This window comes from Marinobacter halophilus (assembly GCF_003007685.1).
Classification (GTDB): domain Bacteria; phylum Pseudomonadota; class Gammaproteobacteria; order Pseudomonadales; family Oleiphilaceae; genus Marinobacter; species Marinobacter halophilus.
In genome coordinates this window covers 1-55322 of sequence record NZ_PXNN01000009.1, presented here as the reverse complement: position 1 = coordinate 55322, position 55322 = coordinate 1, and the positions used below count along the sequence as shown (strand labels likewise).

64 protein-coding genes and 1 pseudogene (1 of these 65 running past the window's edge) are annotated in these 55322 nt (G+C 56.2%); 7 read left to right on the top strand and 58 right to left on the bottom strand.

Going from position 1 to position 55322, the window contains the following annotated elements; genetic code table 11:
- Positions 1 to 348, bottom strand: partial view of a glycosyltransferase family 2 protein gene (locus C7H08_RS05760; RefSeq protein ID WP_106670894.1) — the start only. Its footprint begins 564 nt before the window's first position; only the first 348 of its 912 coding nucleotides appear in the window; the start codon lies at positions 346 to 348; its stop codon lies off the left edge, out of view.
- Between the two features lie 162 nt (positions 349 to 510).
- Here C7H08_RS05760 and C7H08_RS05755 point away from each other — a divergent pair, with 162 nt between their 5' ends.
- Entirely contained in the window at positions 511 to 1389 is an 879-nt protein-coding gene (locus tag C7H08_RS05755) for a lysophospholipid acyltransferase family protein (RefSeq protein ID WP_106670791.1), read from the top strand.
- Here C7H08_RS05755 and C7H08_RS05750 read toward each other — a convergent pair.
- From C7H08_RS05750 to glnE, 3 genes are all read right to left on the bottom strand, one after another.
- Positions 1383 to 2057, bottom strand: coding sequence for a 3-deoxy-D-manno-octulosonic acid kinase (locus tag C7H08_RS05750; RefSeq protein WP_188445312.1), 675 nt, complete (start codon positions 2055 to 2057; stop codon positions 1383 to 1385). The two genes, C7H08_RS05755 and C7H08_RS05750, sit on opposite strands and share 7 nt — an antisense overlap.
- Positions 2058 to 2112: 55 nt before the next feature.
- Positions 2113 to 3036, bottom strand: coding sequence for a branched-chain amino acid transaminase (locus C7H08_RS05745; protein WP_106670789.1), 924 nt, complete (start codon positions 3034 to 3036; stop codon positions 2113 to 2115).
- 76 nt (positions 3037 to 3112) lie between these two features.
- A complete protein-coding gene (gene glnE, locus C7H08_RS05740; protein ID WP_106670788.1) occupies positions 3113 to 6019 on the bottom strand; it encodes a bifunctional [glutamate--ammonia ligase]-adenylyl-L-tyrosine phosphorylase/[glutamate--ammonia-ligase] adenylyltransferase in 2907 nt (968 codons plus the stop codon).
- An 80-nt stretch (positions 6020 to 6099) separates the two neighbouring features.
- Here glnE and C7H08_RS05735 point away from each other — a divergent pair, with 80 nt between their 5' ends.
- The gene (locus C7H08_RS05735) at positions 6100 to 7278 is read left to right on the top strand and encodes an ion channel (RefSeq protein ID WP_106670787.1); all 1179 of its coding nucleotides are present in this window, start codon (positions 6100 to 6102) and stop codon (positions 7276 to 7278) included.
- 23 nt (positions 7279 to 7301) lie between these two features.
- Here C7H08_RS05735 and C7H08_RS05730 read toward each other — a convergent pair whose 3' ends face one another.
- The 5 genes from C7H08_RS05730 to typA form a co-directional block, all read right to left on the bottom strand.
- Positions 7302 to 8165, bottom strand: coding sequence for a CYTH domain-containing protein (locus C7H08_RS05730; protein ID WP_106670786.1), 864 nt, complete (start codon positions 8163 to 8165; stop codon positions 7302 to 7304).
- Positions 8166 to 8268: 103 nt separating this feature from the next.
- Complete coding sequence (locus C7H08_RS05725) at positions 8269 to 9255, bottom strand: porin (RefSeq protein ID WP_106670785.1); 987 nt, start codon at positions 9253 to 9255, stop codon at positions 8269 to 8271.
- 491 nt (positions 9256 to 9746) lie between these two features.
- Positions 9747 to 10202, bottom strand: a complete 456-nt coding sequence (gene dtd, locus C7H08_RS05720; RefSeq protein WP_106670784.1) for a D-aminoacyl-tRNA deacylase — start codon at positions 10200 to 10202, stop codon at positions 9747 to 9749.
- Between the two features lie 106 nt (positions 10203 to 10308).
- Positions 10309 to 11271, bottom strand: a complete 963-nt coding sequence (pip, locus tag C7H08_RS05715; RefSeq protein WP_106670783.1) for a prolyl aminopeptidase — start codon at positions 11269 to 11271, stop codon at positions 10309 to 10311.
- A 195-nt stretch (positions 11272 to 11466) separates the two neighbouring features.
- Entirely contained in the window at positions 11467 to 13278 is a 1812-nt protein-coding gene (typA, locus tag C7H08_RS05710; protein WP_106670782.1) for a translational GTPase TypA, read from the bottom strand.
- 392 nt (positions 13279 to 13670) lie between these two features.
- On the opposite strand from typA, the gene glnA reads away from it, so the two are divergent.
- The 4 genes from glnA to glnG all read left to right on the top strand — a co-directional run bounded on the left by glnA (position 13671) and on the right by glnG (position 18586).
- Positions 13671 to 15074 (top strand): glutamate--ammonia ligase, encoded by a 1404-nt coding sequence (gene glnA / locus C7H08_RS05705; protein WP_106670781.1) that lies wholly within the window; start codon positions 13671 to 13673, stop codon positions 15072 to 15074.
- A 216-nt stretch (positions 15075 to 15290) separates the two neighbouring features.
- Positions 15291 to 15815 carry a DUF4124 domain-containing protein gene (locus tag C7H08_RS05700; RefSeq protein ID WP_106670893.1) on the top strand — a complete coding sequence of 175 codons (525 nt, stop codon included), beginning with the start codon at positions 15291 to 15293 and terminating at the stop codon, positions 15813 to 15815.
- Between the two features lie 243 nt (positions 15816 to 16058).
- Positions 16059 to 17156: a nitrogen regulation protein NR(II) gene (gene glnL / locus C7H08_RS05695; protein WP_106670780.1), complete on the top strand. Its 1098-nt coding sequence runs from the start codon at positions 16059 to 16061 to the stop codon at positions 17154 to 17156.
- A complete protein-coding gene (glnG, locus tag C7H08_RS05690; RefSeq protein WP_106670779.1) occupies positions 17153 to 18586 on the top strand; it encodes a nitrogen regulation protein NR(I) in 1434 nt (477 codons plus the stop codon). The genes glnL and glnG overlap by 4 nt, the downstream gene beginning before the upstream one ends.
- 32 nt (positions 18587 to 18618) lie before the next feature.
- Here the strand turns inward: glnG and C7H08_RS05685 are convergent, their stop codons facing one another.
- The 20 genes and pseudogenes from C7H08_RS05685 to C7H08_RS05590 all read right to left on the bottom strand — a co-directional run bounded on the left by C7H08_RS05685 (position 18619) and on the right by C7H08_RS05590 (position 37207).
- The gene (locus tag C7H08_RS05685) at positions 18619 to 21075 is read right to left on the bottom strand and encodes a DUF6701 domain-containing protein (RefSeq protein ID WP_106670778.1); all 2457 of its coding nucleotides are present in this window, start codon (positions 21073 to 21075) and stop codon (positions 18619 to 18621) included.
- A gap of 210 nt (positions 21076 to 21285) precedes the next feature.
- Positions 21286 to 21882, bottom strand: a pseudogene (locus C7H08_RS18590) (glycine-rich domain-containing protein); the annotation flags it as partial.
- A gap of 56 nt (positions 21883 to 21938) precedes the next feature.
- Positions 21939 to 22349, bottom strand: a complete 411-nt coding sequence (locus tag C7H08_RS05675; protein WP_106670776.1) for a pilus assembly PilX family protein — start codon at positions 22347 to 22349, stop codon at positions 21939 to 21941.
- Positions 22339 to 23127, bottom strand: coding sequence for a type II secretion system protein (locus C7H08_RS05670; protein ID WP_106670775.1), 789 nt, complete (start codon positions 23125 to 23127; stop codon positions 22339 to 22341). Before C7H08_RS05670 ends, C7H08_RS05675 begins: the two co-directional genes overlap by 11 nt.
- Entirely contained in the window at positions 23127 to 23645 is a 519-nt protein-coding gene (locus C7H08_RS05665) for a type IV pilus modification PilV family protein (RefSeq protein WP_106670774.1), read from the bottom strand. Before C7H08_RS05665 ends, C7H08_RS05670 begins: the two co-directional genes overlap by 1 nt.
- The gene (locus tag C7H08_RS05660; protein ID WP_106670773.1) at positions 23645 to 24124 is read right to left on the bottom strand and encodes a prepilin-type N-terminal cleavage/methylation domain-containing protein; all 480 of its coding nucleotides are present in this window, start codon (positions 24122 to 24124) and stop codon (positions 23645 to 23647) included. The genes C7H08_RS05665 and C7H08_RS05660 overlap by 1 nt, the downstream gene beginning before the upstream one ends.
- Before the next feature lie 85 nt (positions 24125 to 24209).
- Positions 24210 to 24662, bottom strand: coding sequence for a type II secretion system protein (locus C7H08_RS18475; RefSeq protein WP_106670772.1), 453 nt, complete (start codon positions 24660 to 24662; stop codon positions 24210 to 24212).
- A gap of 30 nt (positions 24663 to 24692) precedes the next feature.
- Positions 24693 to 25193: a type II secretion system protein gene (locus C7H08_RS05650; protein WP_106670771.1), complete on the bottom strand. Its 501-nt coding sequence runs from the start codon at positions 25191 to 25193 to the stop codon at positions 24693 to 24695.
- A 38-nt stretch (positions 25194 to 25231) separates the two neighbouring features.
- Positions 25232 to 25813 (bottom strand): hypothetical protein, encoded by a 582-nt coding sequence (locus C7H08_RS05645; protein WP_165793938.1) that lies wholly within the window; start codon positions 25811 to 25813, stop codon positions 25232 to 25234.
- The gene (locus tag C7H08_RS05640; protein WP_106670770.1) at positions 25813 to 27042 is read right to left on the bottom strand and encodes a type II secretion system F family protein; all 1230 of its coding nucleotides are present in this window, start codon (positions 27040 to 27042) and stop codon (positions 25813 to 25815) included. The genes C7H08_RS05645 and C7H08_RS05640 overlap by 1 nt, the downstream gene beginning before the upstream one ends.
- Positions 27042 to 28811 carry a GspE/PulE family protein gene (locus C7H08_RS05635; RefSeq protein WP_106670769.1) on the bottom strand — a complete coding sequence of 590 codons (1770 nt, stop codon included), beginning with the start codon at positions 28809 to 28811 and terminating at the stop codon, positions 27042 to 27044. Before C7H08_RS05635 ends, C7H08_RS05640 begins: the two co-directional genes overlap by 1 nt.
- Positions 28808 to 29920 (bottom strand): tetratricopeptide repeat protein, encoded by a 1113-nt coding sequence (locus tag C7H08_RS05630; RefSeq protein WP_106670768.1) that lies wholly within the window; start codon positions 29918 to 29920, stop codon positions 28808 to 28810. Before C7H08_RS05630 ends, C7H08_RS05635 begins: the two co-directional genes overlap by 4 nt.
- Positions 29917 to 30756 (bottom strand): ExeA family protein, encoded by an 840-nt coding sequence (locus C7H08_RS05625; RefSeq protein ID WP_106670767.1) that lies wholly within the window; start codon positions 30754 to 30756, stop codon positions 29917 to 29919. The genes C7H08_RS05630 and C7H08_RS05625 overlap by 4 nt, the downstream gene beginning before the upstream one ends.
- Positions 30756 to 32450, bottom strand: a complete 1695-nt coding sequence (mshL, locus tag C7H08_RS05620) for a pilus (MSHA type) biogenesis protein MshL (RefSeq protein ID WP_243411420.1) — start codon at positions 32448 to 32450, stop codon at positions 30756 to 30758. Before mshL ends, C7H08_RS05625 begins: the two co-directional genes overlap by 1 nt.
- The gene (locus C7H08_RS05615; RefSeq protein WP_106670766.1) at positions 32447 to 32776 is read right to left on the bottom strand and encodes a hypothetical protein; all 330 of its coding nucleotides are present in this window, start codon (positions 32774 to 32776) and stop codon (positions 32447 to 32449) included. Before C7H08_RS05615 ends, mshL begins: the two co-directional genes overlap by 4 nt.
- Position 32777: 1 nt before the next feature.
- A complete protein-coding gene (locus C7H08_RS05610) occupies positions 32778 to 33455 on the bottom strand; it encodes an MSHA biogenesis protein MshJ (RefSeq protein ID WP_106670765.1) in 678 nt (225 codons plus the stop codon).
- Entirely contained in the window at positions 33452 to 34069 is a 618-nt protein-coding gene (locus C7H08_RS05605) for a PilN domain-containing protein (protein ID WP_106670764.1), read from the bottom strand. Before C7H08_RS05605 ends, C7H08_RS05610 begins: the two co-directional genes overlap by 4 nt.
- On the bottom strand, positions 34069 to 34995 hold the full coding sequence (locus C7H08_RS05600; RefSeq protein WP_165793937.1) for a type IV pilus biogenesis protein PilM: 927 nt from the start codon (positions 34993 to 34995) through the stop codon (positions 34069 to 34071). The genes C7H08_RS05605 and C7H08_RS05600 overlap by 1 nt, the downstream gene beginning before the upstream one ends.
- Positions 34996 to 35234: 239 nt before the next feature.
- Positions 35235 to 35780, bottom strand: coding sequence for a single-stranded DNA-binding protein (gene ssb, locus C7H08_RS05595; protein WP_106670763.1), 546 nt, complete (start codon positions 35778 to 35780; stop codon positions 35235 to 35237).
- Positions 35781 to 35836: 56 nt separating this feature from the next.
- Positions 35837 to 37207, bottom strand: a complete 1371-nt coding sequence (locus C7H08_RS05590; protein WP_106670889.1) for an MFS transporter — start codon at positions 37205 to 37207, stop codon at positions 35837 to 35839.
- Positions 37208 to 37408: 201 nt separating this feature from the next.
- Between C7H08_RS05590 and uvrA the strand changes: the two genes are divergently transcribed.
- Complete coding sequence (uvrA, locus tag C7H08_RS05585) at positions 37409 to 40240, top strand: excinuclease ABC subunit UvrA (protein WP_106670762.1); 2832 nt, start codon at positions 37409 to 37411, stop codon at positions 40238 to 40240.
- Positions 40241 to 40315: 75 nt separating this feature from the next.
- On the opposite strand, the gene rplQ is transcribed toward uvrA, so the two are convergent.
- From rplQ to tuf, 29 genes are all read right to left on the bottom strand, one after another.
- Positions 40316 to 40714, bottom strand: a complete 399-nt coding sequence (gene rplQ / locus C7H08_RS05580; RefSeq protein ID WP_106670761.1) for a 50S ribosomal protein L17 — start codon at positions 40712 to 40714, stop codon at positions 40316 to 40318.
- A gap of 33 nt (positions 40715 to 40747) precedes the next feature.
- On the bottom strand, positions 40748 to 41752 hold the full coding sequence (locus tag C7H08_RS05575; protein ID WP_106670760.1) for a DNA-directed RNA polymerase subunit alpha: 1005 nt from the start codon (positions 41750 to 41752) through the stop codon (positions 40748 to 40750).
- A gap of 35 nt (positions 41753 to 41787) precedes the next feature.
- Positions 41788 to 42408 carry a 30S ribosomal protein S4 gene (gene rpsD, locus C7H08_RS05570; RefSeq protein ID WP_106670759.1) on the bottom strand — a complete coding sequence of 207 codons (621 nt, stop codon included), beginning with the start codon at positions 42406 to 42408 and terminating at the stop codon, positions 41788 to 41790.
- Between the two features lie 18 nt (positions 42409 to 42426).
- Complete coding sequence (gene rpsK, locus C7H08_RS05565) at positions 42427 to 42816, bottom strand: 30S ribosomal protein S11 (protein ID WP_044387623.1); 390 nt, start codon at positions 42814 to 42816, stop codon at positions 42427 to 42429.
- 13 nt (positions 42817 to 42829) lie between these two features.
- Positions 42830 to 43186 (bottom strand): 30S ribosomal protein S13, encoded by a 357-nt coding sequence (gene rpsM, locus C7H08_RS05560; RefSeq protein WP_106670758.1) that lies wholly within the window; start codon positions 43184 to 43186, stop codon positions 42830 to 42832.
- A 141-nt stretch (positions 43187 to 43327) separates the two neighbouring features.
- Positions 43328 to 43441 carry a 50S ribosomal protein L36 gene (gene rpmJ / locus C7H08_RS05555; RefSeq protein WP_082049083.1) on the bottom strand — a complete coding sequence of 38 codons (114 nt, stop codon included), beginning with the start codon at positions 43439 to 43441 and terminating at the stop codon, positions 43328 to 43330.
- 35 nt (positions 43442 to 43476) lie between these two features.
- Complete coding sequence (secY, locus tag C7H08_RS05550; protein WP_106670757.1) at positions 43477 to 44799, bottom strand: preprotein translocase subunit SecY; 1323 nt, start codon at positions 44797 to 44799, stop codon at positions 43477 to 43479.
- Between the two features lie 17 nt (positions 44800 to 44816).
- The gene (gene rplO, locus C7H08_RS05545; RefSeq protein ID WP_106670756.1) at positions 44817 to 45251 is read right to left on the bottom strand and encodes a 50S ribosomal protein L15; all 435 of its coding nucleotides are present in this window, start codon (positions 45249 to 45251) and stop codon (positions 44817 to 44819) included.
- 1 nt (position 45252) lies between these two features.
- The gene (rpmD, locus tag C7H08_RS05540) at positions 45253 to 45441 is read right to left on the bottom strand and encodes a 50S ribosomal protein L30 (RefSeq protein ID WP_007153997.1); all 189 of its coding nucleotides are present in this window, start codon (positions 45439 to 45441) and stop codon (positions 45253 to 45255) included.
- A 4-nt stretch (positions 45442 to 45445) separates the two neighbouring features.
- Positions 45446 to 45946: a 30S ribosomal protein S5 gene (gene rpsE, locus C7H08_RS05535; protein ID WP_044387634.1), complete on the bottom strand. Its 501-nt coding sequence runs from the start codon at positions 45944 to 45946 to the stop codon at positions 45446 to 45448.
- Positions 45947 to 45958: 12 nt separating this feature from the next.
- Positions 45959 to 46306 carry a 50S ribosomal protein L18 gene (gene rplR / locus C7H08_RS05530; protein WP_106670755.1) on the bottom strand — a complete coding sequence of 116 codons (348 nt, stop codon included), beginning with the start codon at positions 46304 to 46306 and terminating at the stop codon, positions 45959 to 45961.
- A 9-nt stretch (positions 46307 to 46315) separates the two neighbouring features.
- Entirely contained in the window at positions 46316 to 46849 is a 534-nt protein-coding gene (rplF, locus tag C7H08_RS05525) for a 50S ribosomal protein L6 (RefSeq protein ID WP_044387638.1), read from the bottom strand.
- Between the two features lie 9 nt (positions 46850 to 46858).
- Positions 46859 to 47251 carry a 30S ribosomal protein S8 gene (gene rpsH / locus C7H08_RS05520; RefSeq protein WP_044387641.1) on the bottom strand — a complete coding sequence of 131 codons (393 nt, stop codon included), beginning with the start codon at positions 47249 to 47251 and terminating at the stop codon, positions 46859 to 46861.
- An 88-nt stretch (positions 47252 to 47339) separates the two neighbouring features.
- A complete protein-coding gene (gene rpsN / locus C7H08_RS05515) occupies positions 47340 to 47645 on the bottom strand; it encodes a 30S ribosomal protein S14 (RefSeq protein WP_106670754.1) in 306 nt (101 codons plus the stop codon).
- A 12-nt stretch (positions 47646 to 47657) separates the two neighbouring features.
- The gene (rplE, locus tag C7H08_RS05510; RefSeq protein WP_106670753.1) at positions 47658 to 48197 is read right to left on the bottom strand and encodes a 50S ribosomal protein L5; all 540 of its coding nucleotides are present in this window, start codon (positions 48195 to 48197) and stop codon (positions 47658 to 47660) included.
- 15 nt (positions 48198 to 48212) lie between these two features.
- Positions 48213 to 48533 carry a 50S ribosomal protein L24 gene (rplX, locus tag C7H08_RS05505; RefSeq protein WP_106670752.1) on the bottom strand — a complete coding sequence of 107 codons (321 nt, stop codon included), beginning with the start codon at positions 48531 to 48533 and terminating at the stop codon, positions 48213 to 48215.
- Between the two features lie 17 nt (positions 48534 to 48550).
- Positions 48551 to 48919 (bottom strand): 50S ribosomal protein L14, encoded by a 369-nt coding sequence (rplN, locus tag C7H08_RS05500; RefSeq protein WP_007154005.1) that lies wholly within the window; start codon positions 48917 to 48919, stop codon positions 48551 to 48553.
- Between the two features lie 18 nt (positions 48920 to 48937).
- Positions 48938 to 49204: a 30S ribosomal protein S17 gene (rpsQ, locus tag C7H08_RS05495; RefSeq protein WP_044387650.1), complete on the bottom strand. Its 267-nt coding sequence runs from the start codon at positions 49202 to 49204 to the stop codon at positions 48938 to 48940.
- Between the two features lies 1 nt (position 49205).
- The gene (gene rpmC, locus C7H08_RS05490; RefSeq protein ID WP_044387652.1) at positions 49206 to 49397 is read right to left on the bottom strand and encodes a 50S ribosomal protein L29; all 192 of its coding nucleotides are present in this window, start codon (positions 49395 to 49397) and stop codon (positions 49206 to 49208) included.
- Entirely contained in the window at positions 49397 to 49810 is a 414-nt protein-coding gene (gene rplP, locus C7H08_RS05485) for a 50S ribosomal protein L16 (protein WP_044387654.1), read from the bottom strand. Before rplP ends, rpmC begins: the two co-directional genes overlap by 1 nt.
- 12 nt (positions 49811 to 49822) lie before the next feature.
- A complete protein-coding gene (gene rpsC / locus C7H08_RS05480) occupies positions 49823 to 50503 on the bottom strand; it encodes a 30S ribosomal protein S3 (protein WP_106670751.1) in 681 nt (226 codons plus the stop codon).
- An 11-nt stretch (positions 50504 to 50514) separates the two neighbouring features.
- Positions 50515 to 50847 carry a 50S ribosomal protein L22 gene (gene rplV / locus C7H08_RS05475; protein ID WP_092016112.1) on the bottom strand — a complete coding sequence of 111 codons (333 nt, stop codon included), beginning with the start codon at positions 50845 to 50847 and terminating at the stop codon, positions 50515 to 50517.
- Between the two features lie 16 nt (positions 50848 to 50863).
- Positions 50864 to 51139, bottom strand: coding sequence for a 30S ribosomal protein S19 (gene rpsS / locus C7H08_RS05470; RefSeq protein WP_106670750.1), 276 nt, complete (start codon positions 51137 to 51139; stop codon positions 50864 to 50866).
- 23 nt (positions 51140 to 51162) lie between these two features.
- Positions 51163 to 51990 (bottom strand): 50S ribosomal protein L2, encoded by an 828-nt coding sequence (gene rplB, locus C7H08_RS05465; RefSeq protein ID WP_106670749.1) that lies wholly within the window; start codon positions 51988 to 51990, stop codon positions 51163 to 51165.
- Positions 51991 to 52007: 17 nt separating this feature from the next.
- Complete coding sequence (gene rplW, locus C7H08_RS05460; protein ID WP_106670748.1) at positions 52008 to 52301, bottom strand: 50S ribosomal protein L23; 294 nt, start codon at positions 52299 to 52301, stop codon at positions 52008 to 52010.
- Positions 52298 to 52903, bottom strand: coding sequence for a 50S ribosomal protein L4 (rplD, locus tag C7H08_RS05455; RefSeq protein WP_106670747.1), 606 nt, complete (start codon positions 52901 to 52903; stop codon positions 52298 to 52300). The genes rplW and rplD overlap by 4 nt, the downstream gene beginning before the upstream one ends.
- Positions 52904 to 52914: 11 nt before the next feature.
- The gene (rplC, locus tag C7H08_RS05450; protein WP_106670746.1) at positions 52915 to 53553 is read right to left on the bottom strand and encodes a 50S ribosomal protein L3; all 639 of its coding nucleotides are present in this window, start codon (positions 53551 to 53553) and stop codon (positions 52915 to 52917) included.
- Between the two features lie 76 nt (positions 53554 to 53629).
- Complete coding sequence (gene rpsJ / locus C7H08_RS05445) at positions 53630 to 53941, bottom strand: 30S ribosomal protein S10 (protein WP_007350503.1); 312 nt, start codon at positions 53939 to 53941, stop codon at positions 53630 to 53632.
- A 185-nt stretch (positions 53942 to 54126) separates the two neighbouring features.
- A partial coding sequence (gene tuf / locus C7H08_RS05440; RefSeq protein ID WP_243411419.1) for an elongation factor Tu occupies positions 54127 to 55322 on the bottom strand: 1196 nt, incomplete at its 5' end.

Here is a 55322-nt window from a genome sequence, read left to right as displayed (position 1 = left end):
CCCCCGACGGAAAAGTTCCTGCTTCGGGATGGGCTGCCAATTCCACGTTATGCCAGGCACAACCTGTTCACCGAAAAAGGCCAACAACTCCACCGTTTTCTTGTCTTCCGGGCTGTAAAACACCGTCATGGTGACATCCAGCTTTTTTGGCGGGAACAGTACTAATGAGCTCAGCTGGTAAACCAGGAAGTGGGAATAGTTCCAGCAGTGGCTGACCACTTCCAGTCTCAGGTGTCCGTCGCGCGCAGCGCGCTTATCCTTCGGCGGCAGGTCAGGCTCGAACCACCCCGCAGGAATCCAGCCTCCGGCTGCAAACCGGAAAAAGGCGAGTTTTATCAGGTTCCACATAGTTTGGGCCCGGGCAACGTCATGGAAAAAACCCGCAGATTCTAACACGGCAGCCATTTAAAAGCCGACAGCCATGCTGTTACAACGCGTCAATCACCTTGTGCAGGGTTGGTGACAGTGGTACTTTTTCGGCCCTGCTTTTGCTTCAGATGGAAGGTTTTCGTGACTGGCAAGCTCATCAAAGTGATATTTAGCCTGTTGTCGCTGCTCAGCCTGCGCAATGCTCAGAGTTTTGGCAGATTTATCGGCGGCATTGCTTGGAAGCTTGATGGGCGTTCGGTGCAAACGACGCGCAAGAATCTCCGCGCCTGCTACCCGGACCTGCGCGAGGAAGAGATTGAAGCGATGGGCCGCCAGAGCCTCCGCGAAACCGGCGCAACTGCATTGGAGCTCCCACTCATGTGGGAGTGGCCGGTAGAGCGATGCCTGGGTCTGATTCGCGAAATCGAAGGTGAGGAATTACTCAGTGATTATCAATCGGGCAAGCAAGGCCTGTTGTTATTGGCCCCTCATCTCGGCAACTGGGAGTTAACCGGGCTGTTTTTTGCATCGCGCTACCAGATGGCCGCACTTTATAGCCCACCCAATCAGGCCGGCTTCGAGGCGTATATGAAAGCGGTGCGCAGCCGCAGCGGTTCTGAACTGGTCGCTACTGACCGACGCGGTATCATGCGCTTGTTCAGCATTCTGCGCGAAGGTGGTGTGGTCGGCATCCTGCCAGACCAGACACCACGCAGGGAGGGAGGCGACTTCGCACCCTTCTTCGGCATCCCGACCATCACCATGACACTGGCAACCAAGCTGATCCACAAAACCGGAGCGAAGCCATTGGTAACCTACGCTCAGCGTCTGCCTGATGCACAGGGCTTCAAAATCGTCATCCGGGAAGCAGAACCAGGCATGGCCTCAAAGGACATGACCGAATCTCTTACTGCCCTGAACCGCTCAGTCGAAAAGTGCATTGCCGATGTTCCCACCCAATATCAGTGGGAATACAAACGCTTTCGCAGGACAGCACCCGGAGAAATGTCGGTTTACTGATCAGCGCTACCGTAGCCTGCGAGAAAAGCTTGCCACAGCTGATCTCGTATCTGGTCATCGACCTCGCTCAGGCACTTGGAGACAGAACGTTGCAAGCGGCTAACATTTGCAGCCTTCCAGCGATCACTTTGACCGGGGCGCATAAATTTTCCCCGATCAAAATCAATCAAATACACCTTGTCTGCCGCTACCAGTATGTTCATGCAGTTCAGGTCGGCATGATAGACCTCACCGTCGTGGAAACGGCGAACACACTCACCTGCCGCTTGCCATGTTTTCTGGCACTGGCCGCTGGCGAACTCGGCCAATGGAACCGCCCCGGGAATACGGCGAATAATCAGGGCTGCGTGATAGAACAACCCGGCACGGCGCTGGTAACCGGCGGCCACAGGCTCCGGTACCGGATAGCCTCTGCGAAACAATTCATCGAGCAGTCGGAACTCGGAAAAGGAACGCACAGCATCTTCCCGAGTGAACACGTACTCTCTTCCAATAAAGCGTCCTGGCAGGCCACCGCGGCAAAAATGCCTGAGCACGAGATCCCCGGCGTCTGAACGGATAAACCAGGCTGAACCGCGCCCGCCTTTTGTCACCGGCACAGCGAGATCACCCCAAGATAGCGGGTCAAACCACTCTTCGGAAAACTGCTGCACAAACGAACGGGCCACCAGATTCACTCCGGTGGCCCCAACGTTTTTAACGTAACCTTTGGCCATGAAAAAGTTACTTAACGTGCGTCAGCCACTCAGAGTGCTGAGCCAGTTTGCCTTTGACCGCGTCAAAATACATGCTCTGCAGCTTCTCGGTGATCGGGCCACGTTTGCCGGCGCCGATGGCGCGGCCATCCAGCTCGCGAATGGGCAGCACTTCCGCTGCGGTGCCAGTGAAGAAAGCCTCTTCGGCAACATACACTTCATCACGGGTGATGCGGCGCTCTTTCACCTGCAGGCCGAGGTCTTTGGCGAAGTCGATGATGGTGGCACGGGTGATGCCTTCCAGACAGGAGGTCAGCTCCGGCGTGTGCAGCACGCCGTCGCGAATAATGAAGACGTTCTCGCCAGAGCCTTCGGCGACGTAACCTTCGTTGTCCAGCATCAGGGCTTCTTCAGCGCCGCCGGAGATGGCTTCGTTCAGGGCCAGCATAGAGTTGATGTAGTTGCCGTTGGCCTTCGCCTTACACATGGTGATGTTGACGTGATGGCGAGTGTAAGACGAGGTGCGCACCTTGATGCCCAGCTCTTTGGCTTCCGGTGACATGTAGGACGGCCAGCTCCAGGCCGCAACCATCACATGCACCTTGAGGTTGTCGGCGCGCAGGCCCATACCTTCAGAACCCAGAAACGCCATCGGGCGCAGGTAGGCTTCGTCCAGGTTATTGTCACGAACCGCGGCGCACTGGGCTTCGTTGATCTCATCTTTGCTGAACGGCATTTTCATGTTCAGGATGTGAGCGGAGCGGAACAGCCGGTCGGTGTGCTCTTTCAGGCGGAAAATCGCCGGGCCGTTGGCAGTGTTGTAGGCACGCACACCCTCAAAACAACCGAGGCCGTAATGCAGGGTATGGGTGAGGACGTGGGTTTTGGCTTCACGCCAGGGAACCATTTCGCCATCCAGCCAGATAACGCCATCGCGGTCAGCCATCGACATTCTATTCTGCTCCTAAAAAAGCGGTTTTCGGGGAATCGGCATTCTAGCAGGAAATTCTGCCAGAATTGAATTTGGCTCATACGCTAATCATTACTTTTTGCCACATGGACTGGATGAACCTCCGCTCCTCCGGGAAGGCATCGCCGTCAACCTGACTGTTCATATTCTGCAGTGCCCTGCGGTGGATGGTCGAGCGCAGCGTGATAAAGGCCTCGGTCAGCTTTTCGGTATCGTCTACCGCCAGCACGCCAGCGCGCCCCAACTCTTCCAGCTGACGAATGTTGTCGCTCCACTGGGTCAGCTCAGGGTGTTCGGCACTCCAGGCCAGCATCAGGTATTGCACCAGAAACTCGATGTCGATAATGCCGCCGTGATCATGCTTGATGTGGAACACCTCGGCCTGCTTTGCCTCAGGAGTGCCCAGACCGGTGCGCATTTTTTCCCGCATTTCTACCACGTCCTGGCGCAACGCGGCTTTGTCTCGGGTGTGGCACAGGATCTGATGGCGAACGTTCTCAAAGCCGGCGAGAGTGTCCGGGCAACCGGCAACGCCCCGGGCTCTCGCAAGGGCCTGGTGCTCCCAGGTCCAGGCGTCATTGAGTTGATACTTTTCGAAGGCTTGCAGAGTGCTGACCAACAAGCCGGAGTTGCCGGAGGGTCGAAGCCTCATGTCCACTTCGTAGAGCTGGCCAGACGGTGTCTGCGTGCTCAGGATATGGACAATCCGCTGACCTAGTCGAGTATAGAACACCGCATTATCAATCGGTTTTTCGCCATCTGTCGCCAATTGCGGATCAGCCTGGTGCACGAATACCAGATCAAGGTCAGAGGTGTAGCCCAACTCAATACCCCCGAGCTTACCGTAGCCGATGATGGCAAAATCGGTATCGCAGGCCGAACCGTCAGCCCGCCTTGGGTAACCGTGGCGGTTCACCAGGTTGGCAAAGGCCACATCCACCACGTGATCCAGTACCACCTCGGCAATCCAGGTGAGGTAATCACTCACTTTCATCAGGGGCAAGGTGCCTTTGATCTCAGACGCCGCTACTCGCAGCACATGGGCTTTTTTAAAGTAGCGCAGCGATTCCATCTGATCTTCCAGATCTTCGAAGGGAATCCGCAGCATTTGCTGACGCAGATCATCCTGCAACTCTGCTTTAGCCGGCGGCGTGTACAGGCTCTCGGCGTTAAGCAATTCATCCAGCAGCAACGGTGATTCCGCCAACAGGCTGGCGATCCACGGGCTGTCACTACACAGACGTACCAACTGAGTCAACGCGCCAGGGTTTTCCAGCAACAGCACCATGTACGCGGTTCTGCGCAGGATGGCTTCAACCAGTTGCAACACCCGGTCCAGTGTCTCGGAAGCGTTGTCCACTTCCGTCAATGCGCTCAGCAGCAGCGGCATGAACTGATTCAAACGCTTGCGCCCCTGGGTTTGCAGCGTTTGCACCGTGCGGCTATCGCGCAGCTCGGTCAGCTTTTTGTCGCTGTGTTCCGGATTCTCGAAGCCTTGCTCTGCTAACCATTCGAGCGCTACCGGGCCATCCATTTCCGCCAGCCACAGCTCGTACCAGCCGTCGTCAACCCCGGAATCACCGTTCTGCTCGTCCTCTTCGGTGGCGATAATGTTGGAAAAATGCGTGGCCACCCGCTCGCGGTGATCGCTCAGTGCCTGCTGGCAGGCGGACCAGTCGTCATAGCCCATAACACGGGCAACCCTGGCATCGGACAGGGCATTGTCCGGCAGCACCTGGGTCTGCTTGTCTTCCATCCCTTGCAAGGCGTGTTCAAGGTTGCGCAGGAACACATAGGCGTCACGCAGTTCCCGGACAACGGCCGATGGCAGCAACTCCAGCGCTTCCAGTTCTTTCAGGATCACCTGCAGTTCCCGCTGTTGCAGTTCCCGGTCCCGGCCACCGCGTATCAGCTGAAATGCCTGCACCACAAATTCAATTTCGCGAATGCCACCGCTGCCCAGCTTGATGTTGTTCTCCAGGCCTTTGCGGCGAACTTCCCGGCTGATCATTGCCTTCATGCTGCGCAGGGATTCAAAGGCACTGAAATCCACGTACTTGCGGTACACAAAGGGGCGCAGGGTGTCCATCAACACCTGCCCGGCCCGCTGATCGCCCGCCACCACCCGGGCTTTCACCATGGCGTAGCGCTCCCAGTCCCGGCCCTGATCCTGATAATAGGTTTCCAGCGCCGCAAAGCTCAGCGCCAGCGCACCGCTTTGACCATAGGGCCGCAGGCGCATGTCTACCCGGAACACAAAGCCATCGCCGGTGATCTGATCCAGCGCCTGGATCAGCCTCTGGCCGAGACGAATGAAAAACTGCTGGTTATCCAGTGCTCGCCGGCCGCCTCGGGTTTCGCCCTTGCCGGGGAAGGCAAAAATAAGGTCGATGTCCGAAGATACGTTCAGCTCCCGGCCGCCGAGCTTGCCCATACCCAGCACGACCATCTTCTGCGGCGCATCTTCCCCGGTAATGGGGTCTGGCCCCCAGGGTGTGCCGGAGTCTTCGCAAGTGTCGCGGTAAAGCCAGTCCAGGGCGCCATCGATACTGATATCCGCGAACGCGCTGGTGGCGGCAATGGTTTCGTGAAGGTCAGCCCACTTCATCAAATCCCGCCAGATAATGCGAAACTGTGTCTCTCTCCGGAACTGCCGCAACGCCGCCTGCAAGGCCTGCTCAGAATCCACCGTATCCATAAACCAGGCCAGGCGTTCCGCCAGCCAGGTTTCGGTGGTTGGCTCCCGCAGTGACCGTGCGGCAAGAGAGGCTTGAATCTGATCAGCATGACGCTCAAGGGCCTGGCGCAGGAACAGGCTGCGGGCCAGCGCTTCCGCGAGATCCTGTGGCGACAGGCCCGCAGCATCCGTCAGCCACTCGGGCACACCCTCCGGAAAAACCGATGGCCAGCACGCCGACACATCCTCCGCCAGCATCGTTGGCAGTGAATCCCAAGGCTCAGACATAACGCAAACCCCTGTCTCTCTGATATATTTCCGTTACTGTATAACGAACTCGCTAAGGACTGAACAGGCAACCCTACTCTATGATGCGCAATCGCCGCCCACTCAACCCAGAGCATGCCCAGTCACACCTGCCTATGGGGGGACTGTTACGCAACCGGATTCAACGCCTGTTTACTATCCTCGGCTGCTTGCTGGTGGCTCAGGTGCTGATTATCTGGGCCGCAGAGCCGCTGTCACTGCCTGAAGCCGTCTGGCTGACCATGACTACTCTGGTCACCGTTGGCTACGGCGATTACGCACCTGAAACCCTGATCGGCCGCCTCAGCACCGTCGTGTTGATGTTCTTGACCGCCATCACCCTGCTGACGCTGATCGTCAGCGACTACATCGAGTTCCGCTTCTACCGCCGAGAACGAATTCTGACCGGACGCTGGATCTATAAAATGAACGAGCACATCGTAATCATCAACACCCCTCGCAGCGGAGGTGAGCAATATTTCATGCGCTTTGCCTCCCAAATCCGTTCGGTGCCGGAGTACCACACGGTGCCCATCATGATACTGACCCGGCAGTTCCCCGGCGGTTTACCGGCGGAACTGGCCGATAGTGGCGTGGTGCACTTTCATGGTTCAGGCAACGACCCGGAAGCCCTGAAAGCGGTCCACGCCGGCAGCGCCAGACACATCATTGTGCTGGCCGCAGACGAGACCGACCCGTTCTCTGATAGCCTGACGTTCGACATTGCCCATCGGCTGACCGAATCCAATCTGGGTGGCCGTACCACGGTAGAATGCGTCAGCGACCACAACCGTGACCGATTCAAGGCCCTGGGCGTACGCACCATCATTCGCCCGGTGCGCACCTACCCGGAAATTATGGTGCGGGCGGTGGTCGCCCCCGGTTCTGAGAAGGTGCTGGAGGATATGTTCAATTACGAACGTGACCACCCTCACCGCTATGATCTGGAGCTGGACGACCTAATCTGGGCCGATATCGTCAGCGCGCTTGTTCGCCATGGCATTGGTACTGCGCTGGCCTATATCGATCACGACGACGAAGTCATCTGTCACCCGGACACCACCAAAGAAGTGGAAGGTAAGGGGCTGATTGTACTGGTACGCTCAACCGATACCCCGGAGGTATCGGTTGTTGAAGAGGCTCTGGAACGTTATCGCGCATTTCTTAAGCAATGGCGCGAACTCCAGGATCACAGCAAAGCAAAAAACGGCACAACGAATACCCAGGAGCAAAGTGACTGATGTCGCATCTGGATTCGGATTTTTCAGCCCTTAGTCGAGGCCAGCACCAGCTGTAGCTCGCCCAGGCGAGGAACACGCTGAACAAGGTCCGGCACAGTTGCTCCATTTACAAGGGCCGACTGCAGCTCACTCCAGATCGCCTGTGTGCCGCTTTGCATAGCAACCTGGCGAACCTGCACCAATGCCACATCGGCGAAGGTGACGGAAGCCTGCAGAAGCCAGGCGAGGCTCAACCGATGCAGGAATTCGGTAACGGTCAGCTCACGATCGCCCTCATCGAGGACCGGCTGATGGATGCCCGCCAGGTGATAACCCTGCTCGGCTTTGCTGACAAGGTTGAGAAATACGGGGATCTCGCGAGCCAGCGCCCGGGCCCAGACCATCAGTGCTTCCGGCTTACCATCCTTCAGCTCGAACTCCACTTCGTGTAACGGCCGGACCTGGCCACCACCGACAATCTCACCGGAATCCACGGCAACTTCGATCACTGCATCGGCGGTGTGCAGCATGATGACCTGACGGGTGAAGTTGGTTTCAAACGCCAGTTGTAGCTGGGTCGGGTCCAGCTGATCACTGAGTGGGGTTTGATCAAGCAATGACAGGTCCAGTTCAGGGCCAGACAAGGGCCATTCCCATTCCTGCCGGCGATGGGCACCTTCGACGAATTCACCCTGGGTTTTCAGAGTCTGGATGTAATGATCACCAGCCTGGCGCACCCGAAGCGCGGCCCGGGCCCGGTTGAGGGCGGCATCGGCGGTGTCGTAGTAACGGTTGATCAGGGTTTTGCGGGGGCCCGGCTGAGCTTCAGGTTGCGCCAGCAGCCAGTCGGCGGCTTTGGTCTGGGCATTGGGTGATAACGTCAGTTTGATTTCAAGCTCTGTGGCCATGTCGTGCTCCGGGCAAAAGTGAGGAGCCCTAACATACAAAAGCCGGTGACCTGAGTCACCGGCTTTTGATACTACTAGCCTAACTGATTAGCTTATCGGCTGATCAGAAGTAGTAGACAGCACCGATAGCGGCGATAGACTGCTCGTCACCAGAGAAGCCGTCCACAGTGTAGCCAGCGGCGTCATCTGAGTTAGACAGGTAACCCTCGACGTACACGTACATGTTGCTAGACAGATTGTGCAGAGCCTGAATGGCAATAGTCTCGTTCTTATCGCCAGTCGCGTCGTCATCATTCAACTGGTAGGACAGCGCGAACTGATTGGCACCCAGAGTGTAAACACCCATCAAGCCGAACACGTCGGCAACATCTTTACGGGTTTCGAAAGAAGCGGTCAGGCGCAGGTTGTCCAGGTTGTAGCTGGCACGCAGGCCATATGTGTTCTCATTGTTCGGGCTAGTAGCAGCAGTGGATGAGTAACCGAGGCTGCCATCATTGGAGTCAACAGCAAAGGCCAGCTCCAGCGCGTCTACCTGATACATGGCTGCCAGCTGCCAAGGGTAAGACTTGCCACCGGCTGTGCTGTCACCGTTCACCTGAACCGCGGCACCGATGGTCAGACCACCAAAGCTCGGGGACAGATACTGAATCAGGTCGCCTTCACCAGTATCGTAGTTGCCACCAATGTCGGAACCAACTTCATAGAAGTTGTAGATTTCATCAATCGCAGTCTCATACATGGAGTCGTCAGAACCGATCCAGATCTGACCGAAGTTGTCACCGCGAACACCGATGTAAGCTTCATCCAGCTTGTTAATGCCTTGGCTGGTTGCTTTGTTGTTGGCATCAATACCTTCAAGCTCCAGCTTGAAGAAACCGGTCACACCAGGAGCGATCGCGTGCTCGTGCTTAACACCCAGAGTGGAACCGTTATCAGCGTGCTCAACAGCTGAGCCGCCGCCGTCTACGTTTTCATGGGTCAGAGCGTATTGAATGTTACCGTAAACGGTCGGCAGGTTGCTTTCCTGGGCCATGACAGCGCCAGAGAAGGTTGCGGCTGCGATAGCAGAAGCAAGAATAGTTTTTTTCATGTTGCGTCTTCCTTTTTGAGTTAACTCAGGTTTTGCGACGGGTTCTAAATCCCGATTTTTGCTAGCAAAAACAGCCTGAACTGCTCTTACCGGACTCCTCATCGTTTCCCTTTTCTGTGCTACGGGTTACGACTTTTTTTCTTTTTATGTGGCTCGGCGAAACCGCCGATCCTTGAATCTCAATCACTTACAGAGTTTTCTTAAAGCCTGACGTGATGTTTCTTTTTTAATACAATCACTGTAATTTTGCAAATGTTTAACGCCTAGTTTTTAGCCTTTTTAGCACCTGAAAAGCAAGTACTTATGTCTCAAATGCCTTAAAAGGAACGTTAACCAAGCCAATCAAATTCGAGACCATGAGCACGGTTTTTCTTTAAAAACAATACCATAAAACAAAAACAGCCTTCCCGCCCAATCAACTTCCTGTTATTCGCACCGCAATAAAGCACCACAACAGCGCAACCACAAGCCGCCAGCATCATTTCGGTGCGTTAATGTTTGCTGTGAACCTCAAGCAAAAAAGTGACCGGGCCGTCATTTACCAGTGACACCTTCATATCAGCACCGAACTCCCCCTCCCCCACGCGCTCATCGCCCAACTGGCTCCGGGCCTCCGCCAAAAACTCACGATACAGCGCATCAGCCCGCTCTGGCGTTGCGGCCAGCGAAAAGCCTGGGCGAGTGCCTGAACGAGTGTCTGCAGCTAGAGTGAACTGTGGAACAATGAGAATGGCGCCACCGAAATCCTGAACGTTAACGTTCATCCGGCCCTGCTCGTCGGGGAATACCCGATAGGAGAGAATTTTTCGGCACAGTTCCTTTGCCTCAGTCAGCGAATCTTCCTTTTCAACACCCAATAACAAAAGGAGCCCTGGGCCAATGCTGTCAATCTGACGGCCATTAACCGTAACACTGGCTTCCAATACGCGCTGGATAAGTCCTTTCATTCAATCCCTTGGACAGCTACTACGGGGGTAGTCACAAAAAACGTTGATGAGTGTATCGGCGCTTTTGACCGCTCGCAAGCCCTGAGATCAAGAAAACCTCACTCAATCATCCGGCCGGTGGATGGGTGCATGAGACCACGTCTTCTACGGCGTGCATCAGGGCATCGACAATGGCCGGTTCAGAGGCGGAATGCCCGGCATCCCGGATAATACGTAGGTCGGCCTCCGGCCAGGCATGGCTCAGTGCCAGTGCGTTATCCAGCGGGCACACCATGTCGTAGCGGCCATGAATAATAACGCCCGGTATGCTGGCTAATGCCCCGGCATCACGGACAATCTGATCAGGCTCGAGAAAGGCCTGATTGATGAAGTAGTGACATTCAATGCGGGCCAGGGCAATGGCCACGTGCGGGTGACCAAAATGCTCGACCACCTTGGGATTGGGGTGCAGGGTGGCACAACGGCCTTCCCAGATTGACCAGGCCTTGGCGGCCTGGATCTGCTCCAGCTCATTGGTGCTGGTCAGCCGGCGGTAATAGGCCGAAACCATATCGCCGCGCTCGGCTTCCGGTATCGGCGCCAGAAAGTCCTGCCAGTAATCGGGAAACACCCGGCTGGCACCGTCCTGGTAGAACCACTGAATGTCCCTGGGCCGACACAGGAAGATGCCGCGCAACACCAACCCCAGCACCTTGTCAGGGTGACGCTGGGCGTACACCAGGCTGAGCGTTGAGCCCCAGCTGCCGCCGAACAGCAGCCAGCGATCAATGCCAAGGAACTGACGGATGGTTTCCATATCCTGCACCAGCTTGTCGGTGCTGTTACCTGCCAGTTCAGCCAGGGGCGTGGATCGCCCTGCCCCACGCTGGTCCATCAGAATGATCCGGAAACGCTCGGCATCAAAAAAACGCCGATGGTAATCCTCACAGCCACCGCCCGGGCCGCCGTGCATCACCAGCACAGGGATACCTTCCGGATTACCGGATTCTTCCAGATAGAGCTCATGTGGCTCATCCACAGCAAGGTGATGGCGGGCGTAAGGCTGGATTTCAGGATAGAGGGTCAGCATGGTGAACTCCGTTCCGAAGGTTACGGTAGTTTAGCTGAGATTAACGGAGAGAATCACGGAAGAGCTTGAGGAATCTTGAAAAACCAGGGAACTGAAAAATGTCAGCCACGGATAGCACGGACGTTCACGGACGAAAGACCAAGGCCTTTCTTGAGTTGTCCGTGCGCATCCGCGCTGTCCGCGGCTAATCAGTCTCTACTTCTTACCGGCGCGCTTACGCTCGTTCTCGGTCAGCAGCTTCTTGCGCAGACGGATTGACTTCGGTGTTACTTCCACCAATTCGTCGTCGTCAATGAACTCCAGCGCCTGCTCAAGCGTGAACTTGATGGGCGGCACCAGGGCGATCACCTCTTCTTTACCGGAAGCACGCATGTTGTCGAGCTTCTTGGCTTTGGTCGGGTTGATCACCAGATCGTTTTCACGGCTATGAATACCGCACAGCTGACCTTCATAAATATCCTGACCTGGGTCCAGGAAAAGCTTGCCACGGCTCTGCAACGTTTCCAGCGAGTAGGTCATCGCTGTGCCCCCTGCCATAGACACCAGCACGCCGTTCTGGCGGTTAGTCACATCACCTGCCTTGATCGGGCCATAATGGCTGAACGTCGAGGTCAGAATGCCTGAGCCGGAGGTCATGGTCAGGAAAGTGTTACGGAAACCGATCAGGCCACGGGCCGGGATGTTGTATTCCAGGCGCATGCGACCCTTGCCATCCGGAACCATGTTGGTCAGATCGCCGCGGCGCAGACCCATCTGCTCCATAATCGGGCCCTGGTGCTGCTCTTCGATGTCGACGATGACGTTCTCGTACGGCTCTTGCTTGACGCCGTCAACTTCCTTGATCACCACCACCGGGCGGCCTACGGCCAGCTCGAAATTTTCCCGACGCATGTTCTCGATCAGTACTGACAGGTGCAGCTCACCACGGCCAGACACTTTGAACTTGTCGGCCGAGCCACCCTCTTCAACACGCAGCGCCACGTTGTGCAGCAGTTCTTTTTCCAGGCGCTCTCTGATGTTGCGGCTGGTAACGTACTTGCCTTCTCTGCCGGCAAACGGCGAGTCGTTGACCTGGAAGGTCATTGAAACGGTCGGCTCATCGACGGTCAGCGGCGGCAGCGCCTCAACATTGCTCGGATCACACAGGGTGTCGGAGATGTGCAGCTGATCCAGACCACTGACGCAGACAATGTCGCCGGCCTGAGCTTCTTCAACTTCCACACGCTGCAGGCCGGAGTGGCCCATAATTTTGAGGATACGACCATTGCGCTTTTTGCCGTCGGCACCGATGGCGGAAATCTGGGTATTGGTTTTCACTTTACCGCGAGCGATACGGCCGATACCGATGACACCCAAAAAGCTGTTGTAGTCCAGCTGGGAGATCTGCATCTGGAACGGACCATCCGGATCAACGTCAGGCGCAGGCACGTGATCGACGATGGCCTGGAATACCGCATCCATGTTATCGACCAGATTCTCGTGTTCCAGGCCAGCAATGCCGTTCAGAGCACTGGCGAATACAATCGGGAAATCCAGCTGCTCGTCGGTGGCACCCAGGTTGTCGAACAGGTCAAACACCTGATCCACTACCCAGTCCGGGCGGGCACCCGGGCGGTCAATCTTGTTCACCACCACTATCGGGCGAAGACCAGCAGCGAAGGCTTTTTGAGTAACAAAACGGGTTTGCGGCATGGGGCCGTCGATGGAATCGACCACCAACAGCACACTGTCTACCATGCTCATGACTCGCTCAACTTCGCCACCGAAATCAGCGTGCCCCGGGGTATCCACGATGTTGATGTCGTAGTCTTTCCATTTCAGCGCGGTGTTCTTGGCCAGAATGGTGATGCCGCGCTCTTTTTCCTGGTCGTTGGAGTCCATAACGCGCTCGCTCTCGAGCTCTTTACGGTCCAAAGTACCGGATTGGCGCAACAATTGGTCAACCAGGGTGGTTTTACCGTGGTCTACGTGGGCAATAATGGCAACGTTTCTAAGCTTATCAATCACAACGGGTATCCTGCAGAAATTAGCGGGGCGCAGTATATCTAAAAGTCCATGACGTTAATATGAAGAATAGAGCCTAATATGTAACCAGCCGCACAATGCACCGCTATAAGGCACCTTTACAAACAATGCACCATTGCAGTGCGCGCTTAGGGCGCAACAGCAAGTCCGTAGCAGCATAACGGTGCGCCACAATCGCCCGAAAGCCCCATCACTGCGCTGTTGTGGCGCAAAACAGAAAAACTGGCAAGCCCCTTGCTTAGCTGTAAGCAGCCGTAATTGAAAGGTAAGGTATAGCAGCTTCTGTTAAGCTGCCCGGACCTGCAAAAAGATCGGGCCTCAGCACGCTGAACGATCCGGCACAACGAACATGTAATCACTACGGAGCATGCACAATGTCCAAGACAGTTGATTTGATCAAAGAACACGAAGTCAAATGGGTTGACCTGCGCTTCACCGACAGCCGTGGTAAAGAGCAGCACGTGACGCTGCCGGCCACCGAGGTGAATGACGATTTTTTCGTTGATGGCAAAATGTTTGACGGCTCTTCTATTGCCGGCTGGAAAGGCATCAACGAATCCGACATGATTCTGATGCCAGCCGACGAAACTGTGGTTTTGGATCCGTTCACTGAAGAAACCACCGTTAACATCACCTGCAACATTGTAGAGCCTTCTACCATGCAGGGTTATGAGCGCGATCCCCGCTCCGTAGCCCGTCGTGCCGAAGAGTACCTGAAGTCTACCGGCATCGCTGACGGCGCCCTGTTCGGCCCGGAGCCTGAATTCTTCGTTTTCGACTCGGTGAAGTGGAAAACTGACATGCAGGGTTCTATGTACTCCCTTCATTCCGAAGAGGCCGCATGGGTATCCGGCGAAGATTTTGAGCGCAACAACATCGGTCACCGCCCGGGTGTCAAAGGCGGCTACTTCCCGGTTCCGCCGGTAGACAGCCTGCACGACCTGCGTGGCGCCATGTGTGCAGCCATGGAGTCCATGGGCCTGGTCATTGAAGTACACCACCACGAAGTGGGCACCGCCGGGCAGTGTGAAATCGGCGTAGGCGCCAACACGCTGACCCGCAAGGCCGACGAAGTACAGATCCTCAAGTATTGCGTACACAACGTGGCCCATGCCTACGGCAAGACAGCTACCTTTATGCCCAAGCCGGTAGTAGGTGACAACGGCTCCGGTATGCACGTACACATGTCTCTGAGCAAAGACGGCAAAAACCTGTTCGCAGGCGACAGCTACGCCGGCCTGAGCGAAGAAGCACTGTACTACGTTGGCGGCATCATTAAGCACGCCAAGGCCATCAACGCTTTCACCAACCCGGCCACCAACAGCTATAAGCGTCTGGTACCCGGCTATGAAGCGCCGGTTATGCTGGCTTATTCGGCCCGCAACCGCTCTGCCTCTATCCGTATTCCTTACGTGAACAGCCCGAAGGCACGCCGTATCGAAGTTCGCTTCCCTGATCCGGCAGCTAACCCTTACCTGGCCTTTGCCGCTCTGATGATGGCCGGCCTGGACGGCATTCAGAACAAGATCCACCCTGGCGATGCCATGGATAAAGATCTGTACGATCTGCCAAAAGAAGAAGCGCTGAACATTCCGAAGGTTGCAGAGACTCTGTCTGAAGCTCTGGATTGCCTGCAAGAAGACCACGAGTTCCTGACCCGTGGCGGCGTGTTCACCGAAGACATGATCGGTGGCTACATCGACCTGAAGCGCGGCGAAGTTGAAAAGCTGAACATGACCACGCACCCGGTTGAGTTTGAGCTGTACTACTCTTGCTGATGTGACGTCCTGCAGATGTCACGCACTATTACGGTGCATGACACGCCAGACTGAAAGCCCCGCCCTGTGCGGGGCTTTTTTTTGTGGCCACTTCCGCAAAACTGACCAATCACCCCGCGCTCTTAACGATATGTAACCAACGGATTGTCCCTTTGCGTTGAAATGCCGGGGCCCGCCGCTGATAATCGAAACAGTTCATTACCGCAGGTCTTTGCCATGAAAGCTTCGTTTACGCTCGCCACTGGATTGTTGCTGCTGGCGTCTGCCACCGCCTATGCGGAGGTATACCGCCACGTGGATGCCCAAGGCAACGTCACTTTTACCGATGAGCCTATGCAGGGCGGTGAAACCATACAGGTCAAGCCGGTCACCACCATCACCCTGCCCAAGCCAGAAGCCGTCATGCAAACCGACCGGCTGCTGAAAGAAGTTGAACGCGAAGGCGCTGCCTATGAAAGCGTTACTCTGGCACACCCGGAGGATGGCCAGGCCTTCCACAGCGGGAACGGCGACGTCACCTTTGAGGTGCGCAGTACCCCGAGCTTGCGGCGCGGCCACCGCTACGAAGTCACCCTCGATGGCCAGCCGGTTGGCCAGAGCTCGTCCGGATCCATTACCGTCAACAACATTGATCGGGGCACCCACAACGTCGGCGTTCACATCGTTGATAGCGACGGCATACAGGTTAAGAGCGGCCAGCCCGTCAGCTTTACCATTCACCGCCCGTCTCGCCTGAACTAGCCAATGGTTTGCACTGTTTTAGTGCGCCCGCACCAGGATAACGCCATACTCTGGGCAGCAAAGGGGCAATTCCCCGGCTGCCTGTAGCCTTCCACTCCGCTCCTGCACCAACCTACAGCACCGGATCGCCCCGTGAGGCGCCCTGTGCCCGCACTTTGCTCACCGTTTCGCAGTTACCATTAAAACTGGTTCGCTTTTTGCAAAACCGGGATAACCATCATGAGCTCAAAACGGAAGCCAAGCATGTCGTTTCAACCAGCCACCCTCGGAAGCGGTTACAAAAGCATTCTGGACAGCCTGACCACGGCCGTCCTGGTGCTCGGGGATGACCTGACGATCCGCTACCTGAACCCGGCAGCTGAGAGCCTGTTTGAAACCAGTATGACCCGAAGCCAGGGCCTGCCTCTGAGTGATGTGCTGATCGACTCTCAGGACGCCCTGAAAACCCTTTACGCCGCCGCCGGCAATGGCCAGTCCTACACCCGTCGAGAAGCCGAGTTTGCCATGCTGAGCGGGTCCCGGTTGACGGTGGATTATTCGGTGACGCCCATCACCCTGGACCCCACCGAACTGTTGATTGAAATCCAGCCCAGAGATCGACTTATTCGCATCAGCCGGGAAGAAGACATCATCTCCCAGCAGGAAACCACCCGCATTCTGGTGCGCGGCATGGCCCATGAAATCAAGAACCCGCTCGGTGGCATTCGCGGCGCCGCCCAACTGCTGGACCGGGAACTGGACAGCGAAGATCAGCGGGAATACACCCGGGTGATCATTGATGAAGCCGACCGTCTGCGCAGCCTGGTGGACCGCATGCTGGGCCCCAACAAGGCCCTGAAGATTGCCAGCACCAACATTCATGAGATCCTGGAACGGGTACGCACGCTGGTCGAGGCCGAAAGCAAAGGCCGGGTGCGCCTGCGCCGGGACTACGACCCCAGCATTCCGGAATTCCCGGGCGACAAAGAACAGCTGATTCAGGCCTTTTTGAACATCGCCCGCAACGCCATGGAAGCCGCCTTCGAGAATGAAAGCGGCCACAGTGCCGAGGTGCCGCCCACGATTACCTTCCGCACCCGGGCTTTGCGTCAGTTCACCATTGGCCACCGTCGCCACCGGCTGGCGTGCCGTATCGACATCATCGACAACGGCCCGGGCATTCCAGCAGACCTGCTGCAGAACATCTTTTACCCCATGATCAGTGGCCGGGCCTCCGGCACCGGTCTTGGCCTTTCCATTACCCAAAGCATCATCGGCCAGCACCGCGGGCTGGTTGAATGTGCAAGCGAGCCCGGAAGAACCGACTTCATCATCTTCCTGCCTCTGGAGGACAGCAAATGACCCAACCGGCAAACGTCTGGATAATTGACGACGACAAAAGCATTCGCTGGGTGCTGGAACGCGCCCTGAGCCAGGCCGGCTTGCAGCCCCGGGTGTTCGACAGCGGTGAAAGCATCATGATGCGGCTGGAGCATGAACAACCGGACGCCATCGTCAGCGATATCCGCATGCCCGGCGTGGACGGCATTACCTTGCTGGCCCAGATTGTGGAGAAGCATCAGGATGTGCCGGTGATCATCATGACCGCCCACTCCGACCTGGAAAGCGCGGTCACCAGTTACCAGACCGGCGCCTTTGAGTACCTTCCCAAGCCATTCGATGTCGACGACGCCGTGGCCCTGGTCAAACGCGCCGTTGCTCACAGCCACGAAAAACGGGCCACCCGCGAGCCCCAGCCTGAAACCACCCAGCGCAACACCGAAATCATCGGTGAAGCGCCGGCCATGCAGGAAGTTTTCCGGGCCATCGGCCGGTTGTCACACTCCAACATAACGGTGCTGATCAACGGTGAAAGCGGCACCGGCAAAGAACTGGTGGCCCAGGCTCTGCACAACCACAGCCCCCGGGCCCGCAACCCGTTCATCGCCCTGAACATGGCGGCGATCCCGAAAGACCTGATTGAGTCTGAACTGTTCGGCCACGAGAAAGGCTCCTTCACCGGCGCCGGCGCCGCCCGCCAGGGCCGCTTCGAGCAGGCCAACGGCGGCACCCTGTTCCTCGACGAAATCGGCGATATGCCCGCGGATACCCAGACCCGTTTGCTGCGGGTATTGGCCGACGGCGAGTTTTATCGGGTCGGCGGCACCACCCCGATCAAAGTGGACGTGCGCATCATCGCCGCAACGCACCAGGACCTGGAAAAACAGGTGCAGGCCGGCAGCTTCCGGGAAGATTTGTTCCACCGCCTGAACGTGATCCGCGTGCACCTGCCCAAGCTGGCCGAACGCCGGGAAGACATCCCCCGGCTGATGCAGCACTTCCTGAAACGGGCCGCCAAGGAACTGACCGTCGAGCCCAAACTGCTGCGCCCAGACGCTGAAGAATACCTCACCACCCTGCCCTGGCCCGGCAACGTCCGCCAGCTGGAAAACACCTGCCGCTGGCTGACCGTGATGGCCAGCGGCCGCGAAATCCACGTGGATGACCTGCCGCCAGAGCTGCTGCACCAGGCCGAAACCGAAAATGCCAGCACCGGCCATACCTGGCAGGAAGGCTTGAAAAACTGGGCCGAGCAGGAACTGAAACGGGGCAAGAAAGGCATACTCGACACGGCAATACCGGAGTTCGAAAAGATCATGATTGAAGTAGCCCTGAAGCACACCGGCGGCCGCCGGCGTGACGCCTCGGTGCTGCTGGGCTGGGGACGGAATACCTTAACGCGGAAGATTAATGAGTTGGGGCTGGATCACCCGGAGGGGGATGAGGACTGATTTCAGTCCCTGCCTTCCCTCCCGGTGACAGATCAGTTGGTGGGCACTTCGCGCCAGTAGATGATGCGGTCGTTGCCGCGGTAGACGCCGAAGGTGGCCCAGGCGTAGGGGTTGACCAAAGCCTCCTGGTTGTCTGCATCCCAGAAATCTTTGAGCCAGTCGCTGCCAGTATCTAGTTCGACATAAATACCCCTGGCCTGCACTGACTCTGCGCCCGACGGTGCCGGCGCGGAAAGCCGCAGCCTGTAGTCCTCAACAGCGGTCTTTCTTGGCCGGCCATCCTCCAGCGAAAGCTCCACATCAGCCACTTCGACCACTCCGGTCTGGCCGCTGGTGAATGTCGAGGCGGCAAAGTCGACGGAAGTGTCCTTGGGCAGATCGTAAAACCAGCAGATCTCATCCTGGTGCAACTGGAACCCGCCACTGCCAAACACCTCGGCCCGCAACGGAATCACCAGGTCCAGATTCTCAGGACCGTAGCCATTATCCAGAGCAACCCGGCCGTATCGAATCTCGAAATCAGCCACTGGTTTGAATACTTCAGGCAAGTTTTCAGTGGGATCAAGAACCGTTACACCGTCGGCATCAATAAGACCTTCAAGACTGAACACGGGTTCCGGGGTATAACCGGAAACCCGTGCGTTGAGGGTTTTCGGGTAACGAAACTCATCGTCAGTGGCAAAGCGGTAGATCAAACTACCGCTCGTGTCCGGTAAAAGTGTCGCCGGAGCCAATGCGGCTTCCAAATCCAACGGTGTCCCGCCAACTCCTGTTGCGGCCTCGTCTTCCACTGGAAATGGCGCAAAGCCGACATCGTCAACGCCAACCCGCTGGAACAGTGTTCCCGCGTAATTCTGAACCGTCACGCCATTTCGATTTTTTGGTGTGATGACCACTTCCGGCGCCATATCCCAACCAAAAGGTTCACCGGTGTATACCCAGCTCCGCTCTTCCGTGCAGGAGGTTCTGTTTGTTGATAAAGGAGTACTGCTGAAGCGCCCGGGGTCGATAGCAATTTCAAATCGCGCTGGAATAAACCGACCCACATAAGGAAGCAAACGGCCCTCGACATTCTCGGTGCCCAGGTAGGCTCCACTTATCAAGGAGGGCAGTAAAGAGAAGGTACCAACCTCTGGCCAGACAAATTGCCCGCAAGCTTTTCCAGGTTCTGGTGTAGTGCAGAAGCTGCCGAACAGTTCCAGTGCACCATCTAGCTGAGGCATGTTAACCAAGGGAATACCCGGTGCTTCTTCAACGGTCAACCTGACCGCCTCCCTTGGACTTTCCTGGCCAAAATTCGGTGTCATCTCTCCTAGAGCATTCAGCGCACGAACCTCAACATCAAAGCCCTCTCCCGCTTCGCGAAACATATTCTCGTTGGTGACATCAGGAGTTCCTGGATTGCCAGAGACAACCACTTCAAAACGATCCGGTCGAGCGATGAAACTGTCCTGACCTTCGATTATCAGGTCCGCCTCGTCTCCAGTTCCATCATAACGGGCCTGCAGAAGAACGCTCCCCACATCCCTATAACGCATAGGAAAACTGGCAGCACCCGAGCCATCAAAGTCGAGCACTAACGAACCACCAGACAAGGATGTACCCGCACTTTCCGGCACTCGCATGCCCGATAAAGGGTTCTGATAGCTAGCCATAAACTCGATTGTTTTTTCGCCGGTGAATGCTGGCACACACTGCCCAGGATCAGTTTCACCAGCTTTGACTCCAAGAATAGAGACCTGAACTTCCTCGGCAGAGGTGTGATCCGGAGCGTTTAGGAGCAGACCAGACTCTGAAAACACGATCTCGCACTTACCACTTGTTCCTTTATCGGCAAAGCACTTCAATGGGGGCGTCCCCTCCGCACTTACAGTCGAATTTAAAAACCCCAGGGTGGCCGGGCCAGCACTTACTGACCGGAAGGCGAGTTCATTAGTCTCACCCACGAAACTGACTGTATTGCCTTGCAGCCAACCACTTTCTGGAGAGAGTGAAACGGTTACCTGCTCGCTGAATAAAGTCGTGCACTCTGGATTGCTGCACGCGCGCACTCGTATGTCCTGAGCAGGCGTACAGGTGAGTGCCGTCGATGGGTGGAAAATCCTGAAATGGTCAATCACTACTTCCAAGTCTTCACTTATACACGCACCGCCAAAATCTGCACGCGAAATCACTTCTTCGTTGAAAGTCACTTCAGAATCCGCAATACCGGTAATACTGCCCTCTGACGCAATGGCACCAACCACAATCGGGTTCTGATTAAACTCAACATCACCGGTCACATAAATAATCGCGTTTAGTTTCGCGTTATTATTGAACTCAAGATTTCCGTCCACAATCAATAACAAGTTAGCAGGGTCACCGTTCTCATTCATGGTGAAGTTGTTGCCATTAATTATCAGGTCGCCATCAACCAGAACACGGGCTCGGCCGTCCACCGTGAAATTGATGTTGTTCTGATTTTTAGCAAATTCTCTTGGCGGATACACGTGGGCGCCGTCCGGTATTACATTATTTCCGGGCCAGGGGGTTCTGATCCTCGGGTTGAACACATCCAGGTCCAGTCTGTTACCAGCGGCAAGCTCCGCATTTATGCCAGTATCGGACGAGTAGATGGTTGAACATAGAGGCAATGGACTCCATGAAACCCTTATTCTTCCATCGCCACCACGACCGCCAGTAGCCGAGCTGAAAAAGCCTACGCCAGCCCCCCCACCGCCGCCACCTGGCGATTCACCGGGTGCACCATTTCCACCAAAAAAGAGAAATGCAGTTCCGCCCTCAGAACCACCGTCGCCTCCTTCAAATGGAGCATTGGCGCCATTGCCACTGTTCGCATTAGTTCCATTTGCAGAGCTTCCCGCCGATGACCCTCCACCGCCGCCTCTGACCGGAATGCCAAAGAAACCAGTCGCACCACTGGCACCACTTCCACCGGCATAGATTCCTGCATTACTGCCACCCCCGCCTAACCTATTCCCCGTATTTCTTGCACTAGCGCCGCCGCCTGCAGATAATTCACCCGAAGTCGAAAACCAGCTTGATTCACCTGGTGCCTCACTGCTCGACGTGGCGCCTCTACCAACATGGTAAGGCAGTCGGTCACCGGGGCTAACCGCCAAAGTCCCAATGTTGTAGGCACCGCCGCCACCTCCTCCCCTGCCTGGTCCGCCTCCGCTACCGCCGGCACCCCAGACCTCAACAGTTATTCGATTCGCATTCGCGGGCACCACAAACTCACCTGCTCCGGTCTCGCTTAAAACAACGGATTCCTGAGCGAACGACGCAGATACCATCATTAGGAAAGCCGTGAAGAGCGCAATCGAAACTATTTGGAAACGTGATAGATAAATCATCTCAGTCTAACCTCTATCATTCGTTCCGCCCTATCAGCACCAACACCACACACTCCCTGGCTTTGAATGACAAGAGAGCTCTGAGCACTCCCGAATTCAGAGCAGGAGATCGCTGCAAAACAGCCCGCCAACCCTTTGCTGGCGAAGCTTTTCGTTCCGCTGATATCAATACCACAACTCAATGGTATGTTTTCGCCCTGTAACAGAAGGGCTGATAAAGCCACCTGCGCTCCACTCTCCGCCGCAAAAAATGCCCGCTGGGACTGAATCTGCAAACTGACCGCCTTGCTGGAGCTTTCCTGCAACTGCGCCATGCCAATCACCAGCAGGGCCAGTACGGTGATGATAAACAGCGCTACGGGCAGGCCGGCGCCGGTTTGTCGGTGGTGCATGGGCTCAGGGTACATTGCGGATTTGTACCTCCTGGCTAACGTTGGTGGTTTCGTTGCCATCATCGCTGACCAACTCAAATGCAAAATTGACCACGGCGGCGCGGCGTAAGGAAGGGGGCACAACTTTCAAGCTGAGCGAGCTGGCAACCAGATTGGCGCTCATTACTTCCCGGGTTCGGTTGCTGTCTCCATTCAAGCCGTTGGCGGTTGGCTGGCTCTCGCTTCGGGCATAGTCACTGAACCGATAAAGCCACTGGTTAATCTGGCAAATGCTGACAGGGCCTTCAACCGCGTACAGCCTCTTCTGGGGCGAGCGCTCCCGGAAACGATGACTCTGGGATAAGGTAACCGCCTCGGCGTTCGCCGCAACAGCCTCGATCGGTGGCGAGACCGGCCCCGGATTTTCACTGCCGTACAAATCCGACTGGGCCGAGCCGTAACCGTAAACGATCAGCCGGGCACCCGCGGGTACTGTGCGGCCGAAGGGCACAATAGAAACCTCATCAAAGTCCGGGCCGGTGGTCAGGGCGTCGTAACTGGTGGCGGCGATCACCGGCAGCCACTCCAGGCACTGGCCATTGGCGCGAACCGACAAAGGAAAGGCTTCCCGCACTTCGCGAGTAATCTGTTCACTGATGACCACGCTTTGCAGCGCCCGTTGCTGACGACTGCTGACATCCAGAGCGCCAACGGTGGAAAGGGCGACAAACTGGACGGAGACGGTGGCAACGATGCCCAGCAGCACGATCACCATGACCAGCTCGACCAGCGTAAACCCGGCTTGCCGAGGCATCAGAAGTTCCCCCGATAGGCGCTGAACAGGTAGGTGTTGCTGGAGGGGTCGGTGATGGTGATGTCAATGCGCTTGGCTTCGTGATTGGCCAGCCCGACGTCGGTGCCGGCACAGGTTACCGAGATGGAAACCTGGAAGCTGCTGTAACCCGGCAGCGGTTCTTGCTCGCTGTTCTCGGGCGGGGCGTCAGTCAGGTTGTGGTAATCGTCGACATCGTTATACGTTCGCCGGTTCTCTCCTTCCGGGCCAAGGCTGGTGCAGTCGGCATCGGCGGCCGAGACCGGACCGCCGCCAACCGGCGAGCGATCAGCGAAGGATTTGGCGAGGATTTCATCCATATACAGCTGCGCCAGCGCTACCGCCCGGGTCTGATTGAGCGGGTCGGCACTGCGGCCGGCAATCAGGGCGAAGGCGCCCACGACGCCGGCAATGGCGATGCTGATAATGACAATGGTCATCACCAGCTCGACCAGGGTTGCGCCCTGTTGGCGATTGGGGCGAGGCCGACGCAGGGCCATCAACAGCCGCCCTGATAGACGGCACCCAGCGAACTCAGGCACAGGAAGAAGGTGCTGTCGCCGCTGATGCGAAATTCGGTGTTTTGACGGGGAACCGGTGAGGCAACACGGCCCAGAGCGTCGAAACCAATCAGATAGCCGGAGGATGGAATGGCGGTGTAGCCGGTTTGCCCAGCAGCCTGGTAAGCCATGCTGGCGCCCTCGCTACGAATGGAAAACAAAGAACCGCCAGCCTCAAACTCGAACGAGTTTGGAAGTTGGCGGATGGTGACGGAATTGGAAGGGTTGCCCGCCAGCGCTGCTTGTTGGGCAAGCAGCGTGGCGGAGGCGAGTTGTTGGGTGGCTAGCAGGGGCGAGAAGACAGAGCTTCTGGCGAACAGGCCAACTCCGAGCACTGAAAGTACGCCAACCAGCACAAGTACCATGATTAACTCAACAAGAGTAAATCCAGTCACTTTTGGGGCATACAGTCTCGTCATACATCGCCTCTGCTCGCAACGTTCAACCTTGAGCAAGCACAACGACATTCGTACCACTTGCTCAAACCACGAACTGTCGGCGGTTTTAACTGCAAGTCACATCGGAAATAACCGGCGCTGTGTTAGCAGGTGTGGCTGCCCCAACCTCGGTGTATGTGAAAGAACACGAACCCTGAGTGAAGGTCGCTACGCCAGAGGTAACTGAACCGTTACCAAACTCCGACGAAAGCTGGGCAGCAGCCGCAATCGAGGATGCCGCAACATAACCGTCAGTGATTGTAATTTCCTCGCCCTCCAGAACAACATTGCCATCACCATTGACCTGACCCGCCAAGAAAGCAGATCTCGCAATGGCAGAGGCAGATTTCACAGCGCCTTGAGCGCCCCTAACGGAGGCTTGTTCAGCTTCCCCACCCAAATCCGCAAACCGCGGCAACGCAAACGCCGCCAGAATGCCCAGAATCACAATCACCATAACCAGTTCGATCAGAGTGAAACCTTTTTCACGCTTCGGTGAAAATTTTTGCATAGTCGTCATAGCTACTTCTCCTGAAATACAGATTTAGACTTAGTTAATTACCGTTGTTATTTCACCAGTATTGGAATCGTACTCAATGGAACTTCCCTCACCATCTGGCAGGTATTCATAATCACACACACCGGTAGCAGGTGCCGTCGCCTGGTATTCCGTTGTGTTATCCGCAGCGCCGGACGCAGCCACATTGGGCGCATTGGACTGCAGCAACCTCGTCCACAATGCCGCACAGCCGCCGCTCGCAGCAGGGTCAGGCCAGCCATCACCAGTGGCGGCAACATCGTCATTGCCAAAACCCTCTACTGCAGTTACAGCCGTGGTCAGACCATTCACTGTCCATTGCGCCTTAACCAACGCCACGCCCGCACTCAAAGCACCCGACGTGCCCTTGATGCTGGCCTCATGCGCCTGCTCCGAAAGCTGCGCAAACCGTGGCAGCGCAAACGCCGCCAGAATACCGAGGATGGCAATCACCACCACCAGCTCGATTAGGGTGAAACCTTTCTGTTTGTGTTTGCTGTTGTACTGCATCATTCGTCAGCCTCTTGCCGGTTTTTAATGGTGTTCGCCACTCAGCGCCTGGCGTCCTGCCGGTTCACGGACGTGTCTACTAACGGCACCGGCGCCAATCTCAGGCCGGTTAGCCGTTGGTCTTGCTCCCGCAGGTTGTTCCTGTTGCGGTCGGCAAATTCGGTTGTTACTGCCCAGGCTAACGGCTGATCAGGTTCTGCAACCTTCCCGTCAATGGTTATCGGTTGCTTTGGGGTATAAATTAACCACCCTTTGCCGGTTTCGCCTGTTTCTTTTTGTAGCCCGGGGGCAAAGCACCATTGCCCCTGCCTGCGTTCACCGTCGCTACACTGGCCCTGATACATGGGCCATTGGTGATCCAGCCACTCAAACGGGTTGGCTCCGACCAGCTGCGCCAGACTTTGTTCCCGGCTCAGCATGGCCTCGGCCCCCTTCACCACCAGCGCCGAGCGCAGCTGGCTCAGCACCATGTTGACGCTTTGCTGCTCGGCGTGCTGGAACTCGCGCTCCAGTTTGCCGAGCAGCACCCACCAGAGGGTGAAGAGTACGGCCAAGGCAATCAGCAAACGCACTCGCCTGGCATTTGCCAGTCCGTTGGCCGAGGACCAGGCCAGTTCGCGCACTAGCCCCGCCCCATGGCGGCTGCCCCCAGATCCCAGATGGGCAGGAACACGCCCAGTGCCAGTATCAGTACCAAGACGCCCATGGCGACAATCAATATGGGCTCGATGGATTCGGCCAGCCGCTTCAGGCCGTAATCCACATCTTCGTCGTAAAAGTCGGCGACTTTGTTGAGCATGTCGTCAACCGAGCCGGTCTCTTCGCCCACCGCGATCATCTGCAGGATCAGCGGGGTAAACATCTTGCTGCTTCTGGCTGTGCGAAGCAGGCTTTCGCCGCGCTCTATGCCATAGCGCATTTCTTTGATGTGGCGGGCAATCCACGCGTTGTCGGTGGCGTCGGCCACCACGGTTAGCGCCTGGGTTATCGGCATACCGGCGGCAAGCATGGTGGCAAAGTTACGGGCAAACCGGCTCAGCATAATCAGTTCCAGCAACGGGCCGATAATGGGCATTTTCAGTTTGTAGCGATCCCAGAGCTCCCGGCCGTTGTCGGTATTTTTCCACTGTCGCAACAACAACCCGCTTGCGGCTATGGCGAACAGCATGAGGTACCAGTAATTCAGCAGGAAGTTGGAGGTACCTACCAAGACCTGGGTCAGAAACGGCAGGTCGGCCCCCATCTTGCTGAACACCGAGGCAAACTTGGGAATCACCAGAAAGTTCACCATCATCAAAGCCGCCAGCAAGGCGATGACCACGAAGGTCGGGTAACGCAGCGCCTGTTTCACCCGGCGTTTGGTGTCTCGCTCCAGTTCCAGAATTTCCGACAGGCGCTTGAACGACTGGTCCATCATGCCGGTGTTCTCACCCACGTGAATCATGGCGATAAACAGCTCGGAGAACACTTTCGGGTGCGCCTGCATGGCCGTGGCCATGGTGTTGCCACCTTCGAGGCGGTTGGTGATGTCTTCCAGCACCTCCGCCAGCACCGGCGACCGGGAGGTTTCGGCCAGGCCGCGCATGGTGCGGATCAGCGGAATGCCGGCCTTGGTGAGAGCGTACATCTGGCGGCAGAAGACGATCAGCTCGTCCAGGGAGACTTTTTTCCGGAAGATGGCCAGGTTGTTGACCCGATCCAGACCGGACTGCCTGTGCTGTTGTTCGGTGATGGTCAGCGGGGTGATGCCACGGCGTAACAGCTCGCTGGCGGCGGCATCAGCATTGACCGCATTCAGCAACCCTTGCTGGGCCACGCCACGGTTGTCTTTACCCCGATAACTGAACTGCATCAGCTGTCCACCCCTATGGCGCTGTCACCGAGCAGGTCATCACCTTCCGTATACCCGCCAGCGTCTGAGGTGGCGGCTACCCGCGACACTTCCTGCAGGGAGGTAATGCCCTGCAGTGCGTAATCCATGGCGCACTGGCCCAGCGGGCGGAACAGTGCGCTTCGCCGGGCCGAGCGGGTAAAGTCGGAAACATCTTTACGGCGTAGCGCATCGAGCATGTCTTCGTTCATTTCCAGCATTTCGTACACACCCAAGCGGCCTTTGTAGCCGGTGTTGCTGCACTGGTAGCAGCCACGGCCGTGCACAAAGCCGGCTTCGATATCGAGCGGGTCCAGGTCAAACGAGCGCAGCCACACCAGTTCCTGCTCGGTGGGTTCGTACGCCTCTTTGCAGTTGTCACAGACCCGGCGCACCAGGCGCTGAGCCACTACGCCAAGTAAGGAGCTGGCCACCAGGAAGGGCTCTGCACCCATATCAATCAGGCGCATGGCGCTGCTGATGGAATCGTTGGTGTGCAGGGTGGACAGCACCAAGTGACCGGTCATCGCCGCGCGCAAGCCGATTTCGGCGGTTTCGTGGTCCCGCATCTCGCCCACCAGGATGATATCCGGGTCCTGGCGCAGGGCCGAGCGCAACACGGTGGCGAATTCCAGGCCGATTTTCGGGTTCACCTGCACCTGGGTGATGCGCGGCAGGCGGTATTCCACCGGGTCTTCGGCGGTGATGATTTTCACTTCCGGCTTGTTCAGCTCGCTCAGCGCACCGTACAGGGTCGTGGTTTTACCACTACCGGTGGGGCCGGTGACCAAAATCATGCCATGAGGCTTCTTGATCAGTTTACGGAAGCGCTCCAACAGGTGCGGCGGCATACCGGTGCCGTCCAGATCGAGCATGCCCTGACTCTGATCCAACAAACGCATAACCACGGATTCGCCGTACTGCACCGGCATGGTGGATACCCGCACATCAATGCTGCGACCTTTTACCCGCACGTTGAAGCGGCCGTCCTGGGGCAGGCGTTTCTCGGAGATGTTGAGGCCGGCCATCAGTTTCAGGCGCAATACCAATGCGGCGTTGACCCGCTTCTCTTTCATCACCTGCTCTTGCAGTACGCCATCCACCCGTTGGCGGATGCGCACCACCGATTCATCCGGCTCGATGTGAATGTCGGAACTTCTGGCCTGCACCGCATCTTCGAACAGGGTTTGCAGCAGTTTGACCACCGGGGCATCGGCGCTTTCGGATTCGGCGGACAGGTCGGCCAGATCGAAGGCGTCGTCGCCCAGCTCGTCTTCCAGCTCTTCCGCCAGCGAGGCGATTTCATCGGTGCGGCGATACACCAGGTCGAGGGTGTTGAGCAGCTCGCTTTCCCGCACCACCGCCTGCTTGATGGGTTGTTTGAGCACCCGAACCAGTTCGTCGTAGGCGAAAATGTCCAGCGGGTCGGCCATACCCACCAGCAACTCACCGCTCTGTTCCGCCAGCACGATGGCGCGGAACCGGCGGGCCATAGCTTCTGGCAGTTTCTTTACCAGTTCGTTGTTGAACTGGTAGTGGCGCAGCTGAACAAAGGGCACCTGCAACTGGCGCGACAGGATGTTGAGCAGGTTGTCTTCTTCCACATAGCCCAGATCAATCAGGGTACGCCCGAGCTTACGGCCGGTGCTTTTCTGCTCACGCAGAGCGGTCATCAGCTGTTGCTCGGTGATGACCTCGTTCTGAACCAGCAGGTCACCTATGCGGATTTTCTTTTTCGGTTCCGTCGTCATGATCCCGCCTGCAATGCAAGTAAACGTTCACGGGCGTAGTCGGCCAGCGAGGCAGACAGCCCCGGCATGGCCGTGGCCTGGGCATAGGCCTGCACCGCACTGCGGTTGCGGCCGCCGGTTTCCAGGGCGATTGCCAGGCCAAGCCACCAGGCGGCCTGGCTGTCGTCATAGGCGATCAGTTCCGACCAGTGGCCAGCGGCTTCGTCTGCCTCACCGGCCTGCTGCAGCAACGTGGCCAGAGTAATGCGGTACTCCACCTGTTCGGCCACCGGCGGCACTCTGGCCGCCAGCATCGCGACCGCACCGTCCAACTCGCCCTGGCTCAATAACGCCCTGGCTTTCAGTAAGCGCAGGTTGGCGTGTTCGTTAGTCAAGCTATCCGGCAACCAGTCCAGTGCCCGGTTTGCCATACCCTGCACCAGCATTTCTCGGGCGAACACAGCCCGGCTGCGCGGCGCTGATTGACGGCTGGTCAGCTCAGCCAGTGTTTGTTCTGCTTGGCCCGCCTGACCTGTGGCTAGCAGACGTGACAGGTCACGGCTGGTGCGCAGATCGATGGCTCCCGGGGTTTCCCGTTGCTGCTTTACCGGTTCCGCTGAGGTCTGGCTCACAGTTGTGGTTTGCGGTTGGGCTACGGTCGGCGGTTGCTCGGCCACTGCTGGCCGCTGCGGGACGGCCGGTTCGTTTGCGGTGCTTGAAGTGACGGCGGCGGCAGACACTGAGGGTTCAGGTGCGATCTGTGGGGCGGGTTCTTCAGCCGGGCGCTGAGCAATTACCGGATCTGGCTCAGGTGCGTCAATGCGAGCTATTGATTCTTCGGCGGCTGGTTCAACGGGGCGCAGCTCCGGGGTGACGGCTGGCGCTGCAGGTTCGGGCACGGCCGCCGTGCTGACGTTTTCAACTTGCACGTCAGACTCATCCGAACCACTCAGCAGCCACCAGGCACCGGCACCACCGAACAGCGCCAGCACGGTGATCAGGACGATGACCACCACCGTTTTAGCTGAGTCAGAACTCTGTGCCACCGGCTGACCGGTATAACTCCCGGCCACCTGCGGGCGGGTCTGGCGTTCTTCCGCGGCCCGCAGGGCGTCATTCAGCAGGCTCATAGCCACCTCCGGAACCAGGAAACGGGCTGAGCGCTTTCGGTGTCTTTCACTGCCTGCAGGACGTGCTTGCGCATGACTTGGCGCTCTCCCTTACCCCAGGCCACAAGCATGGCTTTGTGGGCCAGTATGTTCACCAGGCGCGGAATACCACCGGAGGACCGCCAGATTACTTTCAAGGCGGCCGGTGCGAAGATGTCGGCGCCGTTATAGCCGGCCTGGGCCAGGCGGTGGCGCAGATACTGCCCCACCGAGTCGTAACCCAAGGGTTGCAGCCGGGTCTGGAAAGTAATGCGCTGGCGCAACTGGCGCAGGCTGTCCTTGGCCAGCACCGCATCCAGCTCCGGCTGTCCGAACAGCACGATCTGCAACAACCGGGTGCTTTCGGTTTCCAGATTGGTCAGCAGGCGCAAGGCTTCAATGGTTTCTTCGGGCATGGCCTGGGCTTCGTCGATCACCAGCACCGCAGGGGTTTGTTCCAGCGCCAGCGCAATCAGCCGCTGGTTCAACGCTTTAAGAATCTGATGGACGTTGTCGCATTGGGTAACGTCAACGCCCAGCTCCTCCGCCACCGCCTCATACAAGGTATCCGGCGGCAGGTTCGGATTGGGGAGATAAGCAGTGCAGGCGCTCTTGTCCAGCTCATTGAGCAGCAGCCGGCACAGCAGGGTCTTGCCGGTACCGACCTCGCCGGTCACCTTGATAAAACCTTCCCGGTGCTGCAAGGCCACCAGCAATAACTCCAGGGCATCAGCATGGCTGGGAGCCCGGAGAAAGTAACGGGTGTTGGGCGTCAGTGCGAACGGTGCTTCCTGCAGTCCAAAGTGGCTTTCATACATCAGCGGGGAGCAGTCTCCGCCTGAGGTTGCACGGAATCGGCTGAATTCAGCAAATCTCTGAGCACGTTCATGCGCTCACGGCTGGCCCGGATATCCGCTTGCATTTGCCCTGCATTAGCCACAACCGGCCGTATCAGGATTACCAACTCACTCTTGCGAGACTCGAAACGGCGCTGTTTGAACAATTCACCCAACAATGGAATATCACTAAAAAAGGGCACGGCCGAGGTGGAGTCTTCACTAGAATCCTGAATCAGCCCACCTATAACCACGATCTGGCCACTCTCTGCCCGAATGACACTGTCTGTCTCACGCACCGTACTCCGCGCCAGCGGCAGTGTGACATCCCGCTCGCCAATAGTGATGACCTTTTGCTGATCGTTCACTTCACTGACCGACGGGTGCACGTGCAGGGTGATGGCGCCGCTTTCGGAAATCTGTGGTGTGACGTCAAGCGAGATGCCCGAGAAGAACGGCGTAAGCTCCACCGAGGTGGAGGTTCTATCCGTGGCCGTTACAGCCGAATTGTTATCGTCGAAATCAATGTCGGTGACGAAAAATTCATCGGTGCCAACCTTGATGACGGCTTTTTGGTTGTTGATGGTGGATATTCTCGGGCTAGACAGAATCTGAACATTGCCCTGTTGGCCCAACAATTGAATCACCGCTGCAAAATTGCCTTCGGTAATGGTGGCCGAAAACAGCCCGCCGATGTCACCGGCGCGAATGGCTTGACCAGTTAGCTCTTGGGCCAACACGTTTGCGCCGGCAGAGTTGGTTTGCAGGTCCGCCCAATTGATACCCTGTTGATAGCCCTCGTTAAGGGTAACTTCCAGTATTTTCGCTTCCAGTACGACCTGGCGCTGCATGATCAGTTCGGTACGGCGAAGATAGTCTTCCGCAACTCGCAAATCTTCAGAACCGGCCCGAACCATGACAAGGCCTGCACCCGGGTTCACCACCACCTGGCCGTCCGCGCCGACCACCATGGTCAGTGCCTGGTGAATGTCCCGCCAGAAGTCGGATTCGGTTTCGGTGGAAATGGTGGTTCCTATCAGATTTCGGGTTTCCGCATCGCCGCTGTCGTTGCCTGCGCCAGCGCTGCCGCGAGCGCTGCTGACCTGGCCGGAGCTGACGCGCGTTTCGGAGCCACCGCGGCGTTTGAAATGCAGGTAATCAATGGGAAAAAGCTGCGTTTGCACGCTGTCCGCTGCCACCCGGAACAACCGGCCGTTGCGCTGAATGTCGAGCCCGTAGAGGTCGGCGGCGATGTCCATCACTTCCGGCACGGTGACATCGTTCAGGCGCAGATCAACCATGGTGGCGACGCCAGGATGAACCACCACATTAAAGCGGGTGCCCTCAACCAGCGCCTCAAAAAAACCGGCGGCTGAAATACCCCTGGCGTTAACATCAAACCGGTCATCCTGTTCCCGGGCGCTGGCGAGCGGCGGCAACAACTGGCTACTGATGTCCGCAGCCGCAGCCTGACGAGCACTCGCTGATTCCCGCTCACGAGCGGCAGCGTGCTGTTCCGCCTGCTGCATTGTCTGGTCGATCTGATCGGCAACGTCTGAGGAGGTTGCGGTCGCGCTGCGCATCAGCGGATTGTTGGAACAGGCTGCCAGGGCCAATGAAAGCAAGGCACCGGCGATAGGTTTGATAATTGTCATCGTAATCCGTTTGTCTGTCATGGAGTTCTCCGCACCTGCGGCAGCGGTTCCGGATACAGCACTCTTGGCTGGCCACGGTCGGTGACTTCAACCCGATCTTTATAAATACGGCGAACACGAACACCGTCGTGGCTATCACCTTCTTGCAGCGCCACTCCGCCTATTACTGCGACACGGCGCTGGCTGCCGAGCAGGATAGAGCCTATGTGTAGATCCCGTACTGGCGCTGCCGATACCGACTGAGCGACACTGCCTGGCGGTCTGGTCGGATCTTGCAGGCCATGGGCAGCCGGGCTGGCCAATAACGCCAGTATCATTACTCGTTGCCAGGTTAACCGGATTGTCATCTCATACTCCCAGCCAGGCGGCTTCAAGGCTCAGCGTTCGCACTCGGATGGTTGCTTCGCCTTTGGGCCAGGTACCAGCCTGGTATTCCAGCTGCATCCAGCCAAGGCGCTCATCCATGCCTTCCAGCCTCTGCAAGTAGGCCAGCACATCCAGATATCCACCCTGTATTTTCAATTCAACGTCGTGCGCATAAAGCAAGGGCTCCGGCGTTTCCTGCCTGGCGTCACTTTCCAGCCTGCCATCAAACACCGGCACTGGCGCAAGCAGCACCATGGATTCCAGTTCTAGCTGTTGCTGGGCCGAAAGCATCACTCGCAACAGCGCCACCATATCCCGCGGCGCAATCAACTGCCCGGCGGTTTCGGTGATTTGTTGATCCAGACGATCCAGCCGGTTCTGCCGGGCCGCCAGGCGCTGGCGCAATTCTGCGGACGGATCGCTGGCCAGCTGGCTGTTCAGGGCTTGCTGTTGGCTGAGCAAAGTATCCCGCTCTGCAGACAACACTTGCACTCGATTGTTCAGTTGCTGCTGCCGAGCTTCAACCGGGGCCACAAGCAGTTCCCAGCCGGCCACAAACACCAGCACGCAGATGGTCAACACAATCAATGCCCGTTCACGGATGGGGCGGATGTTGTACCACTGGATTCCGGTTGCCAGAGTTTCGTTCAGTTTGCTCATGAGCCTGCCCCCGTGCCCTGTTCCGTTGCCACCCGAAACTCGACCCAGTGCCGCGACGCTTCCTCGTCCGGGCGCGCCAGCCGGAAAGCACCGAAGGTTTCACCGATAAAGGCCGGCTCATCCCCCAGTCGTTCCAGGTAGTGCGGCACCAGGTCCGCAGCGCGAGCCCTGCCTTCCAGACTCATGGTGGCGGGCACCGACTGCAACCGCAGCGAGGTCAGCCAAAGATCATCAGGAATTTGCCTGGCCAGTGCCGACATCCGCCCCGAAAAGCCGTTGTGATTGTTAGCGGTCAGCCCCCCAACCCGGTCCAGTAACCGCTGCCGGCGAGCGATGGTGTCAGTTAGCCGCTCCAGTGCCGTGTCCAGTTCCGGGTCCGGCAGGCGGGCCTGCACCTGAGCCGCCATACTGGCCACCGCCTGCTCCAGGCTCTGATTCTGCTGTTGCAGCCGATCTACCTGCTGGTCCAGCTTCTGGTTATGCCAATGGCCGTAAACCATCACGCCCACCAACGCGACAGCCACCAGAGCCACCAACGCCAGTGCTGCGCCGGTATTAAGGCGTAACTTCTGCGGCCGGAGTTCTGCGGTATAGAGATTAACCTGCTGCGTCATCAAGCCAGGCTCTCCTGAGTAAGCGCCGCACTCCAGGCCGGCAGACAACGGCTGTCGAGGTCTGCGTTCAGACCAAACTCGGTCCAGTCAGGCACATCTAACCCGGCAGCCATATAGGAAGACAACATGGAGTTGAGTGGCAACACAGAATCCCGCGCCACCAGGCGGATGGTTGACGGCGGCACCTGACCAAGCTGACTTTCAAAGTAATCCATAGAGCGCTGAATCTCCAACGCCAGAGACTGCACGGCATTTTCCTGGTTTGAGGCATCGCCCAGATCGTCGTAGGACAGCTCCAGCCGCCTAGACAGATACAGGGTGCCCCCCTGGCAAATCACCATCTGCCCGTAACGATCGCGCAAATGTACCAGCGCCACGCCGCGATTGACGGTATCCAGGCGCGCCGCCAGATTTCTCAGTGCCAGTTCCGCGATGTCGATTTTTTTCAGCTCAAGGCCGGATGCCGACACCAGATCAATCAATTCCTGCACCAGCGACTTGCGAGCCGCCACCACGTTCACCAAGGGCCCGCGACCACGGGAGGCATCTTTCGGAAACATAAACACATCGGATACTGCATCAGACGGGCTGAAATCGAGGAAATCCTTGAGCTTCCACTTCAGGGCATCGGCCAACTCGCTGTCTTCTACCCCCTCGGGGCGCTCAACCTGGAACACCTGATACTGATCTATCGGCAACACCAGAATGGCCGGGGCCCCAGCCCAGTTCTGGTCAGCAACCAGCTGGCCTAGAGCTTCCTGTCGCCGGGCGGGCAAGCAGTCTATAAATCCCATAGTCTGCTCTGCGGTACCGGCGGACTTTGCCCAGGAAATACCATCGGGGCGCACCTCAAGGCATACCGGATGCCCGGCGGATCCGCGCCCGATCAGTTTTTTAAAGGTGGTAACGACAGAATGCAGGATCATGAATTCCTTGGCGTTTTCCGGGCTAATTTGTTCAGCCGAACAGTCAACTGAAGAGCGAAAGGTGTTCAGATTATCAGCAAATTGAGCACGGCTTTATATGGTAGTTGAGAAAGTGAACGTAACTCTACGTTGTTTTGCGTGATTTCACGGAGATTTTGCAAGTCTGTAACAAAAAAGCCTGCAGAGATCGCAGGCTTTCAGCACACCGAGTACTTTACGCTATCAGTCTAAGGTACATCCTAGAACGGAATGTCATCATCAAAGTCGTCAATCGGCTCCGGCATGCCACCGCCCTGCGACTGATTCTGCGGGTTGTAGCCGCCGGACTGATCCGATTGGCCGCCCTGGTTATGGGCGGGCACGTTTTGCTGACCCTGGGGCTGGGCTTGCTGCTGGGGCCGGCCCTGGGGTGCGCCCTGGTTCATACCGCCTTCGCCACCGCGGCTGTCCAGCATCTGCATCTGACCGTTGATGTCGACCACAATCTCCGTGGTGTAGACGTCCTGTCCTTCTTTATTCTGCCATTTGCGGGTTTGCAAGCGACCTTCGATATACACCTTGGAGCCTTTGCGCAGATACTGACCGGCCACTTCAGCGACCTTGCCAAACAGCACAATCCGGTGCCATTCCGTTCTTGGCACCATCTGCCCGGTCTGGCGATCCTTATAACTTTCATCGGTAGCCAGGTTGAGATTCACAACCGCATTGCCGTTCGGGGTATAGCGGGTATCCGGATCCTGGCCCAGATTACCGATGAGAATTACCTTGTTTATGCCTCGTGCCATCTTCCGCTCCTGATCGTTTTCGCTCAACGCGTGCCGTCCTTGCCCGCATCCTGTGTTTAAGACCCATTACCCTGCCGCACAAATTCAAAGTGCGCAAGCTGATCTTCGTGAAAATGCTGCTTGTCGACTTTCAGGTAAGCGGTGCTGGCCTCTTCTACAATCACCACATCCTGAACGCCCGGTAAATGGCGCAGGCTTTGATCAATTTCATCAAAGCCGTGGGACACCACTTCCTTTAAACGCACTACAACACTGGTCGTGTAGCTCGGTACCGGCATGGTCAACGCCACCAGCAACCAAAAGGCCAGGTTGCCAGCCATTAACCAGAGCACGCCTTCGACGCCTACCCACTGCAGCAAATAGCCGCCAAGAGCACCGCCCAGAAATGCGCCAAAAAACTGCGACGTAGAGTACACACCCATGGCAGTGCCTTTGCTGGCTGCTGGCGCCTCTTTGCTGATCAGTGACGGCAAGCTTGCCTCCAGCAGATTGAACGCCATAAAGAAAAAGAACAACACCACCCAGGCCGCCCAAAGACTTTGTCCGATCCCGGTCAGCCCGGCGGTGGCCAGTGTGAGCAAGGCAATGGCACCGCACAGCACCGGCTTCATCTTTCGCTTTTTCTCGCCGAATATGATGAAGGGTACCATGGCAAAAAATGACGTCACCATAACCGTGAGGTAGAACCACCAATGGGAGCTGCCAGCCAGGCCAAGTTCGTCCTGCAGCATGGTGGGAAACACCAGAAACAGCGCGGTCAACGCAAAATGCAAGGCGAAAATCCCGAAGTCCAGGCGCAACAACCGGCCGTCGTTCAGTACTCGCGCCACCATTTCACGGGTTGGGTGGGTATCCGCACTGACCTTATGGGTATGGGGCGTGGGCACCACCTTGGCCACAATAAACAGTGCCACAACCGCCAGAGCAGCGGTTACGTAGAATATGCCCGAAAGCCCCCACACCGAGCCCAGCAGAGGACCCGCCACCAACGACACCGAAAAAGACAAGCCGATGGTGATGCCAACCAGGGCCATAGCCTTGGTGCGCTCTTCCTCCCGGGTGAGATCGCTGAGCAGGGCCATCAGCACACTGGCAATGGCGCCAGCACCCTGAAGAATCCGGCCGGCGATTACAACGTATATAGAATCCGTAGCGGCCGCGAGCAGGCTCCCCGCGGCAAATAACACCAGGCCGATGTAGATCATGCGCTTTCGGCCAACCCGATCGGATAACAGACCAAACGGAATCTGCAGCAGCGCCTGACTCAAGCCATAGGCACCGATCGCAAACCCGATCAACGCGGGCGTTGCGCCCTGCAGGTCACTACCAAGCAGAACAAAAACCGGCATCACCATGAACAAGCCCAGCATACGCATGGCGTATACCGAGGCCAGAGCCGTTACAGAGCGTTTTTCAAGCGCGTTCATGCTTTCCCGTGCCGGATTGAGGAAATAGGAGTAGGCGGTCGCTGACCGCAGGCGGCGCATTGTACCAGATGCACCCAGACTGCGGGACTACCCACGCCCGGATACTCCCGGGCGACACCCGGTTTTCCCAAGTCGACCAACAGCGGCTTCGCCGGGGGCAGCCGAACACGATATACTGGTGGTTTTACCAAGCGAGGTGTTATGGACCATATCCAGATCAAAGGCGCACGCACGCACAACCTGAAGAACATCGACCTGGATATTCCAAGAGACAAGCTTATTGTCATTACTGGTCTTTCTGGTTCAGGCAAGTCATCCCTTGCCTTCGACACGCTTTATGCTGAAGGTCAGCGCCGTTACGTGGAATCTCTGTCTACCTATGCCCGGCAGTTCTTGTCGATGATGGAAAAGCCCGACGTCGATCACATTGAAGGCTTGTCGCCCGCCATATCCATCGAACAGAAATCAACGTCTCACAACCCCCGCTCCACCGTCGGCACCATTACCGAGATCTACGATTATCTGCGCCTGCTGTTTGCTCGCGCCGGCGAACCCCGCTGCCCTGAACATGGCCAGCCCCTGGAAGCCCAGACCGTCAGCCAGATGGTAGACCTTGTGCTGGCAATGCCCGAGGACAGCAAGCTGATGATCCTGGCGCCGATTATCCGGGATCGAAAAGGCGAACACCTACAGGTGATTGATACCATGCGCAGCCAGGGCTTTATCAGGCTGCGGGTTGACGGCACGGTTTACGACATTGATGACGTGCCGGAACTGGACAAGAAGCGCAAACACCAGATTGATGTGGTGGTCGACCGCTTCAAGGTCAAACCCGGCCTCGAGCAGCGCCTCGCTGAAAGCTTTGAAACCGCCCTTGAACTGGCCGACGGCATTGCACTGGTGGCCCCGATGTCCGGCCCGGGCGAGCAGCACACATTTTCTGCCCGCTACGCCTGCACCCAGTGCGGATACGCACTCAGCGAACTCGAACCCAAGTTGTTCTCGTTCAACAACCCCGCCGGTGCCTGCCCAACCTGTGATGGACTGGGCGTGAAGCAGTTTTTCGACCCCGAAAAAATGATCCAGAACCCGGAGGCGACCCTGGCCTCCGGCGCTATCAAGGGCTGGGATCGACGAGCGGTCTACTATTTCCAGATGCTGTCCAGTGTCGCAGAGCACTACGGCATCGACCTTGAAATCCCCTGGGAGGAGTTACCGGAGGAATTTCAGACGGTGCTGCTCAACGGCTCCGGCGGCGAAGACATTCCGTTCCGCTACGTCAATTCCCGCGGCCAGATCATGGAGAGGGCACACCCGTTCGAAGGCATCCTGCCCAACCTGGAACGACGCTATCGTGAAACCGACTCCCAGAGCATGCGCGAAGAGCTGGCCCGCAACCTGAGCACCCAGCCCTGCAAAGACTGCGGCGGTTCAAGGCTACGCCAGAGTGCACGCAACGTTTTCATTGAAGAGCGCAATATATCAAACATCACCCACTTGCCCGTGGGTGATGCCCATCGTTACTTCAGCGAACTGGCTCTGCCTGGCCGCAAGGGCGAGATTGCTGAAAAAATCCTGAAAGAAGTGCGCCAACGCTTGCAATTTCTGGTCAACGTCGGCCTCGAATACCTCACCCTGGAGCGCAGTGCCGACACTCTCTCTGGCGGTGAAGCCCAGCGCATTCGCCTGGCCAGCCAGATCGGCGCGGGCCTGGTGGGCGTTATGTACATCCTGGATGAGCCTTCAATTGGTCTGCACCAGCGTGACAATGACCGCCTACTGACCACCCTCACCCACCTCAGGGACCTGGGCAATACCGTAATCGTGGTCGAACACGACGAAGACGCCATCCGTGCGGCCGATTACGTAATCGATATCGGCCCCGGTGCAGGCGTGCACGGCGGCCACGTGGTTGCAAAGGGTACCCCGGCAGACATCATTGCCAACAAAAACTCGCTCACCGGCCAATACTTGTGCGGCGAAAAAGAAATCGCAATACCGGCCACCCGTAACAAGGGCAACGGTCAAACACTGGTGCTGTCTGGCGCCACCGGCAACAACCTACGGGACGTAACTCTCACCCTGCCGCTCGGCGTAATGACTTGCGTGACCGGCGTATCGGGCTCTGGCAAATCGACGCTAATCAACAGCACCCTGTATCCGGTCGCGGCAGCCAAACTGAACAAGGCCACCACGCTCAGCCATGCGCCCTACCAGAACCTCCAGGGTCTGGATCAGCTCGACAAAGTCATCGACATCGACCAGAGCCCGATCGGCCGCACGCCACGCTCCAATCCGGCCACCTACACCGGCCTGTTCACTCCCATTCGCGAACTGTTTTCTGGCACCCAGGAAGCCCGCTCACGAGGCTATAAGCCTGGGCGCTTTTCATTCAACGTCAAGGGCGGCCGATGCGAAGCTTGTCAGGGCGACGGCGTAATCAAAGTAGAAATGCATTTCCTTCCCGACGTCTACGTGCCCTGCGACATCTGTAAAGGGAAGCGCTACAACCGCGAAACACTGGAGGTTCGCTTCAAAGGCAAGAACATCCACGAAGTGCTCGACATGACGGTCGAAGAGGGTCGCGTGTTCTTTGACGCTGTACCCTTCCTGGCAAGAAAACTACAGACCCTCATCGATGTAGGCTTGTCCTACATCCGCCTGGGCCAAAGTGCGGTCACCTTGTCCGGCGGTGAAGCCCAACGGGTGAAGCTTGCCAAGGAACTGTCGAAGCGGGATACCGGAAAGACCTTGTACATCCTAGACGAGCCCACAACCGGCCTGCATTTCTACGACATTCAGCAGCTGCTGAACGTTCTTCAGAGGCTACGAGACCACGGCAACACTATTGTGGTCATCGAGCACAATCTCGACATTATCAAAACTGCGGATTGGATCATCGACCTGGGCCCGGAAGGCGGTTCCGGCGGAGGGCAGATCATCGCAGAGGGCACGCCGGAAGCAGTAGCCGAAATCGCTGCATCGCACACCGGCCATTACCTGAAGCCATTGCTGGAAAGACAGGGCAAATAGAAAGCACAAAATTTTGACATAAAAAAACCGGGAGCCTTTCGGAACCCGGTTTTTTTATGGATGACCCAGAAGATACTACTCTTCGTTGTCGTCCATTTCTTCTGCTTCGATGTCCAACGGACGACCGACCAGTTCAACAAATGCCATAGGAGCATTGTCACCAGCGCGGAAACCACATTTCAGGACCCGAAGGTATCCACCCGGACGCTCGCTGTAGCGGGGACCAATCTCATTAAAGAGCTTGGCAACCACAGCATCGTTACGCAGGCGTGAGAACGCCAGACGACGATTTGCAACCGAATCATTCTTTGCGAGCGTGATCAACGGCTCTGCTACCCGACGCAGTTCTTTCGCTTTCGGGAGCGTCGTTTTGATCAGCTCGTGCTCAACCAGTGACGCAGTCATGTTACGGAACATGGCCTTGCGATGCGCACTGGTCCTGTTGAACTTACGACCACTCTTACGATGACGCATTGCTCTGATTCCTTACCTTAAACTAATCGGCGATTAACCGCCCAGAACCCGGTCATCACCACGAAGGCTTGCCGGCGGCCAGTTATCAAGACGCATTCCCAGAGACAAACCACGGGACGCCAGAACGTCCTTGATCTCAGTAAGCGACTTTTTGCCAAGGTTAGGCGTCTTCAGCAGCTCCACTTCCGTGCGCTGAATAAGATCGCCGATATAGTAAATATTTTCTGCCTTCAAGCAGTTAGCTGAACGCACAGTCAATTCAAGATCATCAACCGGACGTAGCAGAATCGGATCGATTTCTTCCTCTTCTTCAACACGCTCGGGTTCTTTCTCATGATCAAAATCAACGAACACGGCCAGTTGCTGCTGGAGAATGGTCGCGGCCCGGCGGATTGCTTCTTCCGGATCGATAGTGCCATTAGTCTCCAGATCAATAACCAGCTTGTCCAGATCTGTACGCTGTTCAACCCGCGCGCTTTCGACGGCATAAGCCACTCTGCGAACCGGGCTAAACGTAGCATCAAGCTGCAGACGTCCGATGGCACGAGTTTCGTCCTCATCCAGACCGCGCTGATCCGCCGGCTCATAGCCGCGACCACGCGCAATACGCAGACGCATGTTCACTTCGCCATTTTCGCTCAGGTGACAGATAACGTGGTCAGGGTTGGCAATTTCCACATCGTGGTCCAGCTTGATATCGCCGGCAGTCACCACACCCGGACCTTTCTTGCTGAGGGTTAGCTCAGCATCGTCACGGCTGTTCATCTTCACGGCGACGCCCTTGAGATTCAAAAGAATCTCAATCACGTCTTCCTGGACACCTTCAATGGCGCTGTACTCGTGCAGGACACCGTCAATCTGTGCTTCAGTAACGGCGCAGCCCGGCATCGAAGACAAAAGAATCCGCCGCAGCGCGCTACCCAGGGTGTGTCCGAAACCGCGCTCAAGCGGCTCCAGCGTCACCTTGGCGCGCGTGGCACCAGCTTCCTTCACGTCAATGGTACGAGGTGTCAATAACTCATGTACTGAACGCTGCATAGACGCCCCTATCTACTATCGTTGCTAACTGGGCTTTACTTAGAGTAAAGCTCGACGATGAGGTTCTCGTTGATGTCGGCAGGCAGTTCAATACGCTCAGGTACTGACTTGTAAACGCCGGCCATCTTGTTGGCGTCAACCTCTACCCAGCTTACCGGTGCGCGACCACCAGCCAGATCCAGAGCACCTTTTACGCGCAACTGGTTCTTGGCTTTTTCACGCACGCTCACAACGTCACCCGGCTTGACCTGGTAAGACGGAATATTCACCGGCTTATCGTTAACCAGGATTGCCTTGTGAGACACGAGCTGACGGGACTCTGCACGGGTTGAACCAAAACCCATGCGGTAAACAACGTTATCCAGACGACCTTCCAGAAGTTGCAGCAGGTTCTCACCGGTTGCACCCTTCAGACGGGCAGCCTCTTTGTAGTAGCTACGGAACTGCTTCTCCAGTACACCGTAGATACGACGAACTTTCTGTTTTTCACGAAGCTGTACGCCGTACTCGGACAGACGACCGCGACGCGCGCCATGCATACCTGGCGGAGTCTCGATGTTGCACTTTGTATCGAGCGCGCGAACGCCGCTCTTCAGAAAAAGATCTGTCCCTTCACGACGAGACAGCTTGCACTTCGGGCCTATATAACGAGCCATATTTCACTGTCTCCTGTGTTAGACGCGGCGCTTCTTGGGCGGACGACAGCCGTTATGGGGAATCGGCGTTACATCAGTGATGTTAGTGATCTTGTAGCCGCACGAATTAAGCGCGCGAACTGCAGATTCACGTCCGGGCCCAGGACCCTTAACCTCTACGTCCAGGTTTTTAAGGCCGTATTCAGCAGCCGCATTACCGGCTCTTTCAGCTGCTACCTGCGCAGCAAAAGGTGTACTCTTACGTGAGCCGCGGAAACCAGAACCACCAGAGGTGGCCCAGGACAGGACGTTGCCCTGACGGTCCGAAATGGTCACGATGGTGTTATTGAAGGACGCGTGAATGTGCGCGACGCCATCAACAACCGTCTTTTTCACCTTTTTACGGGTACGTGTACCTGGCTTTGCCATGTTTGCCTACCTGTTACTTACGAATAGGTTTGCGTGGACCTTTACGGGTGCGGGCGTTGGTCTTGGTGCGCTGGCCACGGACGGGTAGTCCATGACGGTGGCGCAGACCACGGAAGCAACCGAGATCCTTCAAACGCTTGATGTTCATCTGTACTTCACGACGCAAATCGCCTTCGACGGTAAACTTGCCCACTTCAGAACGAAGGGATTCAAGCTGCTCGTCGCTAAGGTCTTTGACCTTGACGTCCGGCTTAACGCCGGTTGCATCGCAAAGCTTCTGGGCTGTTGTCTTGCCAACACCAAAAATGTAGGTGAGCGAGATAACAGCATGTTTGTGATCGGGTATATTGACACCGGCTATACGTGCCATCCAAATTACTCCGCGTTCAAAGCTTTGCTGTGTGAATTTTCCGCTACAAAACGGGCGCGAAATAATAGCGCCTGACCTGCAAGCAAGTCAAGCGCTACTATTCCGTACCCCTTTTGCAGAATCAGTACTTTTCCCGAAGGATCAGCCCTGACGCTGCTTGTGGCGAGGTTCCGTGCAGATGACTCTTACTGCGCCATTGCGACGAATTACTTTGCAGTTACGGCAAATTTTCTTTACCGAAGCGCGTACTTTCATTGTCGACTCCAGTTTTCAAGGGGAACAACTGTATATCAGCCGTTCCGTCCATAGCCCTTGAGATTGGACTTCTTCATCAGCGATTCATACTGATGTGACATCAGGTGCGACTGAACCTGGGCCATGAAATCCATCACCACGACTACAACAATCAGCAGTGACGTACCACCAAGATAGAAAGGTACATTACCTGCAACCATCAGAAACTGAGGGAACAGGGACACCGCTGCAATATACATAGCCCCGAACAACGTCAGACGGGTCAGTACACCATCGATGTACTTGGCAGTCTGCTCTCCTGGGCGTATGCCCGGGATAAACGCGCCGGAACGCTTGAGGTTATCCGCCACTTCCTTAGGGTTGTACATCAGGGCTGTATAGAAGAAGCAGAAGAAAACAACTGCTGCGGCAAACAGAATAATATACAACGGTTGGCTCGGAGCCAATGCCTGGGAGATGTCACTCAACCACTCCATTCCTTCACCCTGACCGAACCACTGCCCCAATGACGCCGGGAACAACAGAATCGACGACGCGAAGATCGGCGGAATAACACCAGCCATATTTACCTTAAGCGGTAAGTGGCTGGATTGTTGAGCAAACACCTGACGCCCTTGCTGACGCTTGGCGTAATTGATGGTCAAACGACGCTGACCGCGCTCCATGAACACCACAAAGCCAACCACGGCAATTGCCAGAACACCTATACCGAGCACTACCAACAGACTCATCTCTCCGTTACGAGCCTGCTCCAGAGTCTGGCCAATGGCGCCAGGCAAACCGGCCACGATACCTGCAAAAATCAGCAGGGATATGCCGTTACCGACACCACGCTCGGTGATCTGTTCACCAAGCCACATCATAAAGACGGCACCACAAACGAATGACACAACCGCCACAAAATGGAAGCTGAAACTGTCGTTAAAGGTGACGCCCTGAGAGGCCAACCCCACAGAAATACCAAAGCCCTGAACCAGGGCCAGGACGACCGTACCATACCGCGTGTACTGGCTTATCTTGCGACGACCAGCCTCACCTTCCTTCTTCAGCTGCTCAAGATGCGGATTAACCGCCGTCATGAGCTGCATGATAATAGAAGCTGAGATGTACGGCATGATACCGAGTGCGAAGATACTCATGCGCTCAAGCGCACCACCGGAAAACATGTTAAACAGACTCAGGATAGTTCCCTGGTTCTGATCAAACAGTGCCGCCAAACGGTCCGGGTTGATGCCGGGCACGGGAATGTGGGCACCGATACGGTACACCAGCAACGCCAGAAACACGAACCAGAGCCGCGAACGCAGCTCTGCAAATCCCTTTCCGGCGCCCGCAGGCATTGATGCTGTCTTGGCCATTTAGTCCTCGACTCGTCTTAGTCTTCGACTTTCCCACCCGCGGCAATGATTGCCTCGCGTGCGCCTTTGGTGACACGTAGCCCTTTAACGGTTACTGCGCGGTCCAGTTCGCCGGACAGCATAACCTTGGCCTCGCGAATTTCTTCACGAATAATGTCAGCCTTTTTCAGTGCAGCCAGATCAACTACATCACCGTCTACCTTCGCCAGTTCGTTCAGGCGAATCTCGGCAACGTAACGCTGCTGGCGGGAAGTAAAACCAAACTTCGGCAGACGACGGGCCAACGGCTGCTGACCACCCTCGAAACCGGGAGCAACAGAGCCACCGGAACGAGCTTTCAGACCTTTGTGACCACGACCGCCAGTTTTACCGAGACCGCTACCGATACCACGACCTACGCGCCTTGCGGCAGGACGTGAACCAGGTTCCGGAGCAAGTTCGTTCAGACGCATCTTAGTTCTCCTCAACCTGTACCAGGTAATTAACCCGGTTGATCATGCCACGAATGGAGGGTGTATCTTCCACTTCAACGGTATGACCGATTTTACGAAGACCCAAACCCTTCACACATAATTTGTGCTTAGGCTGGCAGCCGATCGGGCTGCGGGTCAGAGTTACTTTGATCGTTTTTGCGTTCGCCATGACTTCAACCCAGAATATCGTCGACGGATTTGCCGCGCTTGGCTGCAATATCTTCAGGCGCTTTCATTGCCTGCAGACCCTTGATGGTAGAACGTACCACGTTTACCGGGTTGGTAGATCCGTAGCACTTAGACAGCACGTTGTGCACGCCGGCCACTTCCAGCACCGCACGCATTGCGCCACCAGCGATGATGCCGGTACCGTCAGATGCAGGCTGCATGTAAACCTTGGAACCGCCATGCTGCGCCCTGACCGCGTACTGGAGAGTCGTACCATCCAGAGCCACGTCTACCATGTTTTTGCGAGCTGCTTCCATCGCCTTCTGGATGGCCACCGGAACTTCCCGGGCCTTACCACGGCCGAAACCAACACGTCCTTTGCCATCACCCACTACAGTCAGTGCGGTGAAAGCAAAAATACGGCCGCCTTTGACTACTTTGGCGACGCGATTAACCTGAACCAGCTTTTCCTGGAGCTCAGGCGCTTTCTGATCGTTAACGCTCATCTTCTCCACCTCTTAGAATTGCAAGCCAGCTTCACGAGCCGCGTCGGCCAGAGCCTGTACACGACCGTGATAACGGTAACCTGAGCGGTCAAAAGCGACCTTCTCAATACCTGCTGCTTTAGCGCGCTCAGCAATCAGCTGACCCACTTTCTTAGCAGCATCCACGTTACCGGTTGCACCCTGGCGCAATTCCTTATCCAACGTGGAAGCAGTTGCCAGCACTTTGCTGCCATCTGCAGACGTGACCTGAGCATACATGTGACGCGGCGTGCGGTGAACACACAGACGGTCGGTACCCAGCTCACGGATCTTCATGCGCACTTTGCGTGCGCGACGCAATCTTTCGTTATTCGCGCTCATAGTCCCGCCTTATTTCTTCTTGGCTTCTTTGCGTCTTACCTGCTCATCCGCATAACGAACACCCTTGCCCTTATAAGGCTCGGGCGGACGGAACGCGCGGATTTCAGCAGCGACCTGGCCAACCTGTTGCTTGTCGATACCGCGAATCACAACTTCCGTATTGGACGGAGTTTCAGCGGTAACACCCTCGGGCAACTCATATTCAACCGGGTGAGAAAAACCCAGTGTCAAATTGAGCTTCTTACCTTGCGCCTGCGCACGATAACCTACGCCCGTCAGCTGAAGCTTGCGCTCCCAGCCTGTGGTTACGCCGGAAACCATGTTGTTAATCAGCGCACGAGTAGTACCAGCAAGAGCACGGGACTGTTTTGCACCATCACGGGCTGCAAAGCGAAGAGTTCCCTCTTCCTGCTTTACTTCAACCGCTTGGTGAATGGTGAATTGAAGCGCTCCCTTGGAGCCCTTCACATTAATTTCCTGTCCGTTCAGCTTAACCTCAACACCGGAAGGCAGCACGACAGGATTATTGGCAACCCTGGACATGTGATTCTCCTAGAATACGGTGCAGATGACTTCGCCACCCACGCCTGCAGCACGTGCGGCACGGTCTGTCATAACGCCCTTGGACGTTGAGACAATCGCGACTCCCAGACCACCGGAAACTTTCGGCAGCTCCCCAGCGCCTTTGTACTGGCGCAGACTCGGACGACTAACCCGTTTGATCTGTTCAATAACCGGCTTTCCACCAAAATATTTCAAGGTGATGGTCAACTCTGGCTTCGCGTCAGCTGAAACAGAAAAATCTGCTACGTAACCTTCATCCTTCAGGACTTGGGCTACGGAGATCTTCATCTTTGAAGATGGCATGGCCACATCGGCCTTCTGTGCCATCTGTGCGTTACGGATACGGGTAAACATATCCGCAAGCGTATCTTGCATACTCATTCGTATGAGGCTCCTGATCTTTTTAGTTGTGCAGCGGCGCGCCGCACCGCTTACCAACAGGCCCCTGACCGAAGTCAGGTGACCTATCTTACCAGCTAGCTTTGGTCAGGCCAGGTACGTCACCGCGCATGCCGTATTCACGGAGTTTAATCCGTGAAAGCTCGAACTTGCGTAGAACGCCATGTGGACGACCAGTTATCTGGCAACGATTCCGAAGACGTGACGGACTTGCATCGCGAGGAAGCTGTTGAAGCTTCATCTGTGCATTCCAACGGTCTTCTTCGCTGGTATTCGTGTTTTTGATAATCGCCTTGAGCTCAGCGCGCTTAGCTGCAAATTTTGCCACAGTCTTTTCGCGTTTGAGCTCACGGTTTTTCATGGAAACCTTCGCCATGTCACTCGTTCCTTATTTCTTGAACGGAAAGCCAAAGGCTTTCAGCAGTTCGCGACCTTCGTCGTCGGTAGCTGCAGTGGTGGTGATAGTGATATCCAGCCCGCGGATCTTGTCGACTTTGTCGTACTCGATCTCAGGGAAGATGATCTGCTCACGCACACCCATACTGTAGTTACCGCGACCGTCGAAGGATTTCGGATTGAGGCCACGGAAGTCACGAATACGGGGAACCGCAATGTGAACCAGGCGATCAAAGAAATCCCACATGCGCTCACCGCGCAGGGTCACTTTACAACCAATTGGCCAACCTTCACGGATTTTAAAGCCCGCTACCGATTTTTTAGCCTTGGTGACAACTACTTTTTGTCCTGCCAGGCGCTCAAGATCCGCCACAGCATTTTCAATCAGCTTTTTGTCACCAACTGCCTCACCAACACCCATGTTCAGGGTGATTTTCTCGATACGCGGTACCTGCATCACGTTCTTGTAGCCGAACTCTTGCTGCAGGGCGGGTACCACTTCCTTCGAATACTGCTCTTTCATGTTAAGCATCGTAACCACCACCGCTTACTGGTTATCGACAGCTTCGTTCGTGGACTTGAAGATCCGCGACTTGGTGCCGTCATCCTTAATCAGGATGCCAACACGATCGGCTTTGCCGGTCTGCGGATTAAAAATAGCCACGTTGGAAGCCTGGATAGGCGCTTCTTTTTCGACGATGCCACCTGGGGTGCCCAGCATCGGGTTCGGCTTCGTGTGTTTCTTCATCATATTGATGCCAGAAACAATCATTCGGCCGTCATCCTGAACTTTCAGGACTTTACCACGTTTACCTTTGTCTTTCCCCGTAGTGACGATTACTTCGTCATCTCGTTTGATCTTTTTCATAACCGGCCTCTGGTCCTTTAAAGTACTTCGGGTGCCAGTGAGATAATCTTCATGAACTTTTCATTTCGCAGCTCACGGGTAACCGGTCCGAAGATACGGGTACCAATGGGCGCGTCCTGATTGTTCAGAAGTACCGCCGCGTTACCGTCAAAACGGATCAACGACCCGTCCGGACGACGCACACCCTTACGGGTACGTACTACAACAGCCTTTAGGACCTGGCCTTTCTTCACCTTACCGCGGGGGATGGCTTCCTTAACGGTCACCTTGATAATGTCCCCAACGCTCGCGTAACGCCGGTGAGATCCGCCCAGGACCTTGATGCACATAACTTGCCGTGCACCACTGTTATCCGCGACTTCAAGCATTGTTTGAGTCTGAATCATGGTTGTTCTCCGGGCGAATTACACCTTGGACGCGCGTTCGGTGACTTCCACCAGGGCCCAGCTTTTGGTCTTAGAGACCGGGCGGGTTTCCTGAATGGTTACGATGTCGCCGATGTTGCACTGATTGCTTTCATCGTGCGCATGGATCTTGGTGGAGCGCTTCATGTACTTACCGTACAGAGGGTGTTTCACCTGACGCTCTACCAGGACCACGATGGACTTATCCATCTTGTTGCTCACGACCTTGCCGCTCAGAGTTCTGGCAGTTTGGGTAGCTTCGGTCATGTCACTGTCCTGCCTTTTCATTCATTACCGTTTTAACGCGCGCAATGTCACGTTTCACCTTGCCGAGGAGGTGAGACTGATTCAGCTGACCTGTCGCCTTACGCATGCGCAGGTTGAACTGCTCCTTCAGGAGGTCGATCAGCTCTTTGTTCAGCTCCTCGACTGACTTGTCACGCAGCTCTGTTGCTTTCATCACATCACCGTCCTCGTTACAAAGGTGGTCTGTACCGGCAGTTTGGCCGCTGCCAGAGTGAAGGCTTCGCGAGCAATTTCCTCGGACACACCTTCCATCTCATAAAGCATGCGGCCTGGCTGGATTTCAGCCACCCAATACTCGACAGAACCTTTACCTTTACCCATTCGTACTTCAAGCGGCTTACCGGTGATCGGCTTATCCGGGAAAACCCGAATCCAGATCTTACCACCCCGCTTGATACGACGTGTCATGGTACGACGCGCTGCCTCTATCTGGCGCGCAGTTATACGCCCCCGGCTAGTCGCTTTCAATCCGTATTCACCGAAGCTCACCTTGTTAGCGCGGTGAGCAAGACCGGTGTTACGGCCTTTCATTACCTTGCGAAATTTGGTGCGTTTTGGTTGCAGCATAAGAGTGCCCCTTTACTTGCCTTTCTTTCCAGAGGCTTTCTTGTCAGCACGGACCTGTTCCATACCACCAAGAATCTCACCTTTGAAGATCCATACCTTGACGCCGATTACGCCGTAAGTGGTATGCGCTTCGTAGGTTGCGTAATCAATATCTGCACGCAGTGTGTGCAGAGGTACACGACCTTCGCGATACCACTCGGAACGTGCGATTTCAGCACCCCCAAGACGACCGCCAACCTGAATCTTGATACCCTTGGCACCTTGGCGCATAGCATTCTGTACCGCACGCTTCATAGCGCGACGGAACATCACACGACGCTCCAGCTGACCGGCAACGTTTTGCGCTACCAGGCGGGCATCCAGGTCCGGCTTGCGGACTTCTTCGATGTTGATGTGCACAGGCACACCCATCATGTCGCTGACTTCGCGACGCAGACGATCAACATCTTCACCCTTTTTACCGATAACAATACCGGGACGGGCGGTATGGATCGTGATCCGGGCGTTCTGAGCAGGGCGCTCGATCACGATCTTGCTGACAGACGCCTTAATCAGACGCTTGTCCAGGAATTCGCGGACCTGAATGTCATTCAACAGGTTTTTCGCGTAGTCCTTTTTGTCGGCGTACCACACTGAGTTGTGCTCTTTGATCACACCCAGGCGCATGCCGGTTGGATTTACTTTATGACCCATCTGAGCATCTCCTACTTGTCGGCGACCTTGACGGTGATATGACAGGTGCGCTTCATAATACGGTCAGCGCGCCCCTTGGCTCGAGCTTTGATTCGCTTGAGCGTTGGGCCCTCATCCACCATAACGGTGGAAACCCGCAGATCATCTACGTCCAGACCTTCGTTGTGCTCAGCGTTAGCGATGGCGGATTCAAGAGCTTTCTTGATCACGACCGCCGCCTTCTTCGGGCTGAAAGTCAGAATGTTCAGGGCGTCCTCAACTGCCTTGCCGCGTACTTGGTCGGCGACAAGACGTGCTTTCTGAGCTGAGAGGCGAGCGCCCTTATACTTGGCTGCTACTTCCATTTCTATTACCTCACAATCAGCGTTTAGCTTTCTTGTCGGCCGCATGACCACGATAAGTACGCGTTGCCGCGAACTCACCCAGCTTATGACCGACCATATCTTCGGTGACATAAACCGGCACGTGCTGCTTGCCGTTGTGGACTGCAATGGTCAGACCTACCATCTCAGGAAAGATTGTTGACCGGCGGGACCAGGTTTTAATGGGCCGCTTGTCATTTCCTTCGATAGCTGCCTCGACCTTCTTCAACAGATGCAGGTCTATAAAAGGACCTTTCTTTAAAGAACGTGGCACAGCAATTACCTCTATGTAGTCGTTTACTTGGCCGAACGACGACGTACTATCATCTTGTCAGTACGTTTGTTCTTACGAGTCTTATGCCCTTTGGTCGGAACACCCCACGGAGTAACCGGGTGACGCCCGCCAGAGGTACGCCCTTCACCACCACCATGCGGGTGGTCAACTGGGTTCATAGCAACACCACGTACTGTTGGACGTTTACCGCGCCAACGTGATGCACCCGCTTTACCAAGCTGCTTAAGACTGTGTTCGCTATTGGACACTTCACCCAACGTTGCGCGACAGTCAACAAGCACCTTACGCATTTCACCTGAACGCAGGCGGATAGTGGCATACGCCCCTTCCCGAGCTACCAGCTGTACGGATGCGCCCGCGGAGCGAGCCAGCTGGGCACCTTTGCCAGGCTTGAGTTCGACGCAGTGGATCACAGAACCGACCGGAATATTCCGAAGCGGAAGAGTGGAGCCCACCTTAATCGGCGCGTCGACGCCGGAGCGCACTGGATCACCAGCTGTCATACCCTTGGGAGCGATAATGTAGCGGCGCTCGCCATCGGCGTATTTCACCAGCGCAATGTGCGCAGAGCGGTTAGGATCATATTCCAGGCGCTCAATGATCGCCGGGATACCATCTTTGGTCCGCTTGAAATCGATAACACGGTAGTGCTGCTTGTGACCACCACCAATGTGACGAGTAGTAATGCGGCCGGCGTTGTTACGGCCACCAGACTTACTCTTTACTTCTACCAACGGCTCGTAAGGGCGCCCTTTGTGCAAATCCGGGTTGTAAAGCTTTACAACGTGACGGCGTCCGGCAGATGTTGGTTTGGTCTTGACGATCGGCATATTACGACCCCTTTACCTTATTCCACATCCAGAAAATCGATGTCCTGACCTTCTGCCAGCTTAACGTAAGCCTTGCGAATGTCATTACGTTTGCCGAACCCGCGCACGGTACGCTTGAGCTTACCCTTACGGTTCGAAACCTGAACACCTTCGACGGTGACGTTGAACAGCTGCTCAACGGCTTTCTTGATCTCCGGCTTGGTGGCATCGGGCGCTACACGGAATACCACCTGGCCACTCTCAGCTGCGAGAGACGTTTTCTCTGATACGTGCGGCCCCAGCAGGACCTTATAAATACGTTCCTGATTCATCCCAGCATCTCCTCGATCTTCTTCAGAGCGGGAACCGTCACCACGACGTTCTCGTAGGCAACCAGGCTGTATGGATCCAGACCAGCAACGTCGCGAACATCCACGTGCGGGATATTGCGAGAAGCAAGGTGCAGATTCTGCTCAACGCTGTCAGACAGAATCAATGCATTGGAAAGACCCAGATCCTTCAGCTTTGCAGTAAACGCCTTGGTTTTCGGGCTGTCGACATTGATATCGTCAACTACCACCAATCGCTCCTGACGAACCAGCTCGGAAAGAATGGAGCACATGGCCGCACGGTACATCTTGCGGTTTACTTTCTGTTCGAAATCGCGCGGCTTAGCGGCAAACGTTACGCCACCTGAACGCCAGATAGGGCTGCGAATGGTGCCCGCTCGAGCGCGGCCAGTACCCTTCTGACGCCATGGCTTCTTACCACCACCACTGACTTCAGAACGTGTTTTCTGTGCCTTGGTGCCCTGACGGCCAGCCGCCATATAGGCAGTCACCACCTGGTGGACCAGAGCTTCATTAAAATCTTTGGCAAATGCAGCATCGGAAACAGAAATCCCCTTGCCGCTACCAGTAATTGTCAATTCCATCGCACCGCTCCTCAGGCTTTGACTGCAGGCTTGATGACAACATCGCCGCCAGTTGCGCCGGGTACGGCACCACTCACCAGCAGCAGGTTGCGCTCGGCATCGACACGGACAATCTTGAGATTCTGCACAGTTACCTGAGCATTACCCATCTGACCGGCCATCTTTTTGCCCTTGAACACCTTACCCGGAGTCTGGTTCTGACCAATAGAACCCGGAGCACGATGAGACAGGGAGTTACCGTGAGTCGCGTCTTGCATGGAGAAGTTCCAACGCTTAACACCACCCTGGAATCCCTTACCTTTGGACTGACCAGTGGCATCAACAATCTGACCGTCTTCAAATACAGACACTGTCAGTTCGCCACCAGCGGCCAACTCATCGCCTTCGCCATCAGAAAGACGGAATTCCCAAATGCCACGACCAGCTTCGACACCAGCTTTCGCATAGTGACCAGCAGCAGCCTTGCTCACTCGGGAGGCACGACGAGAACCCACAGTTACCTGTACAGCACGGTAGCCATCGTTTTCGAGAGTTTTAAGTTGGGTAATGCGGTTGGGATCAACCTCAATTACCGTTACGGGCAGCGCCTGCCCATCTTCCGTAAAAATACGGGTCATACCGGCCTTACGACCGACAACACCAATTGCCATGTTTCACCTCTTAAGTGTACGGGGCTCGCACCCTCTATGGCCTTATGACAGTTACACAGACTAATACCGGGCGGTATCAGCCGAGGCTAATCTGAACGTCCACACCTGCTGCCAGGTCCAACTTCATCAGAGCATCCACTGTCTTTTCCGTTGGCTCAACAATGTCGAGCAAACGCTTGTGGGTACGAATTTCATACTGATCGCGCGCGTCTTTGTTGACGTGCGGAGAGACCAGGATGGTGAACTTTTCTTTGCGCGTCGGCAAAGGAATAGGTCCACGAACCTGAGCGCCGGTCCGCTTAGCGGTGTCGACAATCTCCTGCGTGGACTGGTCGATCAGGCGATAATCAAACGCCTTCAACCGAATCCGAATCTTTTGGCTTTGCATGATGCACCAAACTCCACTCGTAGCGACTAATAGTTAGCCGACCTTCAAAAAAAGGAGCCGCATTGTATGCATAATACTCAACCCTGTCAACATCAATGACATTGCCAGGGTTGAGTAGACTTTGCGACCAAAACACAAAAAGGGGCTGAACGCATCAGCCCCTTTTTGCTGACCAACCGAGCAAATTACTCGATGATCTTGGCGACCACGCCGGCACCAACGGTACGGCCACCTTCGCGAATCGCGAAGCGCAGACCATCTTCCATGGCGATCGGGTTGATCAGGGTAACCGTCATTTTGACGTTGTCACCCGGCATAACCATTTCCACACCTTCCGGCAGTTCGCAAGAACCGGTTACGTCGGTGGTACGGAAGTAAAACTGTGGACGATAGCCCTTGAAGAACGGCGTATGACGACCACCTTCTTCTTTGGACAGCACGTACACTTCACACTCAAACTTGGTGTGCGGCTTAATGGTGCCCGGCTTACACAACACCTGACCACGCTCAACGTCGTCACGCTTGGTACCACGCAGCAGAACACCCACGTTCTCACCGGCACGACCTTCGTCCAGCAGCTTGCGGAACATCTCAACGCCGGTACAAACGGTCTTCACGGTATCTTTGATACCGACGATTTCCACTTCCTCACCAACTTTGACAAGACCACGCTCTACACGACCAGTCACAACCGTACCGCGACCAGAGATAGAGAACACGTCTTCGATCGGCATCAGGAACGGCTGATCAATGGCACGCTCAGGCTCAGGGATATAGTCGTCCAGGGCTTCTACCAGCTTCTTGACAGCGGTAGTACCCATTTCGTTATCGTCTTTGCCTTCCAGCGCCATCAGCGCAGAGCCGATGATGATCGGAGTGTCGTCGCCCGGGAAGTCGTACATATCCAGCAGCTCACGAACTTCCATCTCAACCAGCTCAAGCAGCTCTTCATCATCGACCATGTCCGCTTTGTTCAGGAACACAACGATGAAAGGAACACCTACCTGACGAGACAGCAGGATGTGCTCGCGAGTCTGCGGCATGGGGCCGTCAGCTGCGGAACAAACCAGAATAGCGCCGTCCATTTGAGCCGCACCAGTGATCATGTTTTTCACATAATCGGCGTGGCCCGGGCAGTCTACATGGGCGTAGTGACGAGTCGGTGAATCGTACTCAACGTGGGAGGTCGCAATGGTGATACCACGCGCACGCTCTTCCGGTGCGTTATCGATCTGGTCGAACGCACGCAGCTCACCCGTACCCCATACTTCGTGACACACACGGGTCAGAGCAGCGGTCAGAGTGGTCTTACCATGGTCAACGTGACCAATGGTACCCACGTTCAAGTGCGGCTTTTTACGTTCAAATTTTGCTTTAGACA

Excerpts from the sequence above, each read along its gene's own strand:
- C7H08_RS05745 (WP_106670789.1), bottom strand. The coding sequence starts at position 3,036 with ATGTCGATGGCTGACCGCGATGGCGTTATCTGGCTGGATGGCGAAATG.
- glnE (WP_106670788.1), bottom strand. The coding sequence starts at position 6,019 with ATGTCTGAGCCTTGGGATTCACTGCCAACGATGCTGGCGGAGGATGTG.
- C7H08_RS05735 (WP_106670787.1), top strand. The coding sequence starts at position 6,100 with ATGATGCGCAATCGCCGCCCACTCAACCCAGAGCATGCCCAGTCACAC.
- C7H08_RS05730 (WP_106670786.1), bottom strand. The coding sequence starts at position 8,165 with ATGGCCACAGAGCTTGAAATCAAACTGACGTTATCACCCAATGCCCAG.
- C7H08_RS05725 (WP_106670785.1), bottom strand. The coding sequence starts at position 9,255 with ATGAAAAAAACTATTCTTGCTTCTGCTATCGCAGCCGCAACCTTCTCT.
- dtd (WP_106670784.1), bottom strand. The coding sequence starts at position 10,202 with ATGAAAGGACTTATCCAGCGCGTATTGGAAGCCAGTGTTACGGTTAAT.
- pip (WP_106670783.1), bottom strand. The coding sequence starts at position 11,271 with ATGCTGACCCTCTATCCTGAAATCCAGCCTTACGCCCGCCATCACCTT.
- glnA (WP_106670781.1), top strand. The coding sequence starts at position 13,671 with ATGTCCAAGACAGTTGATTTGATCAAAGAACACGAAGTCAAATGGGTT.
- C7H08_RS05700 (WP_106670893.1), top strand. The coding sequence starts at position 15,291 with ATGAAAGCTTCGTTTACGCTCGCCACTGGATTGTTGCTGCTGGCGTCT.
- glnL (WP_106670780.1), top strand. The coding sequence starts at position 16,059 with ATGTCGTTTCAACCAGCCACCCTCGGAAGCGGTTACAAAAGCATTCTG.
- glnG (WP_106670779.1), top strand. The coding sequence starts at position 17,153 with ATGACCCAACCGGCAAACGTCTGGATAATTGACGACGACAAAAGCATT.
- C7H08_RS05675 (WP_106670776.1), bottom strand. The coding sequence starts at position 22,349 with ATGTACCCTGAGCCCATGCACCACCGACAAACCGGCGCCGGCCTGCCC.
- C7H08_RS05670 (WP_106670775.1), bottom strand. The coding sequence starts at position 23,127 with ATGCCTCGGCAAGCCGGGTTTACGCTGGTCGAGCTGGTCATGGTGATC.
- C7H08_RS05665 (WP_106670774.1), bottom strand. The coding sequence starts at position 23,645 with ATGGCCCTGCGTCGGCCTCGCCCCAATCGCCAACAGGGCGCAACCCTG.
- C7H08_RS05660 (WP_106670773.1), bottom strand. The coding sequence starts at position 24,124 with ATGACGAGACTGTATGCCCCAAAAGTGACTGGATTTACTCTTGTTGAG.
- C7H08_RS18475 (WP_106670772.1), bottom strand. The coding sequence starts at position 24,662 with ATGACGACTATGCAAAAATTTTCACCGAAGCGTGAAAAAGGTTTCACT.
- C7H08_RS05650 (WP_106670771.1), bottom strand. The coding sequence starts at position 25,193 with ATGATGCAGTACAACAGCAAACACAAACAGAAAGGTTTCACCCTAATC.
- C7H08_RS05640 (WP_106670770.1), bottom strand. The coding sequence starts at position 27,042 with ATGCAGTTCAGTTATCGGGGTAAAGACAACCGTGGCGTGGCCCAGCAA.
- C7H08_RS05635 (WP_106670769.1), bottom strand. The coding sequence starts at position 28,811 with ATGACGACGGAACCGAAAAAGAAAATCCGCATAGGTGACCTGCTGGTT.
- C7H08_RS05630 (WP_106670768.1), bottom strand. The coding sequence starts at position 29,920 with ATGAGCCTGCTGAATGACGCCCTGCGGGCCGCGGAAGAACGCCAGACC.
- C7H08_RS05625 (WP_106670767.1), bottom strand. The coding sequence starts at position 30,756 with ATGTATGAAAGCCACTTTGGACTGCAGGAAGCACCGTTCGCACTGACG.
- mshL (WP_243411420.1), bottom strand. The coding sequence starts at position 32,450 with ATGACAGACAAACGGATTACGATGACAATTATCAAACCTATCGCCGGT.
- C7H08_RS05615 (WP_106670766.1), bottom strand. The coding sequence starts at position 32,776 with ATGACAATCCGGTTAACCTGGCAACGAGTAATGATACTGGCGTTATTG.
- C7H08_RS05610 (WP_106670765.1), bottom strand. The coding sequence starts at position 33,455 with ATGAGCAAACTGAACGAAACTCTGGCAACCGGAATCCAGTGGTACAAC.
- C7H08_RS05605 (WP_106670764.1), bottom strand. The coding sequence starts at position 34,069 with ATGACGCAGCAGGTTAATCTCTATACCGCAGAACTCCGGCCGCAGAAG.
- C7H08_RS05600 (WP_165793937.1), bottom strand. The coding sequence starts at position 34,995 with ATGATCCTGCATTCTGTCGTTACCACCTTTAAAAAACTGATCGGGCGC.
- ssb (WP_106670763.1), bottom strand. The coding sequence starts at position 35,780 with ATGGCACGAGGCATAAACAAGGTAATTCTCATCGGTAATCTGGGCCAG.
- C7H08_RS05590 (WP_106670889.1), bottom strand. The coding sequence starts at position 37,207 with ATGAACGCGCTTGAAAAACGCTCTGTAACGGCTCTGGCCTCGGTATAC.
- uvrA (WP_106670762.1), top strand. The coding sequence starts at position 37,409 with ATGGACCATATCCAGATCAAAGGCGCACGCACGCACAACCTGAAGAAC.
- rplQ (WP_106670761.1), bottom strand. The coding sequence starts at position 40,714 with ATGCGTCATCGTAAGAGTGGTCGTAAGTTCAACAGGACCAGTGCGCAT.
- C7H08_RS05575 (WP_106670760.1), bottom strand. The coding sequence starts at position 41,752 with ATGCAGCGTTCAGTACATGAGTTATTGACACCTCGTACCATTGACGTG.
- rpsD (WP_106670759.1), bottom strand. The coding sequence starts at position 42,408 with ATGGCTCGTTATATAGGCCCGAAGTGCAAGCTGTCTCGTCGTGAAGGG.
- rpsK (WP_044387623.1), bottom strand. The coding sequence starts at position 42,816 with ATGGCAAAGCCAGGTACACGTACCCGTAAAAAGGTGAAAAAGACGGTT.
- rpsM (WP_106670758.1), bottom strand. The coding sequence starts at position 43,186 with ATGGCACGTATAGCCGGTGTCAATATACCCGATCACAAACATGCTGTT.
- rpmJ (WP_082049083.1), bottom strand. The coding sequence starts at position 43,441 with ATGAAAGTACGCGCTTCGGTAAAGAAAATTTGCCGTAACTGCAAAGTA.
- secY (WP_106670757.1), bottom strand. The coding sequence starts at position 44,799 with ATGGCCAAGACAGCATCAATGCCTGCGGGCGCCGGAAAGGGATTTGCA.
- rplO (WP_106670756.1), bottom strand. The coding sequence starts at position 45,251 with ATGCGTCTGAACGAACTTGCTCCGGAACCTGGTTCACGTCCTGCCGCA.
- rpmD (WP_007153997.1), bottom strand. The coding sequence starts at position 45,441 with ATGGCGAACGCAAAAACGATCAAAGTAACTCTGACCCGCAGCCCGATC.
- rpsE (WP_044387634.1), bottom strand. The coding sequence starts at position 45,946 with ATGAGCGTTAACGATCAGAAAGCGCCTGAGCTCCAGGAAAAGCTGGTT.
- rplR (WP_106670755.1), bottom strand. The coding sequence starts at position 46,306 with ATGAGCGCGAATAACGAAAGATTGCGTCGCGCACGCAAAGTGCGCATG.
- rplF (WP_044387638.1), bottom strand. The coding sequence starts at position 46,849 with ATGTCCAGGGTTGCCAATAATCCTGTCGTGCTGCCTTCCGGTGTTGAG.
- rpsH (WP_044387641.1), bottom strand. The coding sequence starts at position 47,251 with ATGAGTATGCAAGATACGCTTGCGGATATGTTTACCCGTATCCGTAAC.
- rpsN (WP_106670754.1), bottom strand. The coding sequence starts at position 47,645 with ATGGCGAAGGTTTCCATGAAAAACCGTGAGCTCAAACGCGAAAAGACT.
- rplE (WP_106670753.1), bottom strand. The coding sequence starts at position 48,197 with ATGCTTAACATGAAAGAGCAGTATTCGAAGGAAGTGGTACCCGCCCTG.
- rplX (WP_106670752.1), bottom strand. The coding sequence starts at position 48,533 with ATGAAAAAGATCAAACGAGATGACGAAGTAATCGTCACTACGGGGAAA.
- rplN (WP_007154005.1), bottom strand. The coding sequence starts at position 48,919 with ATGATTCAGACTCAAACAATGCTTGAAGTCGCGGATAACAGTGGTGCA.
- rpsQ (WP_044387650.1), bottom strand. The coding sequence starts at position 49,204 with ATGACCGAAGCTACCCAAACTGCCAGAACTCTGAGCGGCAAGGTCGTG.
- rpmC (WP_044387652.1), bottom strand. The coding sequence starts at position 49,397 with ATGAAAGCAACAGAGCTGCGTGACAAGTCAGTCGAGGAGCTGAACAAA.
- rplP (WP_044387654.1), bottom strand. The coding sequence starts at position 49,810 with ATGCTGCAACCAAAACGCACCAAATTTCGCAAGGTAATGAAAGGCCGT.
- rpsC (WP_106670751.1), bottom strand. The coding sequence starts at position 50,503 with ATGGGTCATAAAGTAAATCCAACCGGCATGCGCCTGGGTGTGATCAAA.
- rplV (WP_092016112.1), bottom strand. The coding sequence starts at position 50,847 with ATGGAAGTAGCAGCCAAGTATAAGGGCGCTCGCCTCTCAGCTCAGAAA.
- rplB (WP_106670749.1), bottom strand. The coding sequence starts at position 51,990 with ATGCCGATCGTCAAGACCAAACCAACATCTGCCGGACGCCGTCACGTT.
- rplW (WP_106670748.1), bottom strand. The coding sequence starts at position 52,301 with ATGAATCAGGAACGTATTTATAAGGTCCTGCTGGGGCCGCACGTATCA.
- rplD (WP_106670747.1), bottom strand. The coding sequence starts at position 52,903 with ATGGAATTGACAATTACTGGTAGCGGCAAGGGGATTTCTGTTTCCGAT.
- rplC (WP_106670746.1), bottom strand. The coding sequence starts at position 53,553 with ATGGCAATTGGTGTTGTCGGTCGTAAGGCCGGTATGACCCGTATTTTT.
- rpsJ (WP_007350503.1), bottom strand. The coding sequence starts at position 53,941 with ATGCAAAGCCAAAAGATTCGGATTCGGTTGAAGGCGTTTGATTATCGC.